The 55833-nt window shown below is 63.0% G+C and carries 53 protein-coding genes, 1 other RNA gene and 1 pseudogene (2 of these 55 only partly in view); 31 read left to right on the top strand and 24 right to left on the bottom strand.

Annotated elements, in window-relative coordinates; genetic code table 11:
* From LMG28727_RS07570 to LMG28727_RS07550, 5 genes are all read left to right on the top strand, one after another.
* A protein-coding gene (locus LMG28727_RS07570; RefSeq protein WP_201641687.1) for a sugar ABC transporter ATP-binding protein crosses the window boundary here: on the top strand, positions 1-1457 show its 3' portion. 31 nt of this gene lie to the left of the window's left edge; only the last 1457 of its 1488 coding nucleotides appear in the window; the start codon falls outside the window, past its left edge; its stop codon occupies positions 1455-1457.
* Positions 1438-2451 carry an ABC transporter permease gene (locus tag LMG28727_RS07565; protein ID WP_201641686.1) on the top strand — a complete coding sequence of 338 codons (1014 nt, stop codon included), beginning with the start codon at positions 1438-1440 and terminating at the stop codon, positions 2449-2451. Before LMG28727_RS07570 ends, LMG28727_RS07565 begins: the two co-directional genes overlap by 20 nt.
* 82 nt (positions 2452-2533) lie before the next feature.
* Entirely contained in the window at positions 2534-3496 is a 963-nt protein-coding gene (locus tag LMG28727_RS07560; protein WP_201641685.1) for a substrate-binding domain-containing protein, read from the top strand.
* 86 nt (positions 3497-3582) lie between these two features.
* On the top strand, positions 3583-4632 hold the full coding sequence (locus LMG28727_RS07555; protein WP_201641684.1) for a sugar phosphate isomerase/epimerase family protein: 1050 nt from the start codon (positions 3583-3585) through the stop codon (positions 4630-4632).
* Between the two features lie 37 nt (positions 4633-4669).
* Positions 4670-5833, top strand: coding sequence for a Gfo/Idh/MocA family protein (locus LMG28727_RS07550; RefSeq protein ID WP_201641683.1), 1164 nt, complete (start codon positions 4670-4672; stop codon positions 5831-5833).
* A gap of 62 nt (positions 5834-5895) precedes the next feature.
* On the opposite strand, the gene LMG28727_RS07545 is transcribed toward LMG28727_RS07550, so the two are convergent.
* From LMG28727_RS07545 to LMG28727_RS07535, 3 genes are all read right to left on the bottom strand, one after another.
* Positions 5896-6156 (bottom strand): hypothetical protein, encoded by a 261-nt coding sequence (locus LMG28727_RS07545; RefSeq protein ID WP_201641682.1) that lies wholly within the window; start codon positions 6154-6156, stop codon positions 5896-5898.
* Positions 6157-6281: 125 nt separating this feature from the next.
* Positions 6282-7442 carry an ABC transporter substrate-binding protein gene (locus tag LMG28727_RS07540; RefSeq protein WP_201641681.1) on the bottom strand — a complete coding sequence of 387 codons (1161 nt, stop codon included), beginning with the start codon at positions 7440-7442 and terminating at the stop codon, positions 6282-6284.
* A gap of 57 nt (positions 7443-7499) precedes the next feature.
* A complete protein-coding gene (locus tag LMG28727_RS07535; protein WP_201641680.1) occupies positions 7500-8441 on the bottom strand; it encodes a CysB family HTH-type transcriptional regulator in 942 nt (313 codons plus the stop codon).
* A 219-nt stretch (positions 8442-8660) separates the two neighbouring features.
* Here LMG28727_RS07535 and LMG28727_RS07530 point away from each other — a divergent pair, with 219 nt between their 5' ends.
* The 6 genes from LMG28727_RS07530 to cobA all read left to right on the top strand — a co-directional run bounded on the left by LMG28727_RS07530 (position 8661) and on the right by cobA (position 14895).
* Positions 8661-10340, top strand: a complete 1680-nt coding sequence (locus LMG28727_RS07530; RefSeq protein WP_201641679.1) for a nitrite/sulfite reductase — start codon at positions 8661-8663, stop codon at positions 10338-10340.
* A 22-nt stretch (positions 10341-10362) separates the two neighbouring features.
* On the top strand, positions 10363-10905 hold the full coding sequence (locus LMG28727_RS07525) for a DUF934 domain-containing protein (RefSeq protein WP_201641678.1): 543 nt from the start codon (positions 10363-10365) through the stop codon (positions 10903-10905).
* Positions 10902-11660 (top strand): phosphoadenylyl-sulfate reductase, encoded by a 759-nt coding sequence (locus LMG28727_RS07520; RefSeq protein WP_201641677.1) that lies wholly within the window; start codon positions 10902-10904, stop codon positions 11658-11660. The genes LMG28727_RS07525 and LMG28727_RS07520 overlap by 4 nt, the downstream gene beginning before the upstream one ends.
* 119 nt (positions 11661-11779) lie before the next feature.
* On the top strand, positions 11780-12742 hold the full coding sequence (gene cysD / locus LMG28727_RS07515) for a sulfate adenylyltransferase subunit CysD (protein ID WP_201641676.1): 963 nt from the start codon (positions 11780-11782) through the stop codon (positions 12740-12742).
* Positions 12743-12750: 8 nt separating this feature from the next.
* Entirely contained in the window at positions 12751-14067 is a 1317-nt protein-coding gene (locus LMG28727_RS07510; protein ID WP_201641675.1) for a sulfate adenylyltransferase subunit 1, read from the top strand.
* A 72-nt stretch (positions 14068-14139) separates the two neighbouring features.
* Entirely contained in the window at positions 14140-14895 is a 756-nt protein-coding gene (gene cobA, locus LMG28727_RS07505) for a uroporphyrinogen-III C-methyltransferase (RefSeq protein WP_201641674.1), read from the top strand.
* 41 nt (positions 14896-14936) lie between these two features.
* Here the strand turns inward: cobA and LMG28727_RS07500 are convergent, their stop codons facing one another.
* A complete protein-coding gene (locus LMG28727_RS07500; RefSeq protein ID WP_201641673.1) occupies positions 14937-15962 on the bottom strand; it encodes an AraC family transcriptional regulator in 1026 nt (341 codons plus the stop codon).
* Positions 15963-16106: 144 nt separating this feature from the next.
* Between LMG28727_RS07500 and LMG28727_RS07495 the strand changes: the two genes are divergently transcribed.
* The 4 genes from LMG28727_RS07495 to LMG28727_RS07480 all read left to right on the top strand — a co-directional run bounded on the left by LMG28727_RS07495 (position 16107) and on the right by LMG28727_RS07480 (position 20080).
* Positions 16107-17039 (top strand): BKACE family enzyme, encoded by a 933-nt coding sequence (locus tag LMG28727_RS07495; RefSeq protein ID WP_201641672.1) that lies wholly within the window; start codon positions 16107-16109, stop codon positions 17037-17039.
* 107 nt (positions 17040-17146) lie between these two features.
* Entirely contained in the window at positions 17147-18490 is a 1344-nt protein-coding gene (locus LMG28727_RS07490; protein WP_201641671.1) for an MFS transporter, read from the top strand.
* Between the two features lie 41 nt (positions 18491-18531).
* On the top strand, positions 18532-19272 hold the full coding sequence (gene fabG / locus LMG28727_RS07485; RefSeq protein ID WP_201641670.1) for a 3-oxoacyl-ACP reductase FabG: 741 nt from the start codon (positions 18532-18534) through the stop codon (positions 19270-19272).
* 16 nt (positions 19273-19288) lie between these two features.
* Complete coding sequence (locus LMG28727_RS07480) at positions 19289-20080, top strand: SDR family oxidoreductase (RefSeq protein WP_201641669.1); 792 nt, start codon at positions 19289-19291, stop codon at positions 20078-20080.
* 76 nt (positions 20081-20156) lie between these two features.
* Here LMG28727_RS07480 and LMG28727_RS07475 read toward each other — a convergent pair whose 3' ends face one another.
* The 3 genes from LMG28727_RS07475 to lptF are packed head-to-tail and all read right to left on the bottom strand — an operon-like array spanning position 20157 to position 22798.
* On the bottom strand, positions 20157-20540 hold the full coding sequence (locus LMG28727_RS07475) for a sirohydrochlorin chelatase (protein ID WP_201641668.1): 384 nt from the start codon (positions 20538-20540) through the stop codon (positions 20157-20159).
* Positions 20541-20551: 11 nt separating this feature from the next.
* Positions 20552-21700 (bottom strand): LPS export ABC transporter permease LptG, encoded by a 1149-nt coding sequence (gene lptG, locus LMG28727_RS07470; RefSeq protein WP_201641667.1) that lies wholly within the window; start codon positions 21698-21700, stop codon positions 20552-20554.
* A 3-nt stretch (positions 21701-21703) separates the two neighbouring features.
* A complete protein-coding gene (lptF, locus tag LMG28727_RS07465; RefSeq protein WP_201641666.1) occupies positions 21704-22798 on the bottom strand; it encodes an LPS export ABC transporter permease LptF in 1095 nt (364 codons plus the stop codon).
* Positions 22799-22935: 137 nt separating this feature from the next.
* On the opposite strand from lptF, the gene LMG28727_RS07460 reads away from it, so the two are divergent.
* The 3 genes from LMG28727_RS07460 (at position 22936) to LMG28727_RS07450 (ending at position 25698) form a co-directional block, all read left to right on the top strand.
* Positions 22936-24492 (top strand): leucyl aminopeptidase, encoded by a 1557-nt coding sequence (locus LMG28727_RS07460; protein WP_201641665.1) that lies wholly within the window; start codon positions 22936-22938, stop codon positions 24490-24492.
* A gap of 61 nt (positions 24493-24553) precedes the next feature.
* Complete coding sequence (locus LMG28727_RS07455; RefSeq protein WP_068893355.1) at positions 24554-24970, top strand: DNA polymerase III subunit chi; 417 nt, start codon at positions 24554-24556, stop codon at positions 24968-24970.
* Between the two features lie 104 nt (positions 24971-25074).
* Complete coding sequence (locus LMG28727_RS07450) at positions 25075-25698, top strand: DUF2486 family protein (protein ID WP_201641664.1); 624 nt, start codon at positions 25075-25077, stop codon at positions 25696-25698.
* 35 nt (positions 25699-25733) lie between these two features.
* On the opposite strand, the gene LMG28727_RS07445 is transcribed toward LMG28727_RS07450, so the two are convergent.
* A complete protein-coding gene (locus LMG28727_RS07445) occupies positions 25734-26072 on the bottom strand; it encodes a c-type cytochrome (protein ID WP_201641663.1) in 339 nt (112 codons plus the stop codon).
* 159 nt (positions 26073-26231) lie between these two features.
* Entirely contained in the window at positions 26232-27905 is a 1674-nt protein-coding gene (gene ilvD / locus LMG28727_RS07440) for a dihydroxy-acid dehydratase (protein WP_201641662.1), read from the bottom strand.
* A gap of 236 nt (positions 27906-28141) precedes the next feature.
* Here ilvD and LMG28727_RS07435 point away from each other — a divergent pair, with 236 nt between their 5' ends.
* Both LMG28727_RS07435 and lgt read left to right on the top strand, forming a co-directional pair.
* Positions 28142-29125, top strand: a complete 984-nt coding sequence (locus LMG28727_RS07435; protein WP_201641661.1) for a LysR family transcriptional regulator — start codon at positions 28142-28144, stop codon at positions 29123-29125.
* Positions 29126-29261: 136 nt separating this feature from the next.
* Positions 29262-30167: a prolipoprotein diacylglyceryl transferase gene (lgt, locus tag LMG28727_RS07430; protein WP_201641660.1), complete on the top strand. Its 906-nt coding sequence runs from the start codon at positions 29262-29264 to the stop codon at positions 30165-30167.
* 112 nt (positions 30168-30279) lie between these two features.
* Here the strand turns inward: lgt and LMG28727_RS07425 are convergent, their stop codons facing one another.
* The 5 genes from LMG28727_RS07425 to LMG28727_RS07405 all read right to left on the bottom strand — a co-directional run bounded on the left by LMG28727_RS07425 (position 30280) and on the right by LMG28727_RS07405 (position 32728).
* Positions 30280-31011: an SIMPL domain-containing protein gene (locus LMG28727_RS07425; RefSeq protein WP_201641659.1), complete on the bottom strand. Its 732-nt coding sequence runs from the start codon at positions 31009-31011 to the stop codon at positions 30280-30282.
* A 180-nt stretch (positions 31012-31191) separates the two neighbouring features.
* Positions 31192-31650, bottom strand: coding sequence for an EVE domain-containing protein (locus tag LMG28727_RS07420; protein WP_201641658.1), 459 nt, complete (start codon positions 31648-31650; stop codon positions 31192-31194).
* A gap of 128 nt (positions 31651-31778) precedes the next feature.
* Positions 31779-31960: non-coding RNA, 6S RNA (gene ssrS, locus LMG28727_RS07415), on the bottom strand.
* 100 nt (positions 31961-32060) lie between these two features.
* Positions 32061-32375, bottom strand: a complete 315-nt coding sequence (locus tag LMG28727_RS07410; RefSeq protein ID WP_201641657.1) for a cell division protein ZapA — start codon at positions 32373-32375, stop codon at positions 32061-32063.
* Positions 32372-32728: an ATPase gene (locus LMG28727_RS07405; RefSeq protein ID WP_201641656.1), complete on the bottom strand. Its 357-nt coding sequence runs from the start codon at positions 32726-32728 to the stop codon at positions 32372-32374. Before LMG28727_RS07405 ends, LMG28727_RS07410 begins: the two co-directional genes overlap by 4 nt.
* Positions 32729-33376: 648 nt before the next feature.
* Here LMG28727_RS07405 and LMG28727_RS34050 point away from each other — a divergent pair.
* The 6 genes and pseudogenes from LMG28727_RS34050 to cobC form a co-directional block, all read left to right on the top strand.
* Positions 33377-33813 (top strand): annotated as a pseudogene (locus LMG28727_RS34050) (TonB-dependent receptor domain-containing protein); the annotation flags it as partial.
* A gap of 27 nt (positions 33814-33840) precedes the next feature.
* Positions 33841-34902 carry a FecCD family ABC transporter permease gene (locus LMG28727_RS07395; RefSeq protein WP_201641654.1) on the top strand — a complete coding sequence of 354 codons (1062 nt, stop codon included), beginning with the start codon at positions 33841-33843 and terminating at the stop codon, positions 34900-34902.
* Positions 34899-35750: an ABC transporter ATP-binding protein gene (locus LMG28727_RS07390; RefSeq protein WP_201641653.1), complete on the top strand. Its 852-nt coding sequence runs from the start codon at positions 34899-34901 to the stop codon at positions 35748-35750. Before LMG28727_RS07395 ends, LMG28727_RS07390 begins: the two co-directional genes overlap by 4 nt.
* Positions 35751-35784: 34 nt before the next feature.
* A complete protein-coding gene (cobT, locus tag LMG28727_RS07385; protein ID WP_201641652.1) occupies positions 35785-36846 on the top strand; it encodes a nicotinate-nucleotide--dimethylbenzimidazole phosphoribosyltransferase in 1062 nt (353 codons plus the stop codon).
* 46 nt (positions 36847-36892) lie between these two features.
* Positions 36893-37669 (top strand): adenosylcobinamide-GDP ribazoletransferase, encoded by a 777-nt coding sequence (locus LMG28727_RS07380; protein ID WP_201641651.1) that lies wholly within the window; start codon positions 36893-36895, stop codon positions 37667-37669.
* On the top strand, positions 37654-38244 hold the full coding sequence (gene cobC / locus LMG28727_RS07375) for an alpha-ribazole phosphatase (RefSeq protein ID WP_201641650.1): 591 nt from the start codon (positions 37654-37656) through the stop codon (positions 38242-38244). The genes LMG28727_RS07380 and cobC overlap by 16 nt, the downstream gene beginning before the upstream one ends.
* 11 nt (positions 38245-38255) lie before the next feature.
* On the opposite strand, the gene LMG28727_RS07370 is transcribed toward cobC, so the two are convergent.
* From LMG28727_RS07370 to cobU, 4 genes are read right to left on the bottom strand one after another with little or no spacing between them, the layout of a single operon-like run.
* Entirely contained in the window at positions 38256-39209 is a 954-nt protein-coding gene (locus LMG28727_RS07370) for a cobalamin-binding protein (protein ID WP_201641649.1), read from the bottom strand.
* Positions 39210-39252: 43 nt separating this feature from the next.
* Positions 39253-40317 carry a threonine-phosphate decarboxylase CobD gene (gene cobD, locus LMG28727_RS07365; RefSeq protein ID WP_201641648.1) on the bottom strand — a complete coding sequence of 355 codons (1065 nt, stop codon included), beginning with the start codon at positions 40315-40317 and terminating at the stop codon, positions 39253-39255.
* 4 nt (positions 40318-40321) lie between these two features.
* A complete protein-coding gene (cbiB, locus tag LMG28727_RS07360) occupies positions 40322-41257 on the bottom strand; it encodes an adenosylcobinamide-phosphate synthase CbiB (protein WP_201641647.1) in 936 nt (311 codons plus the stop codon).
* Positions 41257-41811: a bifunctional adenosylcobinamide kinase/adenosylcobinamide-phosphate guanylyltransferase gene (cobU, locus tag LMG28727_RS07355; protein WP_201641646.1), complete on the bottom strand. Its 555-nt coding sequence runs from the start codon at positions 41809-41811 to the stop codon at positions 41257-41259. Before cobU ends, cbiB begins: the two co-directional genes overlap by 1 nt.
* A 148-nt stretch (positions 41812-41959) precedes the next feature.
* Between cobU and LMG28727_RS07350 the strand changes: the two genes are divergently transcribed.
* Positions 41960-43432, top strand: coding sequence for a cobyric acid synthase (locus LMG28727_RS07350; protein WP_201641898.1), 1473 nt, complete (start codon positions 41960-41962; stop codon positions 43430-43432).
* 144 nt (positions 43433-43576) lie between these two features.
* Positions 43577-43993 carry a DoxX family protein gene (locus tag LMG28727_RS07345; RefSeq protein ID WP_201641645.1) on the top strand — a complete coding sequence of 139 codons (417 nt, stop codon included), beginning with the start codon at positions 43577-43579 and terminating at the stop codon, positions 43991-43993.
* A 216-nt stretch (positions 43994-44209) separates the two neighbouring features.
* On the opposite strand, the gene LMG28727_RS07340 is transcribed toward LMG28727_RS07345, so the two are convergent.
* On the bottom strand, positions 44210-44629 hold the full coding sequence (locus LMG28727_RS07340; RefSeq protein WP_201641644.1) for a PaaI family thioesterase: 420 nt from the start codon (positions 44627-44629) through the stop codon (positions 44210-44212).
* A 234-nt stretch (positions 44630-44863) separates the two neighbouring features.
* Between LMG28727_RS07340 and LMG28727_RS07335 the strand changes: the two genes are divergently transcribed.
* Positions 44864-45505, top strand: coding sequence for a ParA family protein (locus LMG28727_RS07335; RefSeq protein ID WP_201641643.1), 642 nt, complete (start codon positions 44864-44866; stop codon positions 45503-45505).
* Positions 45506-45757: 252 nt separating this feature from the next.
* Here LMG28727_RS07335 and panD read toward each other — a convergent pair whose 3' ends face one another.
* The 4 genes from panD to LMG28727_RS07315 all read right to left on the bottom strand — a co-directional run bounded on the left by panD (position 45758) and on the right by LMG28727_RS07315 (position 48351).
* Positions 45758-46144: an aspartate 1-decarboxylase gene (gene panD, locus LMG28727_RS07330; RefSeq protein ID WP_201641642.1), complete on the bottom strand. Its 387-nt coding sequence runs from the start codon at positions 46142-46144 to the stop codon at positions 45758-45760.
* A 78-nt stretch (positions 46145-46222) separates the two neighbouring features.
* Positions 46223-47056 carry a pantoate--beta-alanine ligase gene (gene panC / locus LMG28727_RS07325; protein WP_201641641.1) on the bottom strand — a complete coding sequence of 278 codons (834 nt, stop codon included), beginning with the start codon at positions 47054-47056 and terminating at the stop codon, positions 46223-46225.
* Positions 47057-47287: 231 nt separating this feature from the next.
* Complete coding sequence (locus LMG28727_RS07320) at positions 47288-48160, bottom strand: segregation and condensation protein A (RefSeq protein WP_201641640.1); 873 nt, start codon at positions 48158-48160, stop codon at positions 47288-47290.
* A gap of 5 nt (positions 48161-48165) precedes the next feature.
* A complete protein-coding gene (locus tag LMG28727_RS07315; protein ID WP_074763312.1) occupies positions 48166-48351 on the bottom strand; it encodes a DUF3460 family protein in 186 nt (61 codons plus the stop codon).
* Between the two features lie 224 nt (positions 48352-48575).
* On the opposite strand from LMG28727_RS07315, the gene LMG28727_RS07310 reads away from it, so the two are divergent.
* Together LMG28727_RS07310 and LMG28727_RS07305 are read left to right on the top strand one after the other, a co-directional pair.
* Positions 48576-50420 carry an autotransporter assembly complex protein TamA gene (locus tag LMG28727_RS07310; RefSeq protein WP_407945833.1) on the top strand — a complete coding sequence of 615 codons (1845 nt, stop codon included), beginning with the start codon at positions 48576-48578 and terminating at the stop codon, positions 50418-50420.
* Between the two features lie 36 nt (positions 50421-50456).
* Positions 50457-54854 carry a translocation/assembly module TamB domain-containing protein gene (locus LMG28727_RS07305; RefSeq protein ID WP_201641639.1) on the top strand — a complete coding sequence of 1466 codons (4398 nt, stop codon included), beginning with the start codon at positions 50457-50459 and terminating at the stop codon, positions 54852-54854.
* Positions 54855-55112: 258 nt separating this feature from the next.
* Here LMG28727_RS07305 and metG read toward each other — a convergent pair whose 3' ends face one another.
* Positions 55113-55833: the end of a methionine--tRNA ligase gene (metG, locus tag LMG28727_RS07300; protein ID WP_201641638.1), read on the bottom strand. Its footprint extends 1418 nt past the window's final position; 721 of the gene's 2139 nt are visible here — the last part of the coding sequence; its start codon lies off the right edge, out of view; the stop codon is at positions 55113-55115.

Below are 55833 nucleotides of genomic sequence, written 5' to 3'. Positions count from 1 at the left end.
GCAAAGACTTCGGCCCGGTGCGCGTGCTGCACGGCGTGAGTTTCGATCTGGCGCCCGGGCGCATTTACGGTCTGCTCGGCGAGAACGGCGCGGGCAAATCGACGTTGATGAAGATCCTCGCCGGCTATGAAACCGCGACCTCGGGCACGTTGCTGGTCGACGGCCACGCGCAGCAGTTCGTCGGTTCGCGTGACGCCGAGGCGCAAGGCATCGTGCTGATCCACCAGGAGTTCAACCTCGCCGAGCATCTGACGATCGCGCAGAACATGTACCTCGGCCACGAGAAGCGGCGCGGCTGGTTCGTCGACGACGCGTCGATGCGCGCCGACGCCGCGCGCTATCTCGCGCAGGTGGGCCTCGATAAAGCGCCCGACACGAAGGTGCGCGAACTGATCGTCGCGGAAAAGCAGATGGTGGAGATCGCCAAGGCGCTGTCACGCCGCGCGCGTCTGTTGATCATGGACGAGCCGACCGCCACGCTCACACCTTCGGAAACCGAGCGGCTCTTCACGTTGATGGCGAAGCTCAAGGCCGATGGCGTGACCATCGTCTACATCTCGCACAAACTCGATGAAGTGGAGCGCATCACCGACGAGGTGATCGTGATGCGCGACGGCCGCTTCGTCGCGCGCAGCGAAACGGCGGGTCTGGCGCGTCAGCAGATGGCGAACCTGATGGTCGGCCGCGAGCTGTCCGACATGTTCCCCGACAAACTCACGGTCCCCGCCGACGCGCCGCTCGCGTTGAAAGTAACGGGGCTTGCCGTGCCCGATTGGGTCGACGACCTCAGCTTCGAGGTGCGCGCGGGCGAAGTGCTCGGTTTCGCGGGTCTGGTCGGGGCAGGGCGCACCGAAGCGTTCGAAGCGATCATCGGCTTGCGCAAACGCACGCAAGGCCAGATTGAAATAGCCGGCCAACCCGCCGATCTGAAAAGCCCGCGCGACGCAATGCGCCACGGCCTCACGTATCTCAGCGAAGACCGCAAAGGCAAGGGCCTGCACGTGAACCTGAGCCTGCAGGACAACGTCACGCTGATGACGCTCGAACGCTACGCGCATCCGTTGCTCGATATGAAAGCGGGACGTGCAGCATTGACCAAAGCGGTCGGAGAATTCGGCATCCGCACCGGCGATCTGTCGAGCCGCGCGCGCATGCTGTCGGGCGGCAATCAGCAGAAGCTCGCGCTCGCCAAATTCCTGCAACCCGACCCGAACGTGATCGTGCTCGACGAGCCGACCCGCGGCGTCGATGTCGGCGCGAAACGCGACATCTATTTCCTGATTCATCGTCTCGCCGCGCAAGGCCGCGCGGTGATCGTCATTTCATCCGAACTGATCGAGCTGATCGGCTTGTGTCATCGCGTCGCCGTGATGCGCGCGGGACGTTTGCAAGCCACCCTGACGCTCGATCATCTGACCGAAGAGGAGTTGATCGCCCATGCGACCGGCACCCACTGAAGCCGTGCAATCCGGCCGCGCGCTGCGCTTCGCGCATCGTTTGTATGCGTTGGGGCCGCTCGTCGGGTTGATCCTGTTGTGCGTGATCGGCACCTTGCTGAACCACGATTTCGCCACCGTCGACAACATGATGAACGTGCTGACGCGCACGTCGTTCATCGGCATCATCGCCGTGGGGATGACCTTCGTGATCATCTCGGGCGGCATCGATCTGTCGGTCGGCTCGATGGCCGCGTTGATCGCGGGCAGCATGATCTGGCTGATGAACGGGCTGGCAGCGGGCGCCGCCGGACACGCGCTCGCACCGCTGGTGATTCTGGCGATCGGCATCGTCGCCGCGCTCGTGCTGGGCGGATTGTTCGGCTGCGCGCACGGCTTGCTGATCACCAAAGGACGCATCGAGCCGTTCATCGTCACGCTGGGGACGCTGGGCATCTTTCGCGCGGTGCTGACGTGGCTCGCGGACGGCGGCGCGTTGACGCTCGACAACTCGTTATCCGATCTGTACGGGCCGGTGTATTACGCGAGTCTGTTCGGTGTGCCGGTGCCGATCTGGGTGTTCCTGATCGTCGCGGCAGGTGGTGCGCTGATCCTGAATCGCACGGCGTTCGGCCGCCACGTGCAGGCGATCGGTTCGAACGAACAGGTCGCGCGTTACGCGGCGATTCGCGTCGATACGGTAAAGATCGTCACCTACGTGCTGCTCGGTATCTGTGTGGGCGTCGCCACCGTGCTCTATGTGCCGCGGCTCGGCTCGGCCACGCCGACCACGGGCCTGCTTTGGGAACTCGAAGCGATCGCGTCGGTAGTGGTTGGCGGCACCGCGCTCAAGGGCGGCGAGGGCCGCGTGATCGGCACGGTGATCGGCGCGATTCTGCTGTCGGTGATCGCCAATATTCTGAATCTCACCAGCATCATCAGCGTGTATCTGAACGCGGCGGTGCAGGGCGTGGTGATTATCTTCGTCGCGTTCGTGCAGCGCGGACGGCGATAGTTTCAAGTTGCAACACGGCGGCAGCAGCACAGGCAGTTCCGAAAATCGGGGCGCACGAACGCCTCACAATTGGAGACACACCATGAAGCACGTCATTCGAGCGGTCGGCGCCGGCATGCTGGCGTTGGGGATACTGGGGACGGCAGGCGTCGCGCGTGCCGATGACAAGGTCACGCTGGGCGTGGCGATACCAACTGCCGATCACGGCTTCACGGGCGGCATCGTGTGGTGGGCGAACAAGGCGAAGACCGATCTGGAGAAAGAACATCCGGACCTGAAAGTGATCGTGAAAACGGCCGCCGGTGCGCCCGAACAGGCGAACCAGTTGCAGGATCTGGTGACGGTCAACAAGATCAACGCGCTGGTGATTTTCCCGTTCGAATCGGCTTCGCTCACGCAGCCGGTTGCGCAGGTGAAGAAGAAGGGCGTGTATGTGACGGTAGTCGATCGCGGCCTGACTGACACCAGCGCACAGGACGCCTACGTGGCCGGCGACAACACCGCGTTCGGCAAGATTCCCGCCGAGTACCTCGCGAAAGAACTGGGCGGCAAGGGCAACATCGTCGCGCTGCGCGGCATTCCGACGACGCTGGATAACGAGCGCTGGACGGCCTTCACCGGTGTGATCAAGAACTACCCGGAGATGAAGATTCTCGACGCGAAGTACGCGAACTGGAATCGCGACGACGCGTTCAAGACGATGCAGGACTATCTGACGCGCTTCAAACACATCGACGCCGTCTGGGCCGCGGATGACGACATGGCCGTCGGTGTGATCAAGGCGATCGATCAGGCCAAGCGCACCGACATCAAGATCGTGTTTGGCGGCGCGGGATCGAAAGGAATGGTGAAGGACGTGATGGATGGTGCGCCGATGATCAAGGCCGACGTATCGTACTCGCCGAAATTCATCTACGACGCGATCAAGCTGACCGCCGAAGCGCGTCTGAAGGGCGAAAAACTGCCTGCCACGACGATCATCCCGTCGGTGCTGATCACGAAGGAAAACGCGCAGCAGTTCTATTTCCCGGACTCGCCGTTCTGATGTTCCGACCATGAGTATCCGGGTGCGCTCGCGGCGTGTCTGTCGCAAAGATGCTGCGGGCGCGCCATCGTTCGAGGAACTGCACGATGAAAACCATCAAGGGACCGGCGATTTTTCTGGCCCAGTTCATGGGCGACGAAGTCCCGTTCGACAACCTCGCGCATCTCGCGGGCTGGGCCGCCGGTCTCGGCTTCAAGGGCATCCAGGTGCCATGCGACCCGCGCCTGATCGATCTCGACCAGGCCGCCGCGAGTCAGACCTATTGCGACGAGCTGCGTGAGACCGCCGATCGCGCGGGTGTCGCGATCACCGAGTTGTCGACCCATCTGCAGGGGCAACTGGTGGCGGTGCATCCCGCGTATGACGCGTTGTTCGACGGCTTTGCCGCGCCGCACGTGCGTGGCGATTCCGCGGCGCGCACGCAATGGGCCATCGGGCAACTGAAGCTGGCGGCAAAGGCCTCGCAGCGTCTGGCTCTGAACACGCACGTGACGTTTTCGGGCGCGCTGGCGTGGCCTTATCTTTACCCGTGGCCGCAACGTCCGGCCGGTTTGGTGGAAGCCGCGTTTGCAGAACTCGCACGCCGCTGGACACCGATTCTCGATGCGTTCGACGAGGCCGGTGTCGACGTCTGCTACGAATTGCACCCTGGCGAAGATCTGCACGACGGCGTGACGTTCGAGCGTTTTCTCGACGCGGTGAAACAACACGCGCGCGCCAACATCCTCTACGACCCGAGCCATTTCGTCTTGCAGCAACTCGACTATCTCGCGTTCATCGACATTTATCACGAGCGCATCAAGGCGTTCCATGTGAAAGATGCCGAGTTCCGGCCGAGCGGCAAGCAGGGCGTGTATGGCGGCTATAGCGGCTGGGTCGAACGCGCGGGCCGCTTCAGATCGCTCGGTGACGGGCAGATCGATTTCGGCGCGATCTTCTCGAAGATGGCGCAATTCGATTTTCCCGGCTGGGCCGTACTCGAATGGGAATGCGCGCTGAAGCATCCCCACGATGGCGCGCGGGAAGGCGCTGAGTTCATCCGTCGGCATATCATCCGCGTGGCCGAGCATGCGTTCGACGATTTCGCGGGCAGCGGCGTGGATGCCGCGCAGTTGAAGCGCGTGCTGGGCATTTGAGATTGGATCACAGCGGTTAAAAAGGAGTGAGACGGCAATGCCAGATAGAAAGCTCAGGCTGGGGATGGTCGGCGGCGGCCAGGGCGCGTTTATTGGCGCCGTGCATCGGATCGCGGCGCGGCTCGACGATCGTTTCGAGCTGGTCGCGGGTGCGTTGTCGTCCGATCCGCAACGCGCGCAGGCGAGCGCCGATGAAGCCGGCATCGCGCGCAGCTACACCGACTGGCGCGAGATGGCGCGCGCCGAAGCCGCCCGCGATGACGGCATCGAGGCGGTCGCGATCGTCACGCCCAATCATTTGCATGCGCCGGTCGCGACTGCGTTTCTCGAAGCCGGTATTCACGTGGTGTGCGACAAGCCGCTGGCGATCTCGCTGGCGGAAGGCGAAGCGCTGGCCCGGCTCGCTCGCGAGAAGAACAAACTGTTCGCGCTCACGCATACGTATTCCGGCTATCCGATGGTGCGTCATGCGCGCGAGTTGATCGAACGGGGCGAGCTTGGCGAGATACGCGTGGTCCAGGTGGAATACGCGCAGGACTGGCTCGCGGAACCGGTGGAAGCGAGCGGCACGAACAAGCAGGCCGGGTGGCGCACGGACCCGTCGTTAGCGGGGCCGGCTGGCTGTCTCGGCGATATCGGCACGCATGCTTATCATCTCGCCGCTTTCGTCACGGGGATGAAGCCGCAGACGCTGTCAGCGGAATTACATACGTTCGTGCCCGGACGACGCATCGACGATCACGTGCAGGCAATGCTGCGCTATCCGAACGGCGCGCGCGGCATGTTGTGGGCGAGCCAGGTGGCGAGTGGCGCGGAGAATGCGTTGCGTCTGAGGGTATATGGAACCAAGGCGGGTATCGCTTTCGATCAGGAGAATCCGAACGAATTATGGTTCACACCGCTCGCCGGTTCGGCAGAACGCTTGACGCGCGGGCGGGTGAAAAGCTCGATTGCCGCGCACGCGACTCGTGTGCCGCCGGGGCACCCCGAGGGATATCTGGAAGCGTTCGCGCAGCTCTATAAAGATGCAGCGTTGCAGATCGAAGCGCTGGACGAAGGCCGTGCGTTACCTGACGAAAGCCGCTTGCTTACCACGGTGGACGACGGTGTAGACGGTCTGCGCTTTATCGATGCCGTGCTGGCCAGCAGCGCGGCCGATGGGCAATGGCGGGAAATTGCGAAGGCTGGAGGGCGTGCGTGAAGTGCGTGAAGTGCGTGACTGGCATGAGGTGCATGACATGCGTGACGCGCGTCGGGGGCGGCTCAACCGCCCTTGCTCTTCCTGATCTGTTCTTCGAATGCGATGTCGAGCTTGCTGGCTTTGCGCGGTTTCTGCGGCCCGAACGCATCGACGAATTTAACGAAGTCGTCGAGTGTCAGCGGGTCGGAGACCTTCTTGTCGGTGCCGCTTGACTTGTCGACCAGGTAAAAAAGACCGCCTGACAGGCTGATTGCCGCGAACTGCGGATTGGCGCTGCGCGTCTTTAAACGTTCGACGGCGTGAATGGCTCGGGTGGTGCGCATGATGTCGGAATGCCGGTCAGGTAAAGATTGCTACTTTAACAATTTCGCCGGCGCCGCGCGTGACAACGGCAACCCAGGTTCATGGCAGCGGCGCCTCCGGTGTCATCGAGGCGCCGCCTCCGGGCTTACTGGCTCAGGTAGACAAACTTCCCGTCCTTGATGATCCCCATCACGCTGGCGCGCTGATCCAGCCCGACGTGATCCTTCTGGCTCGTATTGACCACACCGTTCGGCACGACCAGTTCATGCGCGTGCTCCAGTTCATCCCTCAACGCGACCCGAAACGCGGGCGTGCCCGGTTGCGCCTTCTTCAAAGCACGCGCGACCGCATCCTGCAGACGCGGATAAACCCCCGCTGCGTCGCCCGCGAATTGCGTCACGCTGCCCGCATCGTACTTCGCCTCATACTCGTTGGTGAACGCAAGCGCGGCTTTTTTCGCCGGATGATCCGCCGGCAACGTACGCGCGACGACAACTGGCTGCGTCGGAAACAGCGTGCCTTCGACGTCCTTGCCGCCAAGCTTGATGAACTCCGGCGTCGCGATACCGTGGGTCTGATAGATCGGCCCTTTATAGCCGCGCTCGATCAGCGTGCGTTGCGGCAGCACCGTGGGCGTACCTGCGCCGGCGATCAGAATCGCGTCGGGCTTCGCGGCCATCACCTTCAGAACCTGCCCGGTGACGCTTGCATCCGTGCGGTTATAGCGCTCGGTCGCGACCAACTGGATATGCCGCAGCGCTGCGAATTTGCTGAACTCGTTGAGCCAGCTTTCGCCGTAGCCGTCCGCGAAACCGATGAAGCCCACCGTCTTCACGTTGTGGTTCGACATGTAGCGCGTCATCACGTCGGCCATCGCGCTGTCGGTCTGCGCCATCTTGTAGGCCCACACCTTCTTGCCTTCCTGCGGCTCCACGACGCTGGCCGAGCCGATCAGCGTGATCATCGGTGTCTGGCTTTCGGCCACCGGATCGAGCGCGGCCATGGCGGCTGGCGTGATATTCGGGCCGACGATCACATCCACGTGATCCTCGTTGATCAGCTTACGGATGTTGCGCACGGCCATGCCGGGGTCCGACGCGTCGTCGAGGAAAATGTAATCTGCCTTCTGGCCCGCGATCGTCGCGGGCCACATCAGCATCGCGTTCTTGCTGGTGATGCCGATCACGGCCGCCGGGCCGGTGCTCGACAGATCGATGCCGACCTTGAGGTCGGCATGAGCTGCGGTGGCGAGCAATAGCGCGCCGAGAGCGGCGAGGCCGCGAAGTCTGTTGTTATGCGACGTCATCGAGAAGGTCTCCGTGCGGCAAGCGCGCGTCATTCAACGCGGCTTGCAAAACTGCGGTCAAAGTTCGTAGGTTTCGTGTTCGCCCTTCAGCGCCTGTTCGATCAGCTTGCGGTTCATGCTCGGCGACAGCAGTTCGACGAGCGTATACACATAGCTGCGCAGGTACGCGCCCTGTTTCAGCGCGACCCGCGTCACGTTGCTGCCGAACAGATGCCCGACCGGCATGGCCCGCAAATGACGGTCGCGCTCGGCGTTGAACGCGATATCCGCCATGATGCCGACGCCCAGACCCAATTCGACATAGGTCTTGATCACGTCGGCGTCGATCGCCTCCAGCACGATGTCCGGATGCAAACCGCGCAGGCGGAACGCCTCGTTGATCTTGGTGCGGCCCGCGAACGCGTTGTCGTACGTAATCAGCGGATATTGGGTCAGATCATCCAGCGACAAAAGTTTGCGGTCGAGCAGCGGATGATCCGGCTGCATCACGGCGAGGTGGTGCCACTGGAAGCAGGGCAGCGACACGAGGTCCTTATAGGTAGCGATCGCTTCGGTGGCGATGGCGAGATCGGCCTGGTCGTGCAGCACCATCTCGGCGACCTGAGTCGGGCTGCCTTGCAGAATTGAAAGGTGAACCTTTGGAAAACGCTTCTTGAATTCGGCGATGGCGGCCGGAAGTGAGTAGCGGGCCTGCGTGTGGGTCGCGGCGATCACCAGATTGCCCTGATCCTGCGCCGCGTAGTCCTTGCCGACCCGCTTGAGGCTCTCGACCTCCTGCAGGATTTTCTCGACCGATTGCAATATGATGCGTCCCGGCTCAGTGAGCGAGCGCACGCGCTTGCCATGCCGGGTAAAGATTTCAACGCCCAGCTCGTCCTCCAGCTCGATGATCGCTTTGGAAACGCCGGGCTGGCTTGTAAACAGCGCTTTGGCCGCTTCGGTCAGATTGAAGTTCTGCCGGACAGCCTCGCGCACGAAGCGGAATTGGTGCAGGTTCATATATAACCTCTCCGCATATAAAAAGAATTTTTTAGTCGTTTGAAATATAAGGCGAGTTTATTACGATCTGTCCATCTTTTTCAATATGGATATCTGTATTTGTCATAAGCAAATGAGAGATGGGTCTAAACCCTCGTTTGCAGCAGGTGACTAATAGGGATATTCAAGGCGCGGCGGAACGCGACCGCCGTGTGTTACGCAAAAAATTGGGGTCCCCGAATGTACCAATACGATCAGTACGACCAGACCATCGTCGATGAACGGGTCGCGCAATACGCCGATCAGGTTCGCCGCCGCTTGTCGGGCGAATTGAGCGAAGAGGAGTTTCGTCCGCTGCGTCTGCAGAACGGCCTGTACTACCAGCGCCACGCTTACATGCACCGCATCGCGATTCCTTACGGCAATCTGCGCAGCGACCAGATGCGCGTGCTCGCGCAGATCGCACGCGAACACGACCGCGGTTACGGTCACTTCTCGACGCGTTCGAACATCCAGTACAACTGGATCAAGCTCGAAGAAACGCCGGAAATCCTGCGCAAGCTCGCCGCTGTGCAGATGCACGGCATTCAGACCTCGGGCAATTGCATCCGCAACATCACCGCTGACCAGTTCGCTGGCGTAGCACCGGATGAAGTGGTCGATCCGCGTCCGTGGGCGGAAATTCTGCGCCAATGGTCGACGTTCCACCCGGAATTCGCGTGGCTGCCGCGTAAGTTCAAGATTGCCGTGTCGGGTTCGAAAGAAGACCGCGCTGCCGTGCAGATTCACGACATGGGCGTGTATCTGAAGAAGAACGAGCAGGGCGAGCTGGTCGCCGATATTCTGGCCGGCGGCGGCATGGGCCGTACGCCGATCATCGGCGCGATCATCCGTAAAGATCTGCCGTGGCAACACCTGTTGACGTATTGCGAAGCCGTGCTGCGCGTGTACAACCGCTATGGCCGTCGCGACAACATCTATAAGGCGCGGATCAAGATTCTCGTGAAGGCGCTGAGCCCGGAGAAATTCTCGGCGCAGGTCGAAGAAGAATGGCAGCACCTGAAGGACGGCCCGGCAACGCTGACGCAAGCGGAAGTGGATCGCGTGGTGAAGGATTTCGCACCGCCTGTCTACGAAAAGCTGCCGGACACCGACGCTTCGTTCGAAAAGCATCTGCTGGAAAACCGTGCGTTTGCCCGTTGGGTCGAGCGTAATGTGCGTCCGCATAAGGTGTCGGGCTATTCGTCGGTGACGCTGTCGCTGAAGCCGACTACGATCGCCCCGGGCGATGCAACCGACACGCAAATGGAAGCGGTCGCCGATTGGGCCGACGAGTACTCGCTCGGCGAAATCCGCGTGTCGCACGAACAGAACCTGATTCTCGCGAACGTCAAGAAGCGCGACCTGTTCGCGCTGTGGGAAAAGGCCAAGGCACAAGGTTTCGCGACGCCGAACATCGGCTTGCTGACCGACATCATCGCGTGCCCGGGCGGCGATTTCTGCTCGCTCGCGAATGCGAAGTCGATCCCGATCGCGCTCGCGATTCAGGAGCGTTTCAACGATCTCGACTACGTGTACGACCTGGGCGACGTGTCGCTGAACATCTCGGGTTGCATCAACGCGTGCGGTCACCATCACATCGGCAACATCGGCATTCTGGGCGTCGATAAGGACGGCTCGGAGTGGTACCAGGTGACGCTCGGCGGCGAGCAGGGTTCGGGCGCGAATGGCGCAAACCTCGGCCGCGTGATCGGCCCGTCGTTCTCGGCGGAAGAAATGCCGGACGTGATGAGCAAGGTGATCGATACGTTCGTTGAAAACCGCCACGAAGGCGAGCGCTTCATCGAAACGTACAACCGCATCGGCATGGCCCCGTTCAAGGAACGTGTGTACGCCTCGCGTCAACCGGCTCACGCGTAACCGCGAAAAGGATACTGAACAGATGGCTTCTATCATCAAGAATCGCGCGATCGTCAACGACGACTGGACGGTCGTGCGCCCGGCAGAAGACGGCTCGCTGCCGGCAGTGAACGATTTGCCCGCGGGCAAGGTGCTGGTGCCGCTCGCGTTGTGGCAGGCAGAGCGCGAAGCGCTCGCCGCATCGCGCGGCGCGGCTGAAATCGGCGTGTGGCTCGCGCCGGACAGCGAACCGGCGGATATCGTCGCCGACTTCGACAAGATCGCGCTGATCGGCGTGGACTTCCCGGTGTTCCGCGACGGCCGTGGCTACAGCATCGGCCGCCTGCTGCGCGAACGCTATGGCTACAAGGGCGAGCTGCGCGCGATCGGCGACGTGCTGCGCGATCAGATCACGTTCATGTTCCGTTGCGGCTTCGACGCGTATGCACTGCGCGCGGACAAAGACTTCGACGACGCACTGAAAGCGTTCGACGAATTCAGCTTCAACTATCAAGGCGCGGTGGATAACCCGTCGCCGCTGTTCCGCCGCCGTGAAGCGGGCGAACTCGGCAAGGTTTCAGCATGAGCGAAGTTCAATCGCTCACGCCGGAACTCGCTGCGAAGGTCGAGCGCCTCGATGCGCTGCTCGACTCGATCGCCGCGCGTCACGCGAACGTGAAGCTCGCCAGCAGCCTCGCAGCGGAAGACATGCTGCTCACGCACGCGATCCTGTCGCGTGGCGTGAAGATCGGCATCTTCTCGCTGAACACGGGGCGTTTGCATGCTGAGACGCTGGGCATGCTCGATCGGGTGAAAGAGCGTTATGGCTACGAGATCGAACAGTTTCACCCGCAAGCTGCCGCCGTCGACGAATACGTCGCATCGCATGGTCTGAACGCGTTTTATGAGAGCGTCGATCTGCGCAAGCGCTGCTGCGAAATCCGCAAGGTCGAGCCGTTGAACCGCGCGTTGTCGGACGTCAGCGCATGGGTCACCGGTCAGCGTCGCGAGCAGTCGGTGACACGTGCCGAACTGCACGCGGAAGAACACGACGCAGCGCGCAATATCGCCAAGTTCAATCCGCTGACGGACTGGACCGAAGCCGAAGTTTGGGACTACCTTAAAGCTTTCGACGTGCCGGTCAATCCGCTGCACGCACGCGGTTATCCGAGCATTGGCTGCGAACCGTGTACCCGCGCAATTCGTCCCGGTGAAGATAGCCGGGCAGGGCGCTGGTGGTGGGAGTCGCGCGATACGAAGGAATGCGGACTGCACATCACGACCATCACGCCGATTGCAACTGAGCGCAGCGAAAACGTCTCGGCTTTAAAGTTTCAGTAATTAAGCCCTTGGCTTTTACTCGGAACGCCGCAAGTAAAGACGCAAGTACAGATACCGATTTGAATACTTCCGCCCAGGCGAGCAACCGCTCGCGGGGGGAATCAACGAAGGACCCAGATATGAGCACCACGCTCGATTCCGCTGTCAACGCTCCGCTTGCCAACACGGCAAACCGGATGGATCACCTCGATTGGCTCGAAGCCGAGTCGATTCATATCCTGCGCGAACTGGTCGCCGAATGCAGCAAGCCCGCGCTGCTGTTCTCGGGCGGCAAGGATTCGGTCGTGGTGTTGCACCTCGCGCTGAAGGCGTTCGGCATCGGCGCAAATCGCAAGACCGTGCTGCCGTTCCCGCTCGTGCATATCGACACCGGCCACAACTACGCTGAAGTGATCGACTTCCGCGATCGTCGCGCGCAAGAAATCGGCGCTGAGCTGGTGGTGGGTCACGTTGAAGATTCGATCAAGCGCGGCACCGTGCGTCTGCGTCGCGAAACGGATTCGCGTAACGCTGCGCAAGCTGTGACGTTGCTCGAAACGATCGAGCAGCATGGCTATACCGCGCTGATCGGCGGCGCGCGCCGCGACGAAGAAAAGGCCCGTGCGAAAGAACGGATCTTCTCGTTCCGCGACGAGTTCGGCCAATGGGATCCGAAGGCACAGCGCCCGGAACTGTGGAGCCTGTATAACGCGCGTCTGCATAACGGCGAACACCTGCGCGTGTTCCCGATTTCGAACTGGACCGAACTCGACGTGTGGCAGTACATCGCTCGCGAAAAGCTCGAACTGCCGTCGATCTACTACGCGCATCAACGCGAAATCGTGCGCCGTAATGGCCTGCTCGTGCCGGTCACGCCGCTTACGCCGATGCGTGAAGGTGAAGCCAGCGAGAACGCGCTGGTCCGTTTCCGTACCGTTGGCGACATTAGCTGCACGTGCCCGGTGGAAAGCGATGCGGACAATCTCGAGAAGATCATCGCCGAAACGGCCGTGACCGAGATCACCGAACGCGGCGCGACGCGGATGGACGACCAGGTCTCCGAAGCCGCGATGGAACAGCGTAAGAAGCAAGGCTATTTCTAAGGATCATCATGAGCAGTATTCATCAACCAGAAGACCTCGGCGTGCTGCGTTTTATCACTGCGGGCAGCGTCGACGATGGCAAGAGCACGTTGATCGGCCGCCTGCTGTACGACAGCAAGGCCGTGTTGAGCGACCAGCTCTCGGCACTGTCGCGCGCAAAGAATAAGCGTACCGTTGGCGACGAAATCGATCTGTCGCTGCTGACCGATGGCCTCGAAGCCGAACGCGAGCAGGGCATCACGATCGACGTTGCGTACCGCTATTTCGCTACGGCCAAGCGCAAGTTCATCATCGCCGATACGCCGGGTCACGAGCAGTACACGCGCAACATGGTAACGGGCGCATCGACCGCGCACGCCGCGATCATTCTCGTCGACGCAACGCGTGTGACGTTTGTCGACGGCGTTGCGCAACTGCTGCCGCAAACCAAGCGTCATAGCGCGATCGTCAAGCTGCTCGGTTTGCAGCATGCAATCGTCGCGATCAACAAGATGGATCTGGTCGACTACAGCGAGCAACGCTTCAACGAGATTCGCGATGCGTATGTCGAACTCGCGCGCCAACTCGGTCTGAAGGACGTGCGCTTCGTGCCGGTGTCGGCGCTGAAGGGCGACAACATCGTGACCGCCAGCGAAAGCATGCCGTGGTACGCGGGCGAGCCACTGCTGGACCTGCTCGAAGCGCTGCCGGTGGAAATTCCGACGGGCCAGGCGCTGCGTTTCCCGGTGCAATGGGTCGCGCGTCAGGACGGCAGCCAGGCCGACGATTTCCGCGGCTACATGGGCCGTATTGAAGCCGGCGAAGTGAAACTCGGCGATACGATCGTCGTGCTGCCGGCTAACCGCGAAGCAACCGTTGCCGAGATCATCGCGCCGGTGGTGGGCGGTACGGCGGCGGTGGATCGCGCGTTTGCAGGTCAAACCGTGACGATCCGTCTCGCGGAAGACGTCGACGTGTCGCGCGGCGACACCTTCGTGCTGCGCGAAGCCGCACCGGAACCGGCGAAGAAGCTCGAAGCCGATCTGTGCTGGTTCGACGACACGCCGCTGTCGACGCAACGCAAGTATCTGTTGAAGCAGACCACCAGCACGGTGTTCGCGCGCATCGGTGCGATCAAGGAAGTGCTCGACGTGCATACGCTGTCGCAAGCGACCGATCGCAAGGAGCTCGCGATGAACGACATCGGCCGCGTGGCGCTGACGTTGCAGAAGCCGTTGGTGTGCGACGTGTACGACTCGCACCAGGGCACGGGCGCATTCGTGCTGATCGACGAAGCGACGCACCACACTGTCGCAGCCGGGATGATCCGGGCGTTTTCGGCGTAAGCGTAAACGGGCGAGGGCGCATGACTACGCACAACTGCGTGGCTTCGCGCCCCAACCAACAGGTTGATGCAAATGGGTAAGGTTTATCTGATCGGCGCGGGGCCGGGCGCGGCGGACCTGATTACGGTACGCGGCGCGCGGCTGCTCGGCACCGCCGACGTGGTATTGCACGACGCGCTGGTCGAGCCGGCGATGCTCGATTACGCGCCAGCACATGCGCGGCGGATTGCGGTGGGCAAGCGCTGCGGGCAATTGTCGACGGCGCAGCAGTTCATCAACAAGCAGATCGTCGACGCCGCTTTGGAGCACGACGTGGTCGTGCGCCTGAAGGGCGGAGATCCGATGCTGTTCGGCCGCGCCGACGAAGAAATGCGGGCGCTTGAGGCTGCGGGCATCGACTATGAGGTGGTGCCTGGAATCACCGCTGCGCTGGCGAGCGCGGCTTCTTTAAAGCGCTCGTTGACGCTGCGCGGCGTATCGCGCAGTGTCGCGCTGGCCACGTTCAGCCGTGCGCCGGGGTCCGATGAAATTCGTGAACAGGTGAACGCGGACTCGCTCGTGTTTTACATGGGCCGCGATAGCGGCGTCGAGATTGCGCAGCAATTGATCGATGCCGGCAAGCCTGTTTCCACGCCTGTGGCAATCGTCGAGGCTTGCAGCACCGAGCGCGAACGCATGCTGACGCTCACACTCGAAGAACTCGCGGCGGGCGAGGCGCAGCGCTGGGTCGATGCGTCGCAGCCGAGCTTGCTGATGATCGGCGACGCGTTTGCCGAGCGGCGGCTCAACGTGGTGCGCGCAGCCGATGGGATGCTGGTCGCCGCCTGAGCCGACCACGCCCGCGCGGCGCCACGCGATTAACCCCACAATCACCCCCGCAACTCCCCCGGCCCTTTCCCCGTCCAGCGCTTCAATGCGCGCCGGAAATTCGCCGGGTCGCTGAAACCAAGCAGCATCGCGATGTCGTCGGTGCTCATCTTCGTGGTTTTCAGATATTCAACCGCAAGCGAGCAGCGCACGTCGTCGACGATCGCGACGAACGACGTGCCTTCGCTCTCCAGCCGCCGCCGCAACGTGCGGCTCGTCATCTTCAACGCTTGTGCGGCTTCTTCCATGCCCGGAAATTCGCCGGGCTTGCGCATCAGCATCTGATACACCTCCCCCGATACGCCGACGGAAGTCTTCGCCTGCCCGATCAACCGGTCGCAGGTTTCCTGCAATAGCGTAGCGGTGAGCCGGTGCGCGAGTTGCGGCTTCTGTTCGAGAATGCTGCTGTCGTAGTGAAGCTCGCATTGCGGCTGATCGAAATAGCACGGGCAACCGAGGTACTCGCTATAGATGTCCGCGTGCGCGGGCGCCGGATACGAAAAGCACGCTTGGGTTGGCGGACAGCTTCTGCCCGCCACGTCCTGAAGATGCGTGACGTGTTGCATGAACTGCTGTTCGAGCAGGAACTGGCGCAACTCGGTCGACGGACTGGAGATGAACGCGTCCGGAAAGGTCCAGATGCCTTCGTCCGGATATTCGGTCCATTCGATCGTCAGCGTGGGCGTTGCGAGCTGGTGATACTTGACGCCCAGCCGGAAGTAATCGCGCAGCGACAGGCACGACATCAGCGCATAGCCGTACATCCCGTACGCGGACAGATGCAGCCGCGAGCCAGTGATGAACGGCGTGGCCGGACTGCACGACAGCAGGATCGCGTTGCGGCAGATGGCCATGTATTGCCGTACCGAAGTCAGCGCAGCCGCATCGTAAATCCGCCCGGCCTCCACACCGCTGCCTTTCAGGCAATCTTCGGGCGCAATGCCTTGTTCGCCGAGCACTTCGACCAGCGCGGCAATCTTGTACGGCGCGTAAATACGCTCGTTCTGCAACGGCAACTTCGACGGCATCGCTTCACCTCAGATTGTCCCGGAACAACATCCGCATGTCCGAAAATGACCTTACGAGGCGGATCGTATCCCACTACCATCGGTATCACCATAAGAAATTCGCAGGCAGTCCATTCATGGATCGCCGCCGATAAGGAGACACCCTTGCTGAACCGCAAAGTCATTATTTCCTGCGCAGTGACCGGCGCGACGCACACGCCGTCGATGTCCGAATACCTTCCGCTCACGCCGGCGCAGATCGCCGCCCAGTCGATCGAAGCGGCTGAAGCCGGCGCCGCGATCCTGCACCTGCACGCGCGCAATCCCGCTGACGGCAAACCGACGCCTTCGCCCGACGTGTTCCGCCAGTTCGTGCCCGCGATCGTCGAGGCCACTGATGCGGTCATCAACATCACGACCGGCGGCAGCACGCGCATGACGCTCGCCGACCGGCTCGCCTACCCGCGGCTCGCGAAGCCGGAAATGTGTTCGCTGAACATGGGCTCGATGAACTTCTCGATCCACCCGATCGCCGCGCGCATGCCGTCGTGGCGCTATGACTGGGAGAAGGACTACATCGAAGGGATGGAAGACACGATCTTCCGCAATACCTTCAAGGACATCAAAAGCATCCTGCTCGAACTGGGCGAAAGCGGCACGCGCTTCGAGTTCGAATGCTACGACGTCGGGCACCTGTACAACCTCGCGCATTTCGTCGACCAGGGCTTGATCAAGCCGCCGTTCTTCATTCAATCGGTGTTCGGCATTCTCGGCGGACTCGGCGCGGACCCGGAGAACATGACGGTGATGCGTTCCACCGCCGACCGGTTGTTTGGCCGCGAAAACTACCAGTTCTCGATTCTCGGCGCGGGCCGTCATCAGATGGCGTTCGTGACGATGGGCGCGATCATGGGCGGCAACGTGCGCGTCGGTCTCGAAGACAGCGTGTATCTGTCCAAAGGCGTGAAGGCGGAAAGCAACGCACAGCAGGTGCGCAAGATTCGCCGCATTCTCGAAGAGCTGTCGTTCGAGATCGCGACACCGGCCGAAGCGCGACAGATGCTCGGCCTCAAAGGCGCGGACAAGGTCAGCTTCTGAGCCGAATCCGCTGAACTCGCCGGCCCCGGCTGAACCTCGCTGACCCGGACAAGCCGGTAAAACCCAACCTATAAAAACAACAACACGCCTTCTTAGGTGGAGACATCATGACAACCCAGAGCGCCGGCCCCGCCGGCAACGCGCTGCATCGCATCGCGACTCATAAGGCGATGCTGAGACTGATCCCGCTGATGTGCGCGATCTATTTCATGTCGTACCTCGACCGCACCAACGTGTCGCTCGCGAAGGCGCGGCTCGCCGCCGATCTCGGCATCAGCGCGGCCGCCTATGGTCTCGGCGCGGGCATCTTCTTCATCGGCTATGCGCTGCTCGAGGTGCCGAGCAATCTGGTCGCGCACCGGGTCGGGCCGCGTCGCTGGATCGCGCGGATCGCGGTCACGTGGGGCGCGCTATCCGTGTCGATGATGTTCGTGCAGGGCGAGTGGTCGTTCTATACGATCCGCGTGCTGCTCGGCATCGCCGAAGCGGGTCTTTTCCCGGCGCTGATGTACATGGTGACGATGTGGTTCGCGCCGCAGGATCGCTCGGTGGCGGTGGGCTGGATCTACACCGCGCCCGCACTGGCACTGGTGATCGGCAACCCGCTGGGCGGTGCATTCATGCAGATGGATGGCTTCGGCGGCCTGCATGGCTGGCAGTGGCTGTTCCTGCTCGAAGGCTTGCCGACCATCTTCGTGGGCGTGTTTCTGTGGTTCAAACTGCCGGAAAAGCCGTCCGACGCACGCTGGCTGTCCGTTGACGAAGCGCGTGCGCTCGAAGCGCGCGCCGTGCCGGATGCCGTGCATCCCGGCATGTTCTCGCAGGACTGGGTCGCCGCGTTGAAGCGGCCGGCCACCGTGCTGATCGGCTTGATCTACTTTCTGAACCAGGTCGCGTTTGTCGGGCTCGTCTTCTTTACCCCCGCGATGATCCAGCAGATGCACGTGCAGTCGCCGCTGATGATCGGCGTGCTGTCGAGCAGTGTCGGGATCGGCTTTCTGCTCGGCGTGCTGGTGCTGCCGCGCATTCATCGCCGGGTCACGAACGATTGTCTGTATCTCGGCGTGTTGACCGCAGGGCTGGTGGTCAGCGCAATCCTGTTCATCTCGACGAGCGTGCTGTCGATGCAACTGCTGCTGTTCGTCGCGACCGCGTTCTTCGCGGGCGGCGTGCTGCCGCTCTACTGGGCAATCGCGATGAAACGGCTGCACGGCATCCAGGCTGCAGCGGGACTGGCGTTCATCAATACGCTCGGCCTGATCGGCGGATTCGTCGGGCCGTATCTGTTCGGCCTCGCGGAAAGCGCGTCGGGTCATAGCGCGTCCGGGTTGTCGGTGGTGGTCGGCGCGTCGATCCTCGGCCTGATCCTGGTACCTCTGCTCGCGAAGGCGATTCAGTCAGAGGGGCGCGCGGCGAGTGTCGCCGAACCGCTGTTGAACATCGAGCCATAATTGCAGCGCCATCCGGGCGCTTCCAACTACGGGAACAAACAATGAGATTGAATGGAAAGGTCGCCATCGTGACGGGTGCGGGGCAGGGCATCGGCGCTGCGACCGCACTCAAATTCGCGAAAGAAGGCGCGCGCGTCGCGGTGTGCGACGTGAATCACGACGCGGTGTCCCAGGTCGTGGCCGCGTGCCGCGCGGCAGGTGCGGAAGCGCTCGGCTTCACGCTCGACGTGACGAATCGCGCGGCAGTCGACGACATGATCGCCGACGTGCGCGAACGCTTCCGGCAGATCGACGTGCTGGTGAACAACGCCGGCATCACGCGCGACGCACGTCTGCAAAAAATGACGCCCCAGCAATTCGACGACGTGATCGACGTGAACCTGCGCGGCGTGTTCCACGCGGCGCAGGCGGTCGTCGACACGATGATCGCGCAAGGCTCGGGCGTGATCCTGAATGCGAGCTCCGTGGTCGGCCTCTACGGCAACTACGGACAGACCAACTACGCGGCGGCGAAGTTCGGCGTGATCGGCTTTACCAAGACCTGGAGTCGCGAGCTGGGACCGAAGGGGATTCGCGTCAATGCGATTGCGCCAGGCTTCATCGACACGCCGATTCTCGCGACCGTGCCGCAGGAAGTGCTCGCGAAAATGCGCGAGCAGGTGCCGCTGCGCCGGCTCGGCACGCCCGAGGAAATCGCCAATATCTACGCCTTTCTCGCGAGCGACGAAGCGAGCTATATCAACGGCGCCGTGATCGAAGCATCCGGCGGGATGACACTTTAAACATTCGAGGACCTGCATGAAAACCATCGACCTTCTCAGACCCACTCCCGGACTGCGCGTGCTGATTTCAGGCGCGGCGGCGGGCATCGGCGCGGCGATCGCGCAGGCGTTTCTGGATGTCGGCGCGAACGTCTATATCTGCGACGTCGATCCCGCGGCAATCGACCGCGCGAAAACCGCGCATCCGCAACTGCACGTCGGCGTCGCGGACGTGTCGGACCTCGCGCAGGTGGATCGCATCATCGACGACGCACGCGCGAAGCTCGGCGGCCTCGATCTGCTGATCAACAACGCGGGCATTGCCGGGCCGACCGGCGCGGTCGAGGACCTCGACCCGGCGCAGTGGGAACGTACCATTGCGACGAACCTGAACAGCCAGTTCTATTTCCTGCGCAAGGCCGTGCCGCTGCTGAAGGAGACCTCGGCCAACCCGGGCATCATCGCGATGGCGTCGGTCGCAGGGCGCCTCGGCTACGCGTTCCGCACGCCGTACGCGGCGAGCAAATGGGCGATTGTCGGGATGGTCAAATCGCTGGCGATCGAACTGGGGCCGAACAATGTCCGCGTGAATGCGATCTTGCCGGGCGTCGTGGAAGGTGAACGGATGGACCGCGTTATTTCCGCTCGCGCCGAGTCACTCGGTATCGGTTTTGATCAGATGAAGGGCGAGTATCTGGAGAAAATCTCGCTGCGACGGATGGTGACCGTGCACGACGTCGCGGCGATGGCGTTGTTCCTCGCTTCACCGGCGGGGCAGAACATCTCGGGCCAGGCGATCAGCGTCGACGGGAATGTCGAATATCTTTGAGCGGTGAAAGTCGGCCGTTGCGGCGCGAGTGTCCAGAGGGTAGCGGGCGCTTTTCGCCAGCAGCGGTTGGCCCGCGTTATTTCGCCTGGCGCAGGCAATACTGCGCGACCGCATCGAGAACCGCTTCGTCTTCGCCGACCGCCACCGCGCAGTCGATCTGCACGTCCGGCTGCGACTCGCGGCAGCGCTCGATCAGTTCGGGCAGATCCTTCCTGATATGTCCACCTTGCCCGAAGAACACGGGCACGACGGTAATTGCCTCGCAGCCTTGAGCGACGAGTTGACCGACCGCCGTGGGCAAGTCCGGCTCCATCAACTCCAGAAAAGCCAACGCGACCGGGCCCGCTGCATCGTCCGATGAGCGCAACGCCTGTAGCTTCGCAGCGAGCCTCTCGAACGGCTCGCGCCAGCGCGGGTCCCTTGCGCCATGGCCAAACAGAATAAGCCCGTGCGTAGCCATTGAATCAGCTCCTAATGGCGATCAACCCACTTCAACCCGACCAACCCCAGCACCAGATAGACCAGCCCAGGCGTAGCCGCAGTCAAAGGCGCCGGCCATGTATTCAACGTGCCGATATGCGAGAACAGCGTGTTGAATAGCTGGAAGCTCATCCCCAGCATGATGCCGCCGAATACCTTGACGCCCACCACGCCAGCCCGCGTATGCAGATACGCAAACGGCAGCGACAGCACCAGCATCACGAACACCGCAAACGGATACAGCAGCTTGCGCCATAGCGCGATTTCATAGCGCTGCGTGTCCTGGTGATTCTCGGTCAAATGCTGGATATAGCGGAACAGGTTGAACATCGACATCCGGTCCGGCGACACCAGCAGCACCGACAGAATCTGCGGCGTCAGTTCCGAGCGCAGCGAGTATTCGGGCAACGTCACCTGTTGCGCGCGATACACCGGATTCAGCGCATCGGCCGGCGTGCCCGGAGGAGGGGGCACGTCGATCAGTTGCGTATCGGTCACGTCGGTGAGTTGCCAATGCCCCGGCGGCTGATAGCGCCCGCTCTTCGCGATCCGCACATTCGACAGACGGAATTTCGAATCGAACTCGTAAATCCGCACGTTGCTGATCGTCGCGTCGGGTTTCAACTCGCCGACGTTCACGAAGCGCGTGACCTGCTCGCCGTCCGCGCGCGCGGTCAGCGTGTCTTTCACCCACACGCCCGACTGGAAGTTACTCGACACCGACGAGCCCAACGCTTCGAGCCGTACGCGCTCCGACAACTGATCCGTGTACGGACCCACCACTTCGCCGATCAGATACGTGAGGAACACCAGCGGAATGCCGATCTTCAGCAGCGAACGCAGCGCCTGATTCGTCGCGAGACCCGACACGCGGAAAATCGTGTACTCGGAATTCGCCGCCATCTGCGCGAACACATAGATCGCGCTGATCAACGCGGCGACCGGAATGATTTCGTAGAAGCGCGACGGCGTTTGCAACGCGACCCGCAGCACCGCGTACTGGAACTTGTAGTTGCCGTGGCCGACCGAATTCAGTTCGTTGATCAGGTCGAAGAAGAAGAACAAACCCGAAAAAGCGAACAGGATGAAGATGAACGTGAGGTAGATCTGACGCGCGAAATACCTTTCATAGATGCGCATCGGTCAGGCTCCCGAACGACTAAACATGGCCCGCGTGAAGAGCGGCCGGTTGCGCACGCGCAGCCAGAAAATGAATGCGACGATCGCCGCGACGATGACGTGCAGGCTCACGAGCCCCACGCCGAACGACATCTTGCCCTGCTCTATCCACGACTGCACCACGTTCAACAGATTCGAATACGTCAGATAGATCAGCACGGCCATCACCAGATTGATGGTGCGGCTGCGGCGGGGGTTCTGATGCGCGAGCGGAATGGCGAGCAGCATCAGATTGATGGCGATCAGCGGCAGACCCGCGCGCCACGCAAATTCGGCGAGGTTCTCTTTGGTCGGATTGCGCAGCAGCGTAAGTGTGGGCGTGCCCGTGGTGGTGGGCGTATTGACCACCGGCTGGCTCTGGATCTTCACGCCGTAGCGTTCGAACTCCATGATCCGGAAGTCAGGATGGCCCGGCTCGCCGTCATAGCGCCGGCCGTTTTCCAGCACGACGAAGCGGTCGCCGTTCTTGCGCGTTTCGGTATGGCCGAACTTCGATACCACCACGTTGAGCTTGCCGTTCTCGGTGCTGGTCACGAACACGTTTTCGACCTGCCCCTGATCGGGCGACATCTTCTCGATGAAAAACACCCGGTGGCTGGTGGCCGATTCGCGGAACTGGCCCGGCGCGAGCAGCGAGACTTCGTCGCGCTGCTGGAAGCGCGCGCGGATCAGCTTGCTCTGCTGATTCGACCACGGCCAGCCGACGAACACGAAGAAACAGATGAGGATGATGATCGGCGTGGCAAAAATACCGATCGGCTTGATGAATTGCGTAAGACTGACGCCCGACGATAGCCATACGACCATCTCGGAGTCTTTGTACCAGCGCGTGAGGACGAACAGGATCGACACGAACAGGGTCGCGACGAGCATGATCGCCAGGTAGCCGATCACGGTCAGGCCGATCAGGACCAGCACGTCGCGCGGGTCGATCTCGCCCGAGGCCGCGAAGCCGACGATGCGGATCATCATCGTCGTCAGCACGAGCGTGAGGAGAACCATGAACACGGCACCAGCCGTATACGCGAGTTCGCGCTGGAGGGAGCGTTCGAAGATCATTATTGATGATGAGAGGGGGCGCTCTCAGTGACGCGTGGGTTGCTTCCCGTCACGTCTCCGGTGCAGCCGCCGCGGGAAAAATAGCGGATAATTGCGGCTTTCATCCTAAGCCCAGATTTTATCCGAGGACAAGCGCGATGGACTTTAGCATAAAAGCCTGTGATTGGACCAAAGGCTCGTCAAACGGTTTCCTGACCGGGAAGTCGGATTGCATCGTCATTGGTGTGTTCGAGTCGCAAACGCTCTCGGGCGCAGCGCTTGAGATCGACGAGGCGACCCGTGGCCTGTTGACCCGCATCATCAAGGCCGGCGACATGGATGGCAAGGCCGGCACCACGCTGTTCCTGCACGAAGTCTCGGGCATCGGCGCTTCGCGCGTGCTGCTGGTCGGCCTCGGCAAGCAGGATGCTTTCAGTCAGAAAGCCTACGGCGACGCCGTGCGGGCCGCCTGGCGCGCACTGCTGCCCACCAAGGTTGTTCAGGTTACCTTCACGCTCGCGCAACTGCCGGTGCTGGAGCGCTCGGCCGACTGGGGCGTGCGTGCCGCGATCCTCGCGCTGCGCGAGCTGACCTACAAGTTCACGCAGATGAAGTCCAAGCCAGACACGTCGACCCGCGCGTTGAAGCGCATCGTCTTCAGCGTCAATACCGGCGACGAAAAAGCCGCCAAGCTGGCCGCGAAGCAGGGTGCCGCGCTGGCCAACGGCATGGACCTGACGCGCGACCTCGGCAACCTGCCGAGCAACGTCTGCACGCCGACCTACCTCGCGACCACCGCGAAGAAGCTCGCCAAAGACTGGAAGCTCAAAGTCGAAGTGCTCGGCGAAAAGCAATGCGAAGCGCTGAAGATGGGCTCGTTCCTGTCGGTCACGGCGGGCTCGGTCGAACCGGCACAGTTCATCGTGCTGCAGTACCAGGGCGGTGCCTCGAAGGCTGCGCCGGTGGTGCTGGTCGGCAAGGGCGTCACGTTCGACACGGGCGGCATCTCGCTGAAGCCGGGCGAGGGCATGGACGAGATGAAGTACGACATGTGCGGCGCCGGTTCGGTGCTGGGCACGTTGCGCGCCGTCGCCGAAATGGGTTTGAAGATCAACGTGGTCGGCATCATTCCGGCGGTTGAGAACATGCCGTCGGCCACCGCCACCAAGCCGGGCGACATCGTCACCAGCATGAAGGGTTTGACGATCGAAGTGCTGAACACGGACGCCGAAGGCCGTCTGATCCTGTGCGACGCACTCACCTACGCCGAGCGCTTCAAGCCGGCGGCGGTGATCGACATTGCGACGCTCACGGGCGCGTGCATCATCGCGCTGGGTCATCACAACAGCGGCCTGTTCTCGAAAGACGACGCGCTGGCGGGCGAGTTGCTCGACGCATCGCGTGAAGCTTCGGACCCGGCCTGGCGTCTGCCGCTCGACGATGAGTATCAGGATCAGCTCAAGTCGAATTTCGCCGACCTCGCGAACATCGGCGGCCGTCCGGCGGGCAGCGTGACGGCGGCGTGCTTCCTGTCGCGCTTCACCGACGCGTATCCGTGGGCGCATCTGGACATCGCCGGTACCGCGTGGAAGAGCGGCGCGGCGAAGGGCGCGACGGGCCGTCCGGTGCCGCTGCTCGCGCAGTTCCTGATTGACAGGGCCGCTGACGGTAGGTCCGCCGACGACCGGGCTGCGGACGGCCGCTCCGCACAATGACGCATTGTAGTAAGCCTGCGGGCGCAGTCAGGCAGAGCAGGCAGCGCACGGAGAGTCGCCGATGACGAGAATCGATTTTCACTCGAACGTCGGCGACTCGCTGCTGTATGCATGCCGTCTGATCCGTAAAGCGTATCTGGCCGGCCAGCCGACCATCGTGCTGGCCGAAGCCGAGCGCCTGCGGATATTCGACGAACAGTTGTGGACCTTCTCTCCGCTCGACTTCGTCCCGCATTGCATGGCGGGCACGCCGCTCGCCGCGCAAACTCCTATCGTGCTGACCACGAATCTCGACGACGTGCCGCATCATCAGGTGCTGCTCAATCTCGGCGCAACCGTACCGGCGCAGTTCGCGCGCTTCGAAAGGTTGCTGGAAGTGGTCGGTAACGCACACGACGAGCTCGTTGCAGGCCGCGAGCGGTATCGCTTCTATCGCGATCGCGGCTATGCTTTGAACAACTACAAGCAGGGCAGCTAAGGTTTATTGCGCCGCATTGCGTAGGGTTTGTGGCATGGGGTGCTGCGAATCCGGGGCGCAGGCGCTCTGCTTCGGCTTCGACTAAAAACACGGAGGAGAGCCACATGTCCGATTCCAACGACGATTCGATTCCGGTGTTGCACGAGATTCTCGTACCGGGTCAGGTACGTTCGCCGTCGAGCGGTACGGGGGCAGCGGCGCTTGCCGACGCGCCGAAAGAACCCAGCTTCAGGACCGAGCCCGCGTTCGCGCTGCCGCCGTCGCAGGCGGACGAACCAGCGCTGGCGTCGCAGCCGGTGCTTGCCGAGGTGCAGACACTTGCGCCTGAACCGGTGATCGCACCGCCCATTGCGCAACCTGCAATCCTTCATCACGACGACGCGCTCGCGGCGTCCGCGAGTGTGTTCGACCGCGCTGAACCGGCTGCGCCGGTCGAAGCCGGTTCGATCGTGCCACCGGACATCGCTCACGAAAGCGCCGCGCCTGCGCAGCCGGATCTGGACGCCGAAGTCATCGCCGAACGCCTGCGTGGGCGCTTTGCCGGTTTTCTGACGGGCGAAGGTCGCGGCATCATCGAGGCGCGTTGCCGCGACGCGTTGCAGGAGCACACCACCTGGCTTGTCAGCCAGATCACGCGTGAAGTTGCGCTGACTCTGGAAACCGAAATGAGCGGCTGGGTGAGGGAAGCGGTTGAAGAAGAAGTCGCACGGCGCTCGGGCCGTGGCTGATTGAAGAAAGGGGCGTCTTTGGCGAGGCGCCCGTTCTATCTGAGCGTCAACACCCAGCTTGCCAGCGTGGCCGCCTGATCGGGCGTGAGTTGCGTATTGGCGGGCATCGGCACCGGCCCCCACACGCCTGCGCTGCCATCCAGAATCTTGTGCTTCAGATAAGTCGCGGCGTCGTCGCGCCCTGCATATTTCGCGGCGACGTCGTGCAGCGCCGGACCCATGAACGAACGTGTGACCGAGTGACAGCTCATGCAATTCTGTTGCTGGGCCAGCGCAAGGCCGGTGGCTTCGGCATACGCGTGCGAACTGTTGACGCTTAACGCTGCGCCCAATAAAACCGATGCTGCGAACGCTGCATACGACGTGATTTTCATTATGGTCTCCGTCGGTGCGGGGCCCGACTTTGCGGTGCGAGCATTATAAAAGGAAAGGGGCGCACGGTTTTCCGTGCGCCCCTTTGCACTTTCATGTGGCGGGCTTTGGCTATGCGGCTGACGGAGTTGCCAGTTTGTCCGCCACCACGTGCGGCTGCATCAGCCCGTTACCGCGCCTTTGTTGGCCGGCAACGCCAGTGCGGAATACTTTGCCAGCACGCCGCGCGTATAACGCGGCTTCGGTTGCTGCCATGCAGCACGGCGGCGCTGTAATTCGGCGTCGTCGATATTGAGTTGCAGCAGCAGCTTATGCGCGTCGATCGTGATCGAGTCGCCTTCGTGCACAAACGCAATCGTGCCGCCGACGAAAGCTTCCGGCGCGACGTGGCCGACCACCATCCCCCACGTGCCGCCCGAGAACCGGCCGTCGGTGATGAGGCCCACGCTCTCGCCCAACCCTTTGCCGATGATCGCCGAGGTCGGCGCGAGCATCTCCGGCATGCCGGGACCGCCCTTCGGGCCGAGGTAACGCAGCACGACCACGTCGCCGGCGACGATCCTGTCGGACAGAATCGCGTCCATCGCGCTTTGCTCGTCGTCGAACACGCGGGCCGGGCCTGTGATCACCGGGTTTTTCAGGCCGGTGATCTTCGCGACCGCGCCGTCTTCGGCGAGATTGCCCTTCAGGATCGCGAGGTGGCCTTCCTTGTAGAGCGCTTTTTCCACCGGGTAAATGACCTTCTGATCGGCGCGCGGTCTGGACGGCACGTCCTTCAATTCTTCGGCCAGCGTCCTGCCGGTAATCGTGATGCAGTCCCCGTGCAGCATCCCCGCATCGAGCAGAATCTTCATGACTTGCGGGATGCCGCCCGCCTTATGCAGATCGGTGGCCACGTATTGGCCGGACGGTTTCAGATCGCAGATCACCGGCACTTTCTTGCGCATGCGCTCGAAGTCCTCGATGCTCCACTCCACCTCGGCTGCATGCGCGATGGCCAGATAGTGCAGCACGGCATTGGTCGAGCCGCCGGTCGCCATGATCAACGCAACAGCGTTTTCAATCGACTTCTTCGTGATGATGTCGCGCGGCTTCAGGTCCTGCTTGACGGCTTCGACCAGCACGCGCGCGGACTCGGCGGCCGAGTCGACTTTTTCCTGATCGGGATTGGCCATCGTCGACGAGTACAGCAACGACATGCCGAGCGCTTCGAACGACGAGCTCATCGTGTTGGCGGTGTACATGCCGCCGCACGATCCCGTCGACGGACACGCGTTCTTCTCGACCCCGTCGAAATCCTCCTGCGACATGCGCCCCGCTGTAAATTCGCCGACCGCCTCGAACGACGACACGATGGTCAGGTCGACGCCCTTCCAGTTGCCCGGGCGGATCGTGCCGCCATACACGTAGATGCCCGGCACGTTCATCCGCGCCAGGCCGATCATGCCGCCCGGCATGTTCTTGTCGCAGCCGCCAATCACGACCACGCCGTCCATCCATTGGCCTTGCACGCAGGTCTCGATGCAGTCGGCGATCACTTCGCGCGACACCAGCGAGTACTTCATGCCTTCGGTGCCCATCGACATGCCGTCCGAGATGGTCGGTGTGCCGAAAATCTGTGGATTCGCATCAGCGCCTTTGACCGCGACAACCGCGGCGTCGGCCAGTCGCTGCAAGCCGGCGTTGCACGGCGTGATGGTCGAGTGGCCGTTGGCGATGCCGATCATCGGCTTGTCGAAATCTTCTTTCTGGTAGCCGAGCGCGTAGTACATGGAGCGATTCGGTGAACGCGCGACGCCTTGCGTGATGTTTTTCGAACGACGGTTGTATGCCATGGGGCCTCCAGTCTGATTGGTCTTGAGCCGCACTGCGTGGCTGGGGCGCAGCGGCTGGGGATGATGGGCGGGGCAGTGCGGTGACGGTGACGAATAGTGCGGCTGCGTCGGCCGCGTGAGTCGCCGGCGCGTCAATTCAGTGTAGTAGCTCCGACGCGCCATCCAAGGATGCAGTTTTGCAAAACGTGTGTCCAATATATTATTCAGGCGCTATTAGGTCGTAAAATGTATTAATCATGCTGCCCGCCATTCCCGATCCGCGCCAGTTGCGCTATTTCGTCACCGTCGCCGAAGAACGGCACTTCGGACGCGCCGCCGTGCGTCTTTCAATGACACAGCCACCTTTATCGCAAGCCATCCGGGCGTTGGAACACACGTTGGGCGTCGAACTGTTCGAGCGCACCAAACGCTCGGTCAAGCTCACGCGCGTGGGCGCGGAACTGTTGCCCGAAGTACAGCGGCTGCTCGCGGCGGCCGAGGGGCTGCGGCCGCTCGCGCAGAGTCTGGCGCGCGGCGAAGCGGGGGTGTTGTCGCTGGCATTCGTGTCAACCGCGGATTACGGCCTGCTGCCGCCTTTGCTGCGCGATTTCGGCGCGCGTCATCCGCATGTGCGGCTCGAACTGACCGAGGCGACCAGCAACGTGCAGGTGGATGAACTGGTGGCCGGACGCATCGACGCCGGCCTCGTGATCGCGCCGCTGCCACCGCGCCACGGCGCGCTGCTCTCGTGGTTGCCGATCGCGCGGGAGCCGCTGGTGATCGCGATGTCCACCGACACTTCCGAGCGGCTGGACGCTGCGCACCACGCGTCGGGAAACCCGCATGCGGGGTGGCTGGATGCGCCGGTCAGCCTGCTCGAAGTCGCCGATACGCCGCTCGTGATCTTCCCCAGACGTCTGGCGCCTGGCTTTTATGACATCATTATGGATTGCTACGGCGTGGCAGGCCTCGCACCCAGGATTGGCCAGGAGGCCATCCAGATGCAGACGATCGTCAGCCTGGTGTCCGCCGGAATGGGCGTCGCACTGGTGCCGCAATCATTGCGTAACCTGCGCCGCACGGGGGTGGTGTACCGGCCGCTCGCCGAGTCGGTGCCGGTGATCGAGACGGGGCTGGTGTGGCGCACGGAAGAGGTGAGTCCGGTGCTGGCGGGCTTCATCGAGATCGTGCGGGCTTACATCAGTGCCGCCGGGTCGGCGTCCGTTGCGCTGCGTGTCTAGCGGCGCTGCCGCGAACGTATCGCGGGCCGGGCCGTCCAATGCAGGCGCTGAATGCTGCGCGATCCGGTGCCCGTTATCCGCTGTCGAATAAATTACGTTACCCCGCTTCTGAACCTGAACTGCCCATAACAACACGATGCTCATTCATCCGAATTTCGACCCCATTGCCATTCATCTGGGGCCGCTCGCAGTGCGCTGGTATGGACTGATGTATCTCGTCGCGTTTATCGCGGCGATCGTCGTCGGCCGGCTGCGGCTGCGCTTGCCGTACGTGGCCGCGCAAGGCTGGACCGCGAAAGATATCGACGACATGCTGTTTTACGGCGTGCTTGGCACCATTCTCGGGGGGCGGCTCGGCTATGTACTGTTCTATAAAGCGAGCTTTTATTTCGCGCATCCGCTGGACATCTTCAAGGTGTGGCAGGGCGGCATGTCGTTTCACGGCGGCTTCCTCGGCGTGACGCTTGCGATGGTGCTGTTCGCCTATCAGCGCAAGCGTTCGTGGCTGCAAGTCACCGACTTCGTCGCCCCCATGGTGCCAACGGGGCTCGCCGCAGGACGTCTCGGCAACTTCATCAACGGTGAGTTGTGGGGGCGTGTGACCGATCCGTCCGCGCCGTGGGCCATGCTGTTTCCAGGCGCCGCGCCCGACGACGCTGCGTGGCTTTCCGCGCATCCGCAACTGGCTGCGCAATGGCATCTGAACGAGGTGTTTGCGCAATACCACATGCTGCCGCGACATCCGTCGGAGTTGTATGAGATTGCGCTGGAAGGCATTGCGTTGTTCTTCGTGCTGATTTTCTTTTCGCGCAAACCGAAGCCCATGGGCGCCATTTCCGCGGTGTTTCTGATCGGCTACGGTCTCGCACGCTTCACGGTTGAATTCGCGCGTGAGCCGGATGACTTCCTCGGCTTGCTGGCCATGGGCCTCTCCATGGGCCAATGGCTGTCGCTGCCCATGATTCTCGTCGGCATCGGCCTGCTCGTGTGGTCGTATCGCCGTGCGCGCCGTCTAACGGCGCAAGCGGTTAGCGTTAGCTGACCGGAGCTTGCCGCTACGGCTTTGCTGTAGCGAATGTTCAAAGACAAACGCCACGGCATGCCGTGGCGTTTGTCTTTTCAACTGACGAGATCTGGCGCGAAGCGAAAGCGTGTTACTTCATCTGCACCGAGCCCGACACATTGACCGTCACAGTCGACGTGCCGCCTTCGAGCGGTATCGGTGCCGCGCTCTTGGCATCGGCCCCCATCGCGCGCGCACTCATCATCATCATGGGACGCGGCATCACGCCGCCGTGATTGACGCTGACCTCGCGGATCGAATAACCGCTGAAACCAAAAGCCTGGGCCGACGATTCAGCCTGGGAGCGAAACGATTTGATCGCTTCCGTGGTGAGCTTCTGCTCCGCAGCGCGTTGCGCTTCCGGGGACAGTGAGAACTGCACGTTGCCGACCTGCATGATCGATGCCATTTGCCCCGCGAGTTTCGACGCGGCCGCGAAGTCGTGCGATTCGAGTACGACTTCCGTGCGGCCGCGCCACGTGGAGATGCGCCCGTCACGATCGGTGGAGGGGAAAATCGAGAATGAACCTGTGCGAGCCGTCACACCGCTGACGCCGCGCGCTTTCTGCAAAGCTGAATCAGCACGCTGATTGAGCGTGGCTGTGAGTTCCGATGGATCGCTCGCTTCCTGCTCGTAGAACAACGTGATGTCGACCACGTCCTGCGGGATCTCCGCGCTGGCCTGGGCGTTCAGCGACAGCACGCCCGCCGGTTGCGCCTGCATCACGCCTTGCGCATGCGCGAGGGACGGGGTCAGCGTGAGCGCGACGGGCGCGGCGCAGAAGAGAGCAAGTGCGACTGCCCGTGCGGTGTTTTTTGTCATTGCTGGACTCCTTGCTTGAACAGGGTTATGCACGATCGGCGCGAACGGTGTGCCGTGAATGGCACGGTGCTTGCCAATCCGTTAATGCATTCGTTGATGCGTCCGTTAGGCGCTTGTAACCTGAGCTTGGTTCCCTGATATGACGTTGCTTTTGTCGTCGCGGCCCGCTTTAAACCGACGTCAAACAAGCCGTTTGGTGATGAAGCGCCACTCGGCTTCGGTCACCGGCGTGATCGACAAACGGTTGCCTTTGGCGAGCACGCGCATGTCTTGCAATTCTTCGTGCTCGCGCAACGTGGCGAGCGGAATCAGCGGAATTTTCTTTTTGAATACGACGTCGACGAGCAGCCAGCGCGGCGTTTCCTGCGACGACTTCGCGTCGAAGTAAGGGCTCTTTTTATCGAACTGGGTCGGGTCCGGATAGGCGGTGGACGAGACTTCGGCGAGTCCCGCTATGCCGGGTTGCGGACAACTCGAGTGATAGAACAGCACGCCGTCGCCGACCTGCATCATGTCGCGCATGAAGTTGCGCGCCTGATAGTTGCGCACGCCGGTCCACGGTAACGTGTGGTGCGGTGCGTTGGCAAGATGGTCGATGCTTGCTTCGTCCGGTTCGGACTTCATTAGCCAGTAGCGCATGAATCGAAGTGAACGTGATGGAGCGTGGTTGACGTTAAGAGCTCGACGGTGCGTATGAAACAACACGAACGCAAAACCGGAGCCCAAAGAAAAACGGCATCGAACCGAAGTCCGATGCCGTTCTAGATAAGGTCCCCGCCTTAGCCGCTAGGCCGGCATCCTGAACCGGGGGTTCAGAATTGGTCGCAGTTAGCAACACTTCGGGTACATCAGACAGAGTGACGCGCACACCCGTGCTACAAATTTCCGCAACCGTGCACATGGCATTGGTTCAAGGAATATATGACCTTGGCGAACCAGGCAGGGAAGCTAAACCGATGAAGCTTAAACGATAGAACCCAAACGTTTTTGCTGATATTGATTCATCTGCTTCGTTTGAATTCGCAGCCGATCTCAGGACCGACTGTTACTTACTGCATGCTGTACTGCTGAATCACAGTACCCAGTTGTTCGTTCATTTGATGCATTGTACGCCGGATTTCCTCTGCAGGAAATGCTTCTCCGTGTCTAACGCTCGATTGAAGCCTAAGCAGTTCCGATGCCAGCGACAGCGCAGCCATGACGGCAATGCGATCCGTGCCGCGCACGTTGCTGTTATTGCGGATCTTCGACATTTCGGCGTCGACGCGTGCGACCGCTTCAAGCAGTGCGCCTTCCGTTTCCGGCGAGCACGCGAGGCGATAGGGCACGTCGAGAATCGAGACTTCGATCTGCTTGGTGGTCATGCATTTTCTCCGTGGCGGGTAACGTCGCTCTCCGCTTCGACAGCGTGCTGAGCCGGCTCGAGCAGATCGAGCTGGTTATCCGGTTCGCTGTTTGCGCGGGCCCGCGGCAGTTTCTCGAGAATTGCATTCAGGCGCACCTGAGCGTCGTCGATTTTCGCGGACAGCGCGTCGCGTTCCGCTTGCAATGTGTCACGCTCTTCGCGCAACTGTGCAAGTTCCGTGCGCGTGGCTTCCGCTTCGGCACGCGATTGGGCGAGCTGCTCTTCGAGCGCAAGTCGCGCTTCATTGTGGCGTTGGCTGATCGCGATCAGCTTGCCGATATTCTGTGAAAGTGATTCGAGTTCGGTGAGCATGTGCTGCGTCCTCTAAAGACATTGCATTTTAGCGCGGAATATCGCAGGTTCCGACAATTGTCTCGTTTCGAGACGTAACAACATCGCTTTGTGCAGGCTTTTAGCGACCTTATGATGAAAAACACCTCGCTGGTCGGACAATAACCTGCATTTAACAGAACGGTTTGCGATGAAGCAACCGTTCTTGACGCACGTCGAGGCCGCTTCTAAACTTGCCGCACTCTGGTGCCCGCGCGCTTTTCAACAGTGCGCAGTCAAGCGCCAGCCGCGCGCGACATTCTGGTGAAGCGGCACGTGTGGACCTGCGCTGCTCCGCAACGGCAGGTGACCGCATTCGTCATGCAGATCGATCCTGATCGCGTATTCAAGATTCAACGTGTGAGTGTGCCACTGCGCGTTACGCGTGGGAAGGTGGGACCGGTGTGTCGCCACTCCGGATACTGGCCAGAGCGAGAGGGACGTCCCCCGCCAGAATGTTAAATACGGGGCGCCTTATCAGGTATCGGCCTGCGGGGAAGCCGGCCTTGAACGCTATCCGGGTGGCTACGCATTTCATCGTTTCCGAAGTCGACCACCGCGGTGTGTCGAACGCCAACGTGTCTTCAATGGCTGCTTCGATATCGACGGTCGTCAGTCCGCATGACAGAGCGCGACCCGCTTCAGGCGAACGTGCGGCACGACCCGTATCGCGATTCCCGCGAGGCGAACAGTTACTATCTCGGCTATGGTTCGGCATCACCGGAAACTGGAAGGCTGGCGCAAGCTAGTCGGATTCGTTCCGCGCACCGGATTTCGACGCTCTGTCCGATCCATATAGCGGCAATCCGTCGATCAAACCGGAGCGCAGTCATTCGATCGAACGCGCGTTGCAATACGCGCTGCATGCAGCGTCGCATGCGCCTGGCGTGAGGCGCGTGGGCGCATGCCAGACCCGCTCTTCGAATCTGATCGACTACGCCAGCATCACGAAAGCGTGGTACGTGACCGCGCAAATCGGGCATCTGTTGAACAAGGACTATGAAACGGCCTATTCGTATCACTCGTCGCGACGCGGTGCGTATGTCACGACCGCCTGGCAGCCGTAATGTACGTGCACCGTTGAGGTCACGCGGATGAGTCGTCACCCGGCTTCGATGCCCGCCACCGTGCGTGCGATGAGCGCGAAGCGCGCGGCCGCAATCTGGCTCGCGCTCGCGTGCGTCGCACTCGCGGTGCTGCTGGCGTCGCTGGCATTGGGCAGCGTGTCGCTCGCGCCGGGGCGCGTGTTGATAGCGTTAATGCCGTCGCATACGTTTGCGGCGTCGCCGGTCGACTCCGGCGATCTCGCAGCAGAGATTGTCCGTACGCTGCGTTTGCCGCGCGCGGTGGCCGGTTTCGCGTGTGGCGCTTTGCTCGCGCTGGCCGGTGCGTTGTTGCAGGTCCTGTTGCGCAACCCGTTGGCCGAGCCGTATGTGCTGGGTGTGTCGGGCGGCGCGGCGACATTCGCACTCGTCGCGATGATTGCCGGTTGCGCGTGGTGGATCGTCGACGCCAGCGCATTCGCTGGTGCGTTCGTGTCGATTCTCCTCGTGCTCGGTCTCGCGCGCCGCGAGTTGTGGCGCGGCGAACCGCAGGACACGTCGCCACGATTGTTGCTGACCGGCGCGGTGATCGCCGCCGGGTGGGGTGCGCTGATTACGCTGCTGCTCAATCTCGCACCCGACAGCCGCTTGCGCGGGATGCTGTTCTGGCTGACCGGCGACCTCAACGGCGGTGCGATGCCGTGGACCGCGCTCGCTGCGCTCGTCGTCGCATTGCTTGCCATCGTGCCGGCCGCGCCGCGTCTGAACGTGCTGCTGCGCGGCGACGCCGCCGCGCAGGCGCTGGGCGTCGCCGTGATGCCGCTGCGTTTGCGCGTGTATCTGGTTGCGTCGCTCGCGGCGGCGGCGGCGGTGACGACGGCGGGCACCATCGGCTTTATCGGCCTCGTCGTGCCGCATATGTTGCGGCTCGCGTTCGGCAATGATCAGCGCATGTTGTTGCCCGCCGCAGCGCTCGGCGGCGGTGTCGCGGTGATGGGCGCGGACCTGATCGCGCGCACCGTGATTGCGCCCGCGCAATTGCCGGTTGGCGTGATTACGTCGATCATCGGCGTACCGGTGTTTCTATGGATGCTGTTGCGCAGGCGTCGATGATGCAAGCCCCTTACACCTCTCAGACTTCTTCGCAACACGCACTTGGCGCGCAAGGTTTGACGCTGCGTGCCGGCTCGCGCACGTTGCTCGATAGGTTCACGCACACGTTTTATCCCGGTGAAATCTGGTGTATCGCCGGTCCGAACGGTGCGGGCAAGACGACTTTATTGTCGACGCTCGCGGGCTTGTTGCAGCCCTCGGCGGGACATGTCGAACTGGACGGCGTGCGTTTGCGCGACTGGCGGCCGCTGCCGCTCGCCCAACGGCGCGCGTTGATGCCGCAAAGCGCGCCCGATGCATTCAGCGCGAGTGTGCTCGATATCGTGACGCTGAATCGCTTTCCGCATCTGAACGGCTGGGGTTGGGAAAGTGATGCCGACCGCGACGCGGCACATGCCGCGCTGGAGCTGCTTGGACTCGCCGCATTCGCTGCGCGCGACGTGCTGTCGCTATCGGGCGGCGAGCGTCAACGCGTGGCGCTCGCGGCGGCGCTGTGTCAGCACGCGCCGTTATTGCTGCTCGACGAACCGTTGTCGCATCTCGATCTGCATCACCAGATCGACTGCCTTGAAGCGCTTGCAACGTGGACGGCCGGACCACGCCGCACCCTGATGTTTTCATGCCACGACCTGAATCTCGCGCGCCGTTTCGCCACGCATGCGCTGCTGCTCGATGGCGAGGGCAACGCGTACGCCGGGCCGGTGCATGATGTACTCACCCCCGTGCTGACAAGCCGCGCATTCGGCTATCCGTTGATTCTGATTCGCGACGGCGAACACGAAGCGCTGATTCCCGCGACACGTGTGCGTCATGAATCAAACGCCGGTAATGACATATCAGCCAATTAACCGTTTCATCCAGAACATTTTCCAGAAGACGCTTATGACTTCTTTGCCACGCCCGACCGGTTTGCCCGAAGTCGAACCGCTCGATCAAACGCTGCGCGCCGAGTTGCAACACATCATCGATACCAAGACGAAGCCGCCTGGCAGTCTTGGCAGACTGGAGGCGCTGGCGCGTCAGATGGGGCTGATCCAGCGCACCACGCGGCCGGTGGTGCAGCGCCCCACGATGATCGTTTTCGCCGGCGATCACGGCATTGCCGCGGAAGGCGTGAGTCCTTATCCGCAAGCGGTGACCGCCCAAATGGTCGCGAACTTTCTGGCGGGCGGCGCGGCGATCAATGCGCTGAGCCGGGTCGCGGGAATCGAACTCGAAGTGGTCAACGCGGGCATTGCGACCCCGCTGCCGTCGACGGACGGCCTCGTCGACATTCCCATTGCACGCGGCACGCGCAACTTCGCGCATGAACCCGCGATGACGCGTGAGCAGGCACTCGCCGCGATGCAGGCGGGCGCGGCCCGCGTGCGGCATCATGCGGCGCTCGGCACCAACGTGATCGGCTTCGGTGAGATGGGGATCGCGAATACCTCGGCGGCCGCGTGCCTGATGAGCCGTTTGTGCAACGTGCCGGTCGACGACTGCGTCGGTCGCGGCACCGGTCTCGACAACGCGGGTCTCGCGAAAAAGCGCAACGTGCTGGCAGCGGCGCTCGCGCGTCACATCAGCGTGACGAACCCGCTCGACGTGCTGGCCACTTTCGGCGGTTTCGAAATCGCGATGATGGCGGGTGCGTATCTCGCCGCCGCCGAAGCACGCATGACGATTCTGGTCGACGGCTTCATCGCGACTTCGGCGTTGCTGATTGCCGACGCGCTTGCGCCGAAGGTGCGCGAGTACTGCGTGTTCGCGCATGCGTCGAACGAAGCGGGACACCGTCGCATGCTCGATCATTTCGGCGGGCAGCCGCTGTTGTTGCTCGACCTGCGTCTCGGCGAAGGCACCGGCGCGGCGCTCGCGGTGCCGCTGTTGCGCGCAGCGGTCGCCTTTATCAATGACATGGCGAGCTTCGATTCAGCAGGCGTTGCAAACCGCGACGCGTGAGTGCCGCGATTCTGCGTACCCACCCAATCATGCCTCTGTCCCGCTCATGAATCCGCTCGCGGAACTACGTTACTTCTTCACCGCGCTCGGCTATTTCACGCGCGTGCCGGTGCCACGATGGGTCGGCTTCGAGCCGCATTATCTGAATGCGGCCGCGCGCTACTTTCCATTCGTCGGCGTATTGATCGGCGCGTTGAGCGCGCTGGTGTATCTGGCCGCGTTGCACGTGTTCCCGGCAGGCGTTGCGGTATTGCTGTCGATGGCCGCGTCGTTACTGGTGACAGGCGCGTTTCACGAAGACGGCCTGGCCGATTGCGTCGATGCGTTCGGTGGCGCCTATACGCGCGAAGATGTGTTGCGAATCATGCATGATTCGCGCATCGGTGCTTTTGGGGCCATCGCGCTGGTGATCGCGCTCGCGCTGAAGTGGCAAACGCTCGCGGCGTTGCCGCCGTGGCGCGCGGCAAGTCTGATGATTGCCGCGCATGCGGCGAGCCGTACCTGCGCGATCAGTTATCTGGCCACGCTCGACTACGTGCGCGCCAAAGGCAAGGCGAAACCGGTTGCGCAGCGTTTGAGCGGACCTGCGTTGCTGTGCGCCGCCATGTCCGGTTTGCCATGGCTGCTCTGGCCGAATGGCGTGGGCGCGCCGGACTGGCGCTTCGCGGCGTCGACGGTCGCGGTGCTGCTCGCGCTTCGTTTCGTCATGGGCCGCTATTTCGTCAGACGCCTTGGCGGTTACACCGGCGACTGCCTCGGCTTCGCACAGCAGATTTTCGAATTGAGCATCTACCTGGTGGGGCTTGCATGGATATCGTCCTGATTCGCCATCCCGCCGTCGCGCTCGATGCGGGCGTGTGTTACGGCCATAGCGACGTAGCGCTGGCCGAAGACGCGAGGGTGGCGTCGAGCGCGCTTGCGCTGAGGCTGGCCACGTTGCAGGTGCCAGCGCCACGCGTGTTGATTTCGAGTCCGCTGATGCGGTGCTACGCGCTGGCCGTTGAAATCGCGAACGATTTCGGCTGTGTGCTGAGTCACGACGATCGTCTGAAGGAAATGGATTTCGGCGATTGGGAGACGCAGCGCTGGGATGAAATCGATCGCGCGTTGCTTGACGACTGGGCGTCCAATTTCGAACACGCGCGTGAGCATGGCGGCGAGAGTGTCGCGCAGTTCGTCGCGCGTGTGCGTGTGTGGCTCGACGCGTTTGCGCAGACGCGTGAGTTATCGCCGGCTTATGTGGTCACCCATGCGGGCGTGATGCGGGCGATTGCGTCGATGGTGCTGGACGTGCCGCTTGAGCGTTGTCTGCGCTGGTCGCTCGATATGGCCAGCATCGTCTGGTTGCGCAGGGACGATGAGACGCAGCAATGGACGCTGGTGCGCTGGAATGCGTGACGCCGCTGACGTTACTTTCTATGCGAGCGCGCCACCTGCAGATCCTCGCATAACTGCTGCGCGCCTTGCGCAAGCCGCGGCGCGGGCCGGTTGATCAGATCGCCATCGATTGCAAAGAGGTTGTTGTTTGCCACGGCGGTCAGCCCAGGCCATGCGCGCCATGTGCCGAGTTGTGGCAGCGTCGTGTCCGGCTGGGTCGCACCTTGCGCGGCGGTGACGATCGCTTCCGGGTTCGCGGCGAGCACTGCTTCGGTCGAGACGGTCGGCACCAGCGGTTGCAGCGCTGCAAACACGTTGCGGCCGCCGCATAGCGCGATCACGTCGCTGATCATGTGCTCGCCGTTGAGCGTCATCAACGGTTTATCCCATACCTGGTAGAACACGCTGACCGGCGGCCGGTTCGCATACTGCGCGCGCAATCGGGCCATGTTCTGTCGATAAGCCGCCGCCGCTGCGTCTGCCGTCGCCGATGTGCCGAGCAATTGCCCGAGTTTCGTCAACGAGACGGCGACGTCGTCGAGCCGATGCGGCTCGCTGAAGAACAACGGGATGTGCAATTCGCGCAGACGATCCAGTTGTTGCTGCGCATTGCCATGCCGCCACACCACAATCAGATCGGGCTTCAACGCGACGATGCGTTCGAGGTCCAGCGCCTTGTTGTCGGCGACGCGCGGCAACTGTTTCGCTTCAGGCGGATAGTCGCTGTACGACACAGCGCCGACCATCTTCGCGCCGCCGCCCGCGGCATAAAGCAGTTCGGTGACGTGCGGTGCGAGGCTGATCACACGTTGCGCGGCGGCGGGGAGCGTGACGGTGGCACCGGTGTCGTCGGTGACGGTGATGGTGGCGTGAGCATGGAGTGCGACGACGCATAACGACGCGGCGACGGCGGCGCGTTTCAGCGGACCGTTAAGGGAGTTGGCGCGGGAGTCGACGCGGTAGTTGAAGCGCTGGAGTCGGATCATCGGGTGAAGAGAAGGGGGCGCGTTGCCGCAGTGTTCGATCGCATCAACCTGCTTGCGCGATATCCATGGTGCGCACTGCATCGCGCAATGCTTCGTCGAAACGTTGCCACTCCGGCTCGCTGGCGGGCAAGCCGAAACGCACGCTTCCCGTCGATGCAAAAAGCCGCGTCCACACCCCACGTTGGGCCAGCGCTTCATGTAAAGCGGCGCCGCGCGGGTCATCGGTCCATGCGAAAAGTGGCGTGCTGTGCGTGCTGAAACCGTGTTCGCGCAACGAGCGCACGAGTCGTGCGCTGTCGCGGTCGAGTTGCGTGCGCATTTGCGCTTGCCAGGCTCGATCGGCGAATGCGGCTTTGACCACGTGACGCGCTGGACCGCTGACCGTCCACGCGCCCAACGTGCTGCGCAATCTATCGAGCAACGCGGGTGCGCCGAGAACGAAGCCCGCGCGTACGCCGGCGAGACCGAAGAATTTACCCGGCGAGCGCAAGACGATCAGACCGTCGAGATGCGTGCTGGCCGCCAGCGACGCCGCCGGCATCGTATCGGCGAACGCTTCGTCGACCAGCAGCGTACCGCCGCGTGCGCTCAGTTGAGCATGCCAGTGCAGCAGCTTGTCTGAGCCCAGATGCGCGGCGGTTGGATTGTTCGGATTGACGATGACAACATGAGTGAGCGCATCAGGCAGGTTGTCCCGGTCCACGTCCAACCCGGCGACTTCATGGCCGGCACGTGAAAACGCAGGCGCATATTCGCTATATGTGAGCGCTGCAATGCCGACCCGTGCACGCGGCAACAACGTGGGCAACGTGCGAATCGCGGCCTGACTGCCGGCCACCGGCAGCACGTGGGCTGCGTCGGGCGCGTTGTAGTAACGCGCGGCGCAGGCGGCGAAATCATCACCTTCGTCAGGCAGGCGACGCCATGCGTCGGCGGGAATGGCGGGCACCGGATAGCCGTGCGGATTGATGCCCGTCGAGAGGTCGAGCCACTGCGCGTACGGAATGCGATAGCGCGTGGCGGCTTCGTGAAGATTGCCGCCGTGAACGATCGCGTCCGGATTCGCATGGCTCACATGCGCTGTCTGATCAGATGCTCTTGCAACCATACGATCAACCCTGAAAAGGCACGCTCAGCAGCGCCAGCACGATCAGCACCGCGAGCCACAAAATCACCGTACGCTCGACCAGTGCCAATGCGGCGGTGACATGACTCGCTTTCGCGGGATGGCCAAAGCCCAGCGTCGGCCGATGTTCAAGTGCGCCGTGATACACCGCCGGGCCGCCGATCAGCACATTCAGACTGCCCGCGCCGGAAGACATCACCGGGCCCGCGTTCGGACTATCCCAGCGCGGTGCCTGTTCGCGCCAGCAACGCAACGCGGTGAGCGTGTCGCCGAGCAGCGCGTAACTGACGGCGGTCAAACGCGCGGGGATCCAGTTGAGCACGTCGTCCAGACGCGCGGCGGCCCAGCCAAAGCGCAAATAACGCGGCGTGCGATAACCCCACATGGCATCGAGCGTGTTAGCCAGACGGAACCCGAGCGCGCCCGGGCCGCCCGCAATGGCGAACCAGAACAGCGCGCCGAAGATCGCGTCGTTACCGTTTTCAAGCGCCGACTCGACGGCGGCGCGCGACAACGCGGCTTCGTCGGACGTCGTTGTATCGCGCGACACGATCCGGGCAGTCAGCTGACGCGCCTGTTCGAGATCGCGCTGTTTCAGCGCCTGGGCGATCGGTGCGATGTGATCGTGCAGGCTGCGCGCGCCGAGCGCGAACCACAGCAACGCGATATGCAACGCGCAGGCCGCAAAAAACGGCAGCACGGCCACCAGCCACCACGCGATCAGCACCGGCGGCATCACCGCCAGCGACCACGCCAGCAGTCCTTTCAGCCGTAAGCGCCGGCCGCTGTTGTAGCGCTTGTCCAGACGCATCGCCCAGTTGCCGAAGCCCACCAGCGGATGCGCGGTGCGCGGCTCGCCGAGCCAACGGTCGACGGCCACGCCGAGCGTCGCGAGCGTCGCGACCAGAGGCAGCGACAGCATCACCGGGGGCCCGCTGCTTTGAGTGTGAGCGGCAGGCCCGCGACCATCATCGTGGCCGTGGTGCTCAACGCGGCGATGCGCTGATTGAGCCGCCCGAGTTCGTCGACATAAAGACGAGTGGCCGCGCCGAGCGGCACCACGCCCAAACCGATTTCATTGCTGACCACGATGATCTTGCTGTGTGCATCGACGAGCGCCGCTTCAAGTGCGGCAACCCGCGCGTGATATTGATCGGGCGACGCAGCTTCGCCTTCGGGCGGGCACAGCAGATTGGCGAGCCACAACGTCAGGCAGTCGATCAGGATGCAGTGTCCGGGCGCGTCGCTTTGCGTAACCGCGCTCGCGAGATCGACGCCCGCTTCGACCAGCCGCCAGTGCGCCGGACGCCGCTCGCGATGGTGGGCGATGCGCGCGCTGAACTCGGCGTCGTCGGCGACGCGGGCGGTGGCGATGTAGGTAACGAGGAGGCTGCTGCTGGCGGCAAGCTGTTCGGCGTGCACGCTCTTGCCCGAGCGGGCGCCGCCTAGAACGAAGGTAAGGTCGCGGGGAGTCATCGCGTGATTGTACCGGCGTCAGGTGTGCGGAGCGGCCCGGCGCAATGGGATAATGCCGGGTGTTTTTCAACGCCGGACCTCAGCTCACGTGACCACTCCTTCCCGTTCGACCGCGCCTGACGCTGTACCCGTGCCGCGCGGCACGCTGATGATTCAGGGCACGACGTCCGATGCCGGCAAGAGCACGCTGGTCGCCGGTTTGTGCCGGCTCGCGCGGCGCGCCGGCGTGCGGGTCGCGCCGTTCAAGCCGCAAAATATGGCGCTCAATAGCGCGGTGACGGTCGACGGCGGCGAGATTGGCCGCGCGCAGGCATTGCAGGCGGTGGCTGCGGGCATCGCGGCGCACACCGACCTGAACCCGGTGCTGCTGAAGCCGACCAGCGATCGCGGCGCGCAGGTGATCATCCACGGCAAGGCGCGGATGAATCTCGACGCACGCGCGTATCACGACTACAAACCCGTTGCATTCGAAGCCGTGCTGGAGTCGTATGCGCGTCTGCAGGCGGCCTACGACACGATCTTCGTCGAAGGCGCGGGCAGCCCGGCTGAGATCAATCTGCGTGACCGTGATATCGCCAACATGGGTTTCGCGGAAGCGGTCGATTGCCCGGTCGTGCTGGTTGCCGATATCGATCGGGGCGGCGTGTTCGCGCATCTGACCGGCACGCTCGCGTGTCTGTCGGCGAGCGAGCAGGCGCGGGTGCGCGGGTTCATCATCAATCGCTTTCGTGGCGATGTGAGTTTGCTGAAGCCGGGACTCGACTGGCTCGAAGCAAAAACCGGCAAGCCGGTGCTGGGTGTGATTCCGTATCTGCATGGCCTGACGCTCGACGCCGAAGATATGCTGCCGCCCGAGTTGCGCGCGGCGCACAGCGGCGACGCGGGCCGCATGTTGCGGGTGGTCGTGCCAGTGCTGCCGCATATCAGCAATCACACCGATTTCGATGCGCTGCGCGCGCATCCGCAGGTCGATTTTCATTACGTGCGAAGCGGCACGCCGCCGCCGCCGCCGGCCGATCTGATCATCCTGCCGGGATCGAAAAACGTGCGCGGTGATCTGGCGTTTTTGCGCTCGGAAGGCTGGGACGCGGTGCTGCAACGGCATTTGCGCTACGGCGGACGCGTGATCGGCATTTGCGGCGGAATGCAGATGCTGGGGCGCGAAGTCGCCGATCCGCATGGCGTGGAGGGGGCGCCGGGGGCGTCGGCGGGACTCGGCTGGCTCGATTACTCGACCGTGCTCACGCGAGACAAGACGTTGAAGAATGTGACGGGGCGGCTGGCGTTGCCCGGCTCGCCCGAGATCGCGGGCTACGAGATTCACATGGGCGAGACGCGGGGCGCCGCGCTGAATGCCCCTGCATTGCAACTGGACGATGCCGTGGAGGACGGCGGCGCACGTCCCGACGGCGCTGTTTCCGCCGATGGCCAGATCCTGTCGACCTACGTGCACGGCCTGTTCGACACACCGGCCGCGTGCGCTGCACTGCTGGCGTGGGCGGGGCTGAGCGACGCCGAACAGATCGACTATCCGGCGTTGCGCGAGGCGTCGCTGGATCGGCTGGCGGATACGCTGGCCGAGCATCTGGATCTGTCGAGGCTCTTTGCGGCGGTGGCTTGATCGACATTGCTGAAGACGTCGATTAATTCTCTATAAGAAATAATCAAAGCGTTGTAGGCGGTTTTTCACTCCATATGGTTCGAATAAAGTCCTGACATCGACGGCCGATTGCCGGCTGTTCTCTCCGTTGTGAAAGGAAACGTCATGAACTCGAACCGCTCCGCCGATCTGGCCGCCACACTGCTTCGCTTCGCCTTGGGCGTGCTTTATCTTGCCCATAGTCTGCAAAAAATCTTCGTTTTCACGCTGCCGGGTACGGCGCAATTTTTCGTTTCGCTCGGTTTGCCGGGGTGGCTCGGCTATGTGACTGCGTTCGTCGAACTGATCGGCGGCATTGCGCTGTTGCTGGGCGTGCAGGTCCGCTGGATCGCGCTGGTGCTGCTGCCGTTCATGCTCGGCGCGATGTCGGCGCATTTGCATAACGGCTGGGGTTTCGCATCGGCGAATGGCGGGTGGGAATATCCGGCGTTCTGGGCCGTGACGCTGGTGGTGCAGGCGCTGCTGGGTGGCGGGGTGCTGGCGGTGGGCAGTGTGAAGGCGCCGCGCGCGGTGGCGGCCTGAAGCGAGGGGGAAAGGGGGGCGGCGGCGAGTGGCTTTAAGGTGAGGCCTTGAGCGAAAGCCGAAGCCCAAGCCCAAGCCCAAGCCCAAGCCCAAGCCCAAGCCACTCCCGCCACATCTACCCGCATAAAAAAGCACGCGCCGTCAGGCTGCGTGCTTTTTTTGTCGCTTCATGTCAGGTTTGCGGCACCTGAATCCGCCGTGCCATCGTGCTCCCCTTCAATACAACACGATCTGCGTGCAGCGGAACAGCGCCATCGTCTTGCCATTCGGATCGGTGACCGTTGCGTCCCACACTTGCGTGCTGCGCCCCAGATGCACGCCCTTCGCCACCGCGCGGATGGTGCCCGCCGTCGCCGTGCCGAGAAAATTGCTTTTCAGCTCGATGGTCGTGAAACTGCGCGCCGTCTCCGGCAGATGCGCGATGCATGCGTAGCCGCACGCGGTGTCCGCGAGACCGATTACCGTGGCCGCGTGCAAAAAACCATTCGGTGCGAGCAATTCGTCGCGCACCGTCAATTCCGCAGTCAAACCCCCTTGTTCCAGCGACAGCACCTTTACGCCCAGCAGGTCGGGCAGCTTGCCCCGCTGGCGTTCGTGCAGGCGTTCGATGGTGAATTCCGTGCGGAGTTGGCTCATGAGATTCGGGTCCTTATTGGAAAAACCGGCAGGATAGAACGGTCGATTAGCCGTCTGGGGGCTTCGACCACGGTGCATTTGTCGATATTATCAACGGCTGGATCGGCGGGCGAGTCCGGGAGCGGCACGTGTCGGACGACAAACCCGGCGCAAATCAGAACCCATCGACGCAAGTTCCAGCGATAAGCGCGGCAAACCGGCTGGCAGCGACCGGCCTTCTTTCCGGGAGAATTCATGACGGTGATCGTGGTGGCGAATCCGAAGGGCGGCGTGGGCAAAAGCACGCTATCGACCAATCTGGCCGGCTATTTCGCGGCCTCGGGCGAATGGGTCGCGCTGGCGGACCTGGACAAGCAGCAATCCGCGCACGCATGGCTCGCGTTGCGCCCCGACACGCTGCCGGCCATCGAAACCTGGGAAGTCAACCTGGACACGCCGGTCAAGCCGCCCAAAGGCCTCGAGCACGCGGTCATCGACACCCCGGCCGGCTTGCACGGCAACCGTCTCGGTATCGCGCTGGATCTGGCCGACAAGGTGATCGTGCCGCTGCAGCCGTCCATGTTCGATATTCTCGCCACCCAGGAATTTCTCGAACGGCTGGCCAAGGAAAAGGCGGTCAGGAAGGGGGCGATCGAAGTCGGCGTGGTCGGCATGCGCGTCGATGCGCGCACGCGCTCGGCGGAGCAACTGCATCGCTTTGTCGAGGGCTTGAAGCTGCCAGTGCTGGGTTTCCTGCGCGATACGCAGAACTACGTGCAACTGGCGGCGCACGGACTGACCTTATGGGACGTCGCGAAAAGCCGCGTGGAGAAGGATCTGGAGCAGTGGCAGCCGATCGTCGAATGGACTAATGGGAGCGGTGCGAAGAAGGCCTGAAGCGTGATGGGCGGTGCGAGCGGTGACGGATGTCCGCTGTTGAGATCGGGTCTCTGAAGCGAGAATGCAGGGAGAGGCGGAAGGCGTCTCCCGCCAGTGTGGGCTGCACAGAAACTAAGGCCGGGATGCAAGGCGCTGGCCTCGGCGGGGCCGGGCCGTCGGTAGCGGCGCTGACCGTACCGCGTATGGATCAGTATCACTTCGGCGGTGCAAGCCAGCTAGCCTGCCCGCCCTGTGTCCCAAGCCAGTCGGTCAGGTCCAGTTCTGCGTCGGCACGTGATCGCGGCTGCCCTTGATCTTGTTGTTTTCATCGACGAAAACCAGATCCGGCTTCCAGCCCGCCTTTAATTCGGTTTCGTCGACCACTGCGAACGTCGCGATGATCACCAGATCGCCCAACTGCGCGCGCCGCGCAGCCGAGCCGTTCAGCGAAATCATGCCGCTGCCGCGCTCGCCCTTGATTGCGTAGGTCGAGAAACGCTCGCCGTTGTTGATATTCCAGACGTCGATCCGTTCGTTTTCGACGATGTTCGCCGCTTCCAGCAAGTCTTCGTCGATTGCGCACGAGCCTTCGTAGTGCAGTTCGCAGTGCGTGACCACGGCGCGATGGATCTTCGACTTCAGCATGTTGCGTTGCATGACCAATCCTGTATAGCTTTGTGCGTGGCGGGGAGGCGCCCACACGGGCCCCCGTTCGATGCCCGCGCGGGAACGACTTCAGATTTCTAGGTTATCGATGAGGCGGGTGGCGCCGAGCTTCGCGGCGGCCAGCACGACCAGTTCCGCGTTTGCGTCCTGCGCGCCTGGCGCCAGCAGATTCGAGCGCTTGCGCACCGCGATGTAATCGGGCTGCCAGCCGCGCGCGGCCAGCGCCGCCATGGCCGCCTGTTCGATTTTCGCGAAATCGCGCTCGCCGCCGAGCACCGCTTCGCGCACCCGATTCAATTCGGCGGCCAGCACCGGCGCTTCGGCGCGTTCGGCGGCCTGCAGATAGCGGTTGCGCGAACTGAGCGCGAGGCCGTCGGCGTCACGCACGGTTTCGGCGGCGATGATGTCGGTCGGCAGCGCGAACTGGTGGCACATGCGGCGCACGATCATCAACTGCTGGTAATCCTTCTTGCCGAACACCGCGACGCGCGGCTGCACGCACGACATCAGCTTCATCACCACCGTGCACACGCCCTGGAAGAACCCAGGCCGGAATTCGCCTTCGAGGATGTCGCCCAGATCGTGCGGCGGATGCACCCGGTACTCCTGCGGCTCCGGATACAAATCCTTCTCGGTCGGCGCGAACAGCACATAGACGCCTTCCTTTTGCAGCTTGTCGATATCGGCTTCCATCGTGCGCGGATACTTGTCGAAATCCTCGTTCGGTCCGAACTGCAGACGGTTGACGAAGATGCTCGCGACCACCGGATCGCCGTGCTGGCGCGCGAGGCGCATCAGCGACAGATGGCCCTCGTGCAGGTTGCCCATGGTCGGCACGAAGGCCGTGCGATTCTGACCGCGCAACTGATCGCGCAATTCATGGATTGAGCTGATGACTTTCATGATCGGACAGGGGTTTCCTCGCGCGGCGCGCGACTCGGTTGGCGCACGGGCCGGCGCATGACGCGGGCTGTCGCCGCACTGGTAATGACGGGTTCGAAGCGCCGGATTGTAGTGGATTTGTGTGCAGGACGCACCGAAACGGCGCGCAAACGGACGCGCAGTCGCGGCAAAAGCGTACTGCCGGCGGCCACGCTGGCACGCGGACCGCGCTTTTTCACATGGCTGGACGCTTCAGGCCGGCAGATAGGCGAGACGCACATAGATTGGCGCAAACGGCTCGGCCTGGGTGATTTCGACGAGCGACTCGCGACACAATTCGAGCACGGCGATGAAATTCACGACGACGACCGGCACGCCCCGGGTGGTGTCGAACAGGTCGGAGAATTCGATGAAGCGCGCGTTCTGTAATTGACGCAGGATCGAACTCATATGCTCGCGCACCGACAGTTCTTCACGCGAAATCTTGTGGTGCTGGACCAGCTTCGCGCGCTTGATCACGTCGGCCCATGCGGCGCGCAGGTCTTCGCTGTCCACGTCGGGAAAGCGCGGCGTGATGCTCTGTTCGATATAGACCTCGGCGCGCAGAAAATCGCGGCCGAGTTGCGGCAACTGGTCGATGCGTTGCGCGGCGAGTTTCATCTGCTCATATTCGAGCAGCCGGCGCACCAGTTCCGCACGCGGGTCTTCGGCCTCTTCGCCGCTGTCGGCCTTCCTGACCGGCAGCAGCATGCGCGACTTGATCTCGATCAGCATCGCGGCCATCAGCAGGTATTCGGACGCGAGTTCGAGATTGGTCTGGCGCAACTGGTCGACGTAACCGAGGTATTGCACGGTGACGTCCGCCATCGGGATGTCGAGCACGTTGAAGTTCTGCTTGCGGATCAGGTACAGCAGCAGATCCAGCGGTCCTTCGAACGTTTCGAGAAAAACTTCGAGCGCGTCCGGCGGGATGTACAGATCGGTCGGCAGCTTGAACAGCGGCTCGCCATACAGGCGCGCGAAAGCAATGCCGTCGACGATGTTGGGCGTCGAATCGGTAGCGGGCGCGGCAAGCGCGGCGTCGGGGGCCGGCGCCGGGCCGTGTACCTCGTCGGCGTGACTCACGCGAGTCAGAAGTTCTGGTAGTACGAGTAAGGCGTCTGTTCCACGCGCGAGGCTTTCTGCTCGGCGCGTTCGTCCAGATCGATCGGCTGTTTGTCCCACAGCAGCGCGCGGCCGCGGCGTTGCTCAGCTTCCAGATTCGGTTTCTGTTGCTTGAGCTGGTTCAGGAACTGGGTGATGTCCGATTGATACATGGCTCGACGTCCGTGGTGGGTGAAATGGCCGCTGCCCGGCGCAAAGCCGGCGCGCGACACAGTTAATCCGGAATTTTACCGCATGCGCCGCGCGCGGTCGAAAAACGCCGGCGGCGGCCCTTTTTGAGATCTCGTGGCCCCTGCTGATGTGGTCAAATAGCATGCCTCGTCCGCCGCCGCGCGGCGCGGCATACGCATTCAACAACTATGACCGGAGGTCCTGTTTGGCGGTAGGTGCGATCGACAAGCCGCGTGGGCGGCCCAGCCAGAGCGGTCCGGAGCGCGGGCGTGCAGCGCCGGTCCGGCACTGGCTGCGCACGTGGTTCGCCGTCGGCATCGTCATGCTGATGCTGGCCGTCGGGACCCCGGACATCGCCCACGCCGCCCGCGCGGCTGCCAGCTACAAGGTCGACGTGGTCGCGACGCCGCGCTCACTGCGCAGGCTGCTCGAAGCGCATCTGGATATTGCCCGCTTCGCCAAACGGCCGGATGTCAGCGACGACCAGTTTTCCTTTCTGATTACCGCCACGCCGCAGCAAGTGCGAGATCTGGCTGCCACGCAAGGCTATTTTTCGCCCGTCGTGCGCACCGATGTGCGAACCGTCAACAACGCGCGGCAGGTCACGGTGAGTGTCGACCCCGGGCCGCAAACCGTGATTTCGTCGGTGTCGGTATCGTTTCGCGGCGCGGTTATCACCGAAGACCCGGAGCAGGAAAACGCGACCCGCTCGGCGTTTTCGCTCCATGAGGGCGATCCATTTTCTCAGGACGACTGGGACGACGCTAAAAACTCCGCGCTCAGAACCCTGCAGTCGCGCCGCTATCTGGCCGCGAAGATCTACCACTCCGAGGCGCTGGTGGATCCGCGCACGCATGAGGCGAAGCTGTCGGTCACTTACGATAGCGGCCCGACCTTCACGATGGGCCAGCTCGACGTATCGGGCACGCGCCGTTATCCGGAGTTCATCGTACACAACGTCAATCCGATTTCTCCCGGGGACGTCTACGATACGCGGCGCGTGGCTGAATTGCAGCGCCAGTTGCAGAACACGCCGTACTTCGCCAGCGTCGCGATCGACCTCGACAACGACCCGGCCAAACCGCTCGACACGCCGGTTCACGTGAAGGTGTCCGAGTTTCCGTACAACAGTATTCGCGGCGGGGTCGGTTATTCGACCGACAACGGCCCACTGGTGCAGGGCGCGTACTCGTATCTGAACACCTTCGGCAAGGCGTGGCCGTTCACCGTCGAAGGCCGCGCCGACCAGACCCAGCAGTACGGGCAAATCCAGCTGTCAATGCCGCCGGGACCGCGCGCGTGGACCAATAGCGTGCTGGCGTCCTACACCACGACGGACGTTTCCGATACCCGCATCTACAGTATCCGGGGCGGTGTGCAGCGGTCACGCACGTCGCAATTCCTCGACTACAACTACTCGCTGCTGTACTACCAGGACCGGCTCGACCAGAACGCGATTGGGCCGATCACGAGCCGCGCGCTGGTGCCCGGATGGTCGTGGACCCGGCGCGACACCGACGATCCGCTGTTCCCGCGCCGGGGCAACCTGATCCACGTCGAGGCAGGCTTCGCGATCAAGGGCGTGCTGACCGATCAGACCTTCGCGCGCGGCTACGCGCGCGGCCAGCAGTATCTGCCCATCGGTAAGGACGATATCGTGCTGATCCGCGCCGAACTCGGCGGGGTGTTCACCAGCGGCAGTTCGACCGGTGTCCCGGCGTCGCTGCTGTTCCGCGCCGGCGGTTCGAACTCGGTGCGCGGCTATGGCTTTCAGAGCATCGGTAACGAGGTCGACGGTTCCGTGCTGCCTACCAAGTACCTGGTGACGGGGGCAGCCGAGTACCAGCACTGGTTCTCGCACTCGTGGGGCGCGGCCGCATTCTTCGACATCGGCACCGCCACCGACACCTGGGGCGAAAAAGTCTTCTACCCTGGCGTCGGCGTGGGGGCGCGCTGGCGCAGCCCGGTCGGCCCGGTGAATGTCGACATTGCTTACGGGATTCGCAACCGGAGCGTGCGGCCGTACCTGACGCTGGGCATTGCCTTCTGATGAAAACCCGCCTTTACCTGATTTCCTGACCGACGCATGACTACGGACGTTTCCGATCAACCCTCCGCGCAGCCGGCTGGCGTTCCGCCGTCCGGACAGCCGCCAGAGCCGCCGTCACCCGGCACGCCGCCGCCTGAGCGCCGGCGTAGCCACTGGCTGCTGAAGACGTTCGCGTGGACCGTCGTCGTGCTGGTGTTGCTGATCGCGCTGGCGGTGGGGCTGCTGTATGGCGCGCTGACCACCGAGCGCGGCACCGCGTACGCATGGCAGGCCGCGGTCCGCCTGCTCGGCGGCAAGCTGGGCGGCACGCTCGAAGGCGGGACGCTCGCGACTGGCGTGCGCTTGCGGGACGTGCGCTGGCGCAGTCTCGACGGCAGCGGTACCGATATTCAGATCGACCGGGCGGCGGGGCGCTGGGCGCTCGCGCGCGATCCGTGGCGCTTCACGGTCGACTATCTGCACGTCGGCACGGTGGATGCACGGGTCGGCTCGTCGTCGTCCAGCAGCAGCGAGCCGATGAAGTTGCCGAAAGAACTGCGCCTGCCGTTGCAACTCGACATTCGCGACGTTCGGCTCGACAGTTTGCTGCTGCATCAGGGTGCATCGACCACCGAGTTGTCGCATTTCGCTTTTCACGGCCGTAGCGACGGGCGTCACCACGAGGCCGCGATCGAGTGGCTGGACACGCCGTTCGGCGCGGTGACGGCGTCGGCCAGGCTCGATGGAGTTCGGCCGTTTCCATTGACCGGCGACATCGGTTATTCGGGCAAGGTCAACAACGAAGCGGTCCAGGTAGGCGGCCATCTGAGCGGCACGCTGGAGCAGCTGGTCGCCGAACTCGATGCGACCGGCATGAAGCTCGCCGGCCATGCGCGGGTCGAGGCGACGCCGTTCGGCGCCGTGCCCCTGCAACGCGCCACCCTGACTTTCGATCACATCAACCCGCAGGCTTTTGCGCCTGGCGCGCCATTAGCCGATCTGGCGGTGCGCGCGGAGCTCGCACCGGTTTCGCAGGATGGCGCAGGCACGGTGGTGCTGGGGGCAAGTGAAGCGGGGGCCGCGAGCGCAGCTAGTAGCACCAATGGAGCGGCGGCTGCGAGTGAGTTGGCGAGTCATCCGGCGAGCGCCACTGGCGCGAACCCCGCGAGCAACCCGCAACCCGCTGCCAGGCACGGCAAACACGCGACGCAGGCGACGGCTGCCGGCTTTGCCGTCACGGGCCACGTGTCGATCGTCAACGCCAGACCGGGTGCAATCGACCAGAACCTGCTGCCGCTCATCAACGCCAATGCGGACGTGCGGCTCGATGCCCAGGCGCAGCACATCTCGAATCTGAACGTGCGGCTCGTCAGAACCGCCACCGTGACCGGCAGCGGCGAGTTGAGCGGCCGGCGCGGCCAACTCGACCTGCGGGTCGCCGGACTCGATCTGAACGCACTTCAGGCGACAGTACGGCCTACGCAGCTTTCCGGTCCTATCGGCGTCCGTCTGAACGACGACATCCAAAGCCTGACGCTCGATCTCGCCGACCCGAGAGCCGCGCTGCGCCTCCAGGGCAAGGTGACTTTCGATCCTGCCCGGATCAGTTTCAACGATGTGCGTGTCACGTCGGGGAGCGGGCGTATCGATCTGTCCGGCGCGCTGAAGCACGACGCGAATTCCACCTACAACCTGAAAGCGCAACTGACCAATTTCGACCCGCTGACGCTGGCGTCGCAAATGCCGTCGCGTGCGCCGGTGACCGGGCCGGTGCCGGCCGTGAAGAACGTTCAGCAGCGGCGTAACGAGCGGGCCGCCGCCCAGGCGGGCAGCACCGCCGGCGCCAGAAGCGCCGCGCCTGGCGATCAGGCTGCCGCAGCAGTGAAAAACACGGCCAAAGCGGCCGTGCAAACCGAGGTGGTCCAACGCAAAACGCCGCCGCGCCAACCCAGCGCCAACCGCGGCGCGACGCCGGCCCGCAAGATCGAGGCTCGGGTCAACGGCACGCTGTCCGCGGCCGGGGTGCTCGGCCCGGTTTTCACCACGAAGGCTGAATTCAAGCTGGGCCCGAGTACCTACGACGCTCTGCCATTGACCGGCGCCGGCACGGTGCAGCTAGTCGGCACACGGATTCTGCCGAGTCGCGCGAATCTGTCGGTGGCGGGCAATCAGGTCGATCTGCAAGGCAGCTTCGGTGCAGCCGGCGACCGGTTGCGCTTCCGGGTGGATGCTCCGCAGCTTGAACGGCTCGGCTTCGGCCTCGCGGGCCAGGTTGCCGCCGACGGCGACGTCACCGGCTCGTTTGCGCACCCGAACGTGACGCTGAATTACAAGGCCGATAGCGTCGTGTTCGGCAGCAACCACGTTGGTCAGGCCGAAGGCCGCGCCGAATTGCGCGACGGCGCGAACGGCGCGCTCGCCTTCACCACCGACGCGAAGAACGTCAGCGCGGGCGGGGTCGATCTGACCACGTTGACGGCCAGGCTGTCGGGCACGCGCGCCAACCACACGTTCGAGGCGGCGGCTACCGGCAAGCTGCAGGATCGGCCGCTCGATCTGTCGGTCGCCGCCAACGGCAAGCTCACCGAAGCACGCGACGGCACGCGCTGGGACGGCACGGTCACGCATCTGCAGAACAAGGGTTTGCCGGCGGTGAATCTCGAAGCGCCGCTCACCGTGAGCGCCGCGCCGGGCAAGCTGACTCTCGGGCCCACGCACCTCACACTTGAAGGCGCAGTGCTGACGCTGAAATCGTTCGCGTTCGACCACGGCAAAATTCAGTCGGCGGGCAACCTGACCGACGTGTCGGTCGCACGTTTGCAGGAGTTGCGGCACGAGATCACCGGCGAGCCGCCCGTTATGAGAACCGACCTCGTGTTCGACGGCGACTGGGATTTTTCGCTGGGCGCCACCGCGAGCGGCCATATCCAGTTGAAACGACGCGAGGGTGACGTTACGGTTGAAATTGGCCGGGGCCTTGCGTCGATGGGCATTTCCGACATCACCGCACGCGCCGAATTTAGCGGCGGCAACCGGCTCAACGCCACGCTGCATGCGCAGGCCAGCCGGATCGGCTTGATCGATGCCGACGCGCACACCACGCTGGTGTCGCGCGACGGTTTGCTGACTTTCAACGAAGAGGGCGCGCTGTCGGGCAACGTGAATGCCAATGTGCCTTCGCTGAAGACGACCGGCGGCCTGTTCGGTCCGAGCTATCTGCTGGACGGCCACCTTGCGCTCAAACTCGCGCTCGGTGGCACGGTAGCCAAGCCGAGCCTGACCGGGGCGCTGACCGGCGACGGTCTGTCCGCGACGATGGTCGACCAGGGCGTACAGTTAAAGGACGGCGTGGTGCGTATCGCGTTGTCACAGAATCTGGTGGAGTTTCAGCAGGTCGAGTTTCATGGCGCGAGCGGCACGCTACGGGCCACCGGCCGCGTCCGTCTGGACGGCGCGGAGCCGGATCTGAGCGCCAGCATCGTTGCCGACAAGCTCGAGCTATTTGCCGCGCCCGACCGCAACCTGTCGTTGACGGGCAGCGCGAGCGTGGCGAACGGCGGCGCGGAACGCGGCATGGCGATCAACGGCAAATTCGTGGTCGATCACGCGTTGTTCGACCTGCCCGAGCAGGCCGCGCCCCGACTCGGCGACGACGTCGTGATCATCCGACCGGACGGCACCCGGTCTGGCGGGCGCCCACGTCCGGTGGCGGGCACCAACCAGCCAATCGGACCGTTCGCGCCGCGTGCCAATATCGACATCAGCCTTGGCGACAATTTCCGTTTCCGCGGACAAGGCGCCGACCTCGGGTTGACCGGCACGATCACCGCGATGAGCGCGCCGAACCTGCCGCTGCGCGCGGTTGGCAACGTGCGGGTCACGCAGGGTTCGACCTACACCGCGTTCGGCCGCAAGCTGTCGATCGAAAACGGCTTCTTCACCTTCAATGGGCCGGTGGCCAATCCGGGCATCAACATTCTGGCAATGCGTCGCAACCAGCAGGTCGAGGCCGGGGTGCAGGTGACGGGGACGGTGCAGTTGCCGGTTGCGAGACTGGTGTCGGAGCCGAACGTGCCGGATAACGAAAAGCTGTCGTGGCTGCTGTTCGGGCACGGCACGGATCAGGGCAATAACCTCGGTCAGCAAAGCACGATGACGACGGCGCTCGCGCTGCTTGGCAGCGCGACCGGCAAAAGGATCGCGCAGACGGTGGGGCTGGATGAGTTTTCGGTCGGCCGAAGCGAGGTCGGGTTGACTGATCCGCAGGTGGTGATGGTGTCGAAGGCGATTAACGAGTGGCTCGTGATCGGCTACGAGCAGGGCTTGCAGTCGGCGAGCAATGCAATCAAGGCGACGGTGAATCTGACGCGGTACTGGTCGGTCGTGGCTTACGGTGGCACGTTCTATGGCGCTGACGTGCTGTACACGCGACGTTTTGACCGGATCAGATGGTGACGGGCAGGATGCCGGTGCCCGCGTAGCGGGCGGCGGCATTCACAAAGGCATGAGCCGCATGAACGGCATGAACGGCACGAACCGCATGAGCCGCATGAGCCGCATGAGCCGCATGAGCCGCATGAGCCGCATGAGCCGCATGAGCCGCATGAGCATAAAAAACGGCCCGCTCCAATCAGGAGCGGGCCGTTTTTTTCTGCCTGAACGACGCGAGTCCGCAGCAAAACCCGCCACGGACACCGCTCATCCAGGGAAACGTTACTTCACGCGCATGCCTGGCTTCGCACCGCTATCCGGTTCGAGCACGTACAGACCCGGTTCGGCTTTTTCGTCGGTCGCCGAGGCGGCCAGCACCATCCCTTCGGACAGGCCGAACTTCATCTTGCGCGGTGCCAGATTCGCGACCATCACCGTCAGCTTGCCGATCAACTGTGCTGGCTGATACGCCGACTTGATGCCCGAGAACACGTTGCGTGTTTTCTCTTCGCCCACGTCGAGCGTGAGTTGCAGCAGCTTGTCCGAGCCTTCCACCGCCTTGCAGTCGACGATCTTCGCGATGCGCAGGTCGATCTTCGCGAAGTCGTCGATCGAGATCACGCCAGGGGTTTCGTCCTTGTCCGCGGCGGCAGCTTTTGCGGCGGCTTTCGCCTTGGCCTTCGCGTCGGCCGGCGCAGCCGCTTCCGGCGTGGCCTGCAGCGAATCGCGATTGGCCGCGAGCAGCGCTTCGATCTGCTTCGGATCGACGCGCGTCATCAGATGCTTGTACGCATTGATCGGACGAGCGGAGCTGAGCGGCACGTTGACGTCGGCCCACACCAGCGGCTCGATGCCGAGGAACGCCTCGACCGCCTCGGCGACCTTCGGCAGCACCGGCTTCAGCGCCAGCGACAGCAAACGGAACGCTTCGACGCTCACGCTGCAGGTCTCATGCAGCGCGACCGCATTCGCCGGGTCTTTCGCCTGGTCCCACGGCTTGGCG

This window comes from Paraburkholderia metrosideri (assembly GCF_904848625.1).
GTDB lineage: Bacteria > Pseudomonadota > Gammaproteobacteria > Burkholderiales > Burkholderiaceae > Paraburkholderia > Paraburkholderia metrosideri.
The sequence above is the reverse complement of the archived record's forward strand: the minus strand, read 5'-3'. Positions and strand labels throughout refer to the sequence as shown.

What these genes read in the sequence shown, in the direction of transcription:
- LMG28727_RS07435 (WP_201641661.1), top strand. Translation starts at nt 28,142, where the DNA reads ATGCTGCCCGCCATTCCCGATCCGCGCCAGTTGCGCTATTTCGTCACC.
- LMG28727_RS07460 (WP_201641665.1), top strand. Translation starts at nt 22,936, where the DNA reads ATGGACTTTAGCATAAAAGCCTGTGATTGGACCAAAGGCTCGTCAAAC.
- lptG (WP_201641667.1), bottom strand. Translation starts at nt 21,700, where the DNA reads ATGCGCATCTATGAAAGGTATTTCGCGCGTCAGATCTACCTCACGTTC.
- cysD (WP_201641676.1), top strand. Translation starts at nt 11,780, where the DNA reads ATGAGCACCACGCTCGATTCCGCTGTCAACGCTCCGCTTGCCAACACG.
- LMG28727_RS07455 (WP_068893355.1), top strand. Translation starts at nt 24,554, where the DNA reads ATGACGAGAATCGATTTTCACTCGAACGTCGGCGACTCGCTGCTGTAT.
- LMG28727_RS07345 (WP_201641645.1), top strand. Translation starts at nt 43,577, where the DNA reads ATGAACTCGAACCGCTCCGCCGATCTGGCCGCCACACTGCTTCGCTTC.
- cobD (WP_201641648.1), bottom strand. Translation starts at nt 40,317, where the DNA reads ATGGTTGCAAGAGCATCTGATCAGACAGCGCATGTGAGCCATGCGAAT.
- LMG28727_RS07545 (WP_201641682.1), bottom strand. Translation starts at nt 6,156, where the DNA reads ATGCGCACCACCCGAGCCATTCACGCCGTCGAACGTTTAAAGACGCGC.
- LMG28727_RS07565 (WP_201641686.1), top strand. Translation starts at nt 1,438, where the DNA reads ATGCGACCGGCACCCACTGAAGCCGTGCAATCCGGCCGCGCGCTGCGC.
- cobT (WP_201641652.1), top strand. Translation starts at nt 35,785, where the DNA reads ATGACTTCTTTGCCACGCCCGACCGGTTTGCCCGAAGTCGAACCGCTC.
- LMG28727_RS07340 (WP_201641644.1), bottom strand. Translation starts at nt 44,629, where the DNA reads ATGAGCCAACTCCGCACGGAATTCACCATCGAACGCCTGCACGAACGC.
- cobC (WP_201641650.1), top strand. Translation starts at nt 37,654, where the DNA reads ATGGATATCGTCCTGATTCGCCATCCCGCCGTCGCGCTCGATGCGGGC.
- LMG28727_RS07550 (WP_201641683.1), top strand. Translation starts at nt 4,670, where the DNA reads ATGCCAGATAGAAAGCTCAGGCTGGGGATGGTCGGCGGCGGCCAGGGC.
- LMG28727_RS07315 (WP_074763312.1), bottom strand. Translation starts at nt 48,351, where the DNA reads ATGTATCAATCGGACATCACCCAGTTCCTGAACCAGCTCAAGCAACAG.
- LMG28727_RS07450 (WP_201641664.1), top strand. Translation starts at nt 25,075, where the DNA reads ATGTCCGATTCCAACGACGATTCGATTCCGGTGTTGCACGAGATTCTC.
- panC (WP_201641641.1), bottom strand. Translation starts at nt 47,056, where the DNA reads ATGAAAGTCATCAGCTCAATCCATGAATTGCGCGATCAGTTGCGCGGT.
- LMG28727_RS07560 (WP_201641685.1), top strand. Translation starts at nt 2,534, where the DNA reads ATGAAGCACGTCATTCGAGCGGTCGGCGCCGGCATGCTGGCGTTGGGG.
- LMG28727_RS07530 (WP_201641679.1), top strand. Translation starts at nt 8,661, where the DNA reads ATGTACCAATACGATCAGTACGACCAGACCATCGTCGATGAACGGGTC.
- panD (WP_201641642.1), bottom strand. Translation starts at nt 46,144, where the DNA reads ATGCAACGCAACATGCTGAAGTCGAAGATCCATCGCGCCGTGGTCACG.
- LMG28727_RS07480 (WP_201641669.1), top strand. Translation starts at nt 19,289, where the DNA reads ATGAAAACCATCGACCTTCTCAGACCCACTCCCGGACTGCGCGTGCTG.
- LMG28727_RS07490 (WP_201641671.1), top strand. Translation starts at nt 17,147, where the DNA reads ATGACAACCCAGAGCGCCGGCCCCGCCGGCAACGCGCTGCATCGCATC.
- LMG28727_RS07390 (WP_201641653.1), top strand. Translation starts at nt 34,899, where the DNA reads ATGATGCAAGCCCCTTACACCTCTCAGACTTCTTCGCAACACGCACTT.
- LMG28727_RS07305 (WP_201641639.1), top strand. Translation starts at nt 50,457, where the DNA reads ATGACTACGGACGTTTCCGATCAACCCTCCGCGCAGCCGGCTGGCGTT.
- lptF (WP_201641666.1), bottom strand. Translation starts at nt 22,798, where the DNA reads ATGATCTTCGAACGCTCCCTCCAGCGCGAACTCGCGTATACGGCTGGT.
- LMG28727_RS07500 (WP_201641673.1), bottom strand. Translation starts at nt 15,962, where the DNA reads ATGCCGTCGAAGTTGCCGTTGCAGAACGAGCGTATTTACGCGCCGTAC.
- LMG28727_RS07425 (WP_201641659.1), bottom strand. Translation starts at nt 31,011, where the DNA reads ATGACAAAAAACACCGCACGGGCAGTCGCACTTGCTCTCTTCTGCGCC.
- LMG28727_RS07445 (WP_201641663.1), bottom strand. Translation starts at nt 26,072, where the DNA reads ATGAAAATCACGTCGTATGCAGCGTTCGCAGCATCGGTTTTATTGGGC.
- LMG28727_RS07350 (WP_201641898.1), top strand. Translation starts at nt 41,960, where the DNA reads ATGATTCAGGGCACGACGTCCGATGCCGGCAAGAGCACGCTGGTCGCC.
- ilvD (WP_201641662.1), bottom strand. Translation starts at nt 27,905, where the DNA reads ATGGCATACAACCGTCGTTCGAAAAACATCACGCAAGGCGTCGCGCGT.
- LMG28727_RS07335 (WP_201641643.1), top strand. Translation starts at nt 44,864, where the DNA reads ATGACGGTGATCGTGGTGGCGAATCCGAAGGGCGGCGTGGGCAAAAGC.
- LMG28727_RS07525 (WP_201641678.1), top strand. Translation starts at nt 10,363, where the DNA reads ATGGCTTCTATCATCAAGAATCGCGCGATCGTCAACGACGACTGGACG.
- LMG28727_RS07370 (WP_201641649.1), bottom strand. Translation starts at nt 39,209, where the DNA reads ATGATCCGACTCCAGCGCTTCAACTACCGCGTCGACTCCCGCGCCAAC.
- LMG28727_RS07395 (WP_201641654.1), top strand. Translation starts at nt 33,841, where the DNA reads ATGAGTCGTCACCCGGCTTCGATGCCCGCCACCGTGCGTGCGATGAGC.
- LMG28727_RS07410 (WP_201641657.1), bottom strand. Translation starts at nt 32,375, where the DNA reads ATGACCACCAAGCAGATCGAAGTCTCGATTCTCGACGTGCCCTATCGC.
- LMG28727_RS07555 (WP_201641684.1), top strand. Translation starts at nt 3,583, where the DNA reads ATGAAAACCATCAAGGGACCGGCGATTTTTCTGGCCCAGTTCATGGGC.
- cbiB (WP_201641647.1), bottom strand. Translation starts at nt 41,257, where the DNA reads ATGCTGTCGCTGCCTCTGGTCGCGACGCTCGCGACGCTCGGCGTGGCC.
- LMG28727_RS07540 (WP_201641681.1), bottom strand. Translation starts at nt 7,442, where the DNA reads ATGACGTCGCATAACAACAGACTTCGCGGCCTCGCCGCTCTCGGCGCG.
- LMG28727_RS07405 (WP_201641656.1), bottom strand. Translation starts at nt 32,728, where the DNA reads ATGCTCACCGAACTCGAATCACTTTCACAGAATATCGGCAAGCTGATC.
- LMG28727_RS07535 (WP_201641680.1), bottom strand. Translation starts at nt 8,441, where the DNA reads ATGAACCTGCACCAATTCCGCTTCGTGCGCGAGGCTGTCCGGCAGAAC.
- LMG28727_RS07510 (WP_201641675.1), top strand. Translation starts at nt 12,751, where the DNA reads ATGAGCAGTATTCATCAACCAGAAGACCTCGGCGTGCTGCGTTTTATC.
- LMG28727_RS07420 (WP_201641658.1), bottom strand. Translation starts at nt 31,650, where the DNA reads ATGCGCTACTGGCTAATGAAGTCCGAACCGGACGAAGCAAGCATCGAC.
- LMG28727_RS07380 (WP_201641651.1), top strand. Translation starts at nt 36,893, where the DNA reads ATGAATCCGCTCGCGGAACTACGTTACTTCTTCACCGCGCTCGGCTAT.
- LMG28727_RS07475 (WP_201641668.1), bottom strand. Translation starts at nt 20,540, where the DNA reads ATGGCTACGCACGGGCTTATTCTGTTTGGCCATGGCGCAAGGGACCCG.
- LMG28727_RS07520 (WP_201641677.1), top strand. Translation starts at nt 10,902, where the DNA reads ATGAGCGAAGTTCAATCGCTCACGCCGGAACTCGCTGCGAAGGTCGAG.
- lgt (WP_201641660.1), top strand. Translation starts at nt 29,262, where the DNA reads ATGCTCATTCATCCGAATTTCGACCCCATTGCCATTCATCTGGGGCCG.
- fabG (WP_201641670.1), top strand. Translation starts at nt 18,532, where the DNA reads ATGAGATTGAATGGAAAGGTCGCCATCGTGACGGGTGCGGGGCAGGGC.
- cobA (WP_201641674.1), top strand. Translation starts at nt 14,140, where the DNA reads ATGGGTAAGGTTTATCTGATCGGCGCGGGGCCGGGCGCGGCGGACCTG.
- cobU (WP_201641646.1), bottom strand. Translation starts at nt 41,811, where the DNA reads ATGACTCCCCGCGACCTTACCTTCGTTCTAGGCGGCGCCCGCTCGGGC.